Annotated in this window: 47 protein-coding genes, 2 rRNA genes and 2 pseudogenes (2 of these 51 running past the window's edge); 19 read left to right on the forward strand and 32 right to left on the reverse strand. The window is 72.0% G+C overall.

The features are described 5' to 3' along the window. Window positions 1-31: the 3' portion of a PLD nuclease N-terminal domain-containing protein gene (locus CP968_RS14595; RefSeq protein ID WP_150518425.1), read on the forward strand. It extends 317 nt beyond the left edge of the window; the window shows 31 of its 348 coding nt (coding positions 318-348); the start codon falls outside the window, past its left edge; its stop codon occupies window positions 29-31. On the opposite strand, the gene CP968_RS14600 is transcribed toward CP968_RS14595, so the two are convergent. The 9 genes from CP968_RS14600 to hemL form a co-directional block, all read right to left on the reverse strand. Next, window positions 28-726 (reverse strand): TetR/AcrR family transcriptional regulator, encoded by a 699-nt coding sequence (locus CP968_RS14600; protein ID WP_150518426.1) that lies wholly within the window; start codon window positions 724-726, stop codon window positions 28-30. The two genes, CP968_RS14595 and CP968_RS14600, sit on opposite strands and share 4 nt — an antisense overlap. 85 nt (window positions 727-811) lie before the next feature. Then, complete coding sequence (locus tag CP968_RS14605; protein ID WP_373304005.1) at window positions 812-2,872, reverse strand: galactose-binding domain-containing protein; 2,061 nt, start codon at window positions 2,870-2,872, stop codon at window positions 812-814. A 372-nt stretch (window positions 2,873-3,244) separates the two neighbouring features. Continuing rightward, complete coding sequence (gene ccsB, locus CP968_RS14610; RefSeq protein ID WP_150518428.1) at window positions 3,245-4,321, reverse strand: c-type cytochrome biogenesis protein CcsB; 1,077 nt, start codon at window positions 4,319-4,321, stop codon at window positions 3,245-3,247. Next, a complete protein-coding gene (gene resB, locus CP968_RS14615; protein ID WP_150518429.1) occupies window positions 4,318-6,021 on the reverse strand; it encodes a cytochrome c biogenesis protein ResB in 1,704 nt (567 codons plus the stop codon). Before resB ends, ccsB begins: the two co-directional genes overlap by 4 nt. 13 nt (window positions 6,022-6,034) lie before the next feature. Then, on the reverse strand, window positions 6,035-6,835 hold the full coding sequence (locus CP968_RS14620; protein WP_150521919.1) for a cytochrome c biogenesis CcdA family protein: 801 nt from the start codon (window positions 6,833-6,835) through the stop codon (window positions 6,035-6,037). 13 nt (window positions 6,836-6,848) lie between these two features. Beyond that, on the reverse strand, window positions 6,849-7,481 hold the full coding sequence (locus CP968_RS14625) for a TlpA family protein disulfide reductase (protein WP_150518430.1): 633 nt from the start codon (window positions 7,479-7,481) through the stop codon (window positions 6,849-6,851). 66 nt (window positions 7,482-7,547) lie between these two features. Continuing rightward, window positions 7,548-8,780 (reverse strand): polysaccharide deacetylase family protein, encoded by a 1,233-nt coding sequence (locus CP968_RS14630; RefSeq protein WP_150521920.1) that lies wholly within the window; start codon window positions 8,778-8,780, stop codon window positions 7,548-7,550. 140 nt (window positions 8,781-8,920) lie between these two features. Further along, window positions 8,921-9,616: a histidine phosphatase family protein gene (locus CP968_RS14635; RefSeq protein ID WP_150518431.1), complete on the reverse strand. Its 696-nt coding sequence runs from the start codon at window positions 9,614-9,616 to the stop codon at window positions 8,921-8,923. Continuing rightward, the gene (hemL, locus tag CP968_RS14640; RefSeq protein WP_150518432.1) at window positions 9,613-10,935 is read right to left on the reverse strand and encodes a glutamate-1-semialdehyde 2,1-aminomutase; all 1,323 of its coding nucleotides are present in this window, start codon (window positions 10,933-10,935) and stop codon (window positions 9,613-9,615) included. The genes CP968_RS14635 and hemL overlap by 4 nt, the downstream gene beginning before the upstream one ends. Window positions 10,936-11,239: 304 nt before the next feature. Between hemL and CP968_RS14645 the strand changes: the two genes are divergently transcribed. Next, entirely contained in the window at window positions 11,240-11,677 is a 438-nt protein-coding gene (locus CP968_RS14645; protein ID WP_053675327.1) for a hypothetical protein, read from the forward strand. A gap of 217 nt (window positions 11,678-11,894) precedes the next feature. Here CP968_RS14645 and CP968_RS14650 read toward each other — a convergent pair whose 3' ends face one another. Then, window positions 11,895-12,566 (reverse strand): DUF4097 family beta strand repeat-containing protein, encoded by a 672-nt coding sequence (locus CP968_RS14650; RefSeq protein ID WP_150518433.1) that lies wholly within the window; start codon window positions 12,564-12,566, stop codon window positions 11,895-11,897. A 233-nt stretch (window positions 12,567-12,799) separates the two neighbouring features. On the opposite strand from CP968_RS14650, the gene CP968_RS14655 reads away from it, so the two are divergent. The 4 genes from CP968_RS14655 (at window position 12,800) to CP968_RS14670 (ending at window position 16,651) form a co-directional block, all read left to right on the forward strand. Continuing rightward, window positions 12,800-13,537, forward strand: coding sequence for a GbsR/MarR family transcriptional regulator (locus CP968_RS14655; protein ID WP_150518434.1), 738 nt, complete (start codon window positions 12,800-12,802; stop codon window positions 13,535-13,537). 10 nt (window positions 13,538-13,547) lie between these two features. After that, a complete protein-coding gene (locus tag CP968_RS14660) occupies window positions 13,548-14,072 on the forward strand; it encodes a GNAT family N-acetyltransferase (protein WP_150518435.1) in 525 nt (174 codons plus the stop codon). A gap of 150 nt (window positions 14,073-14,222) precedes the next feature. Further along, window positions 14,223-14,951: a Mut7-C RNAse domain-containing protein gene (locus tag CP968_RS14665; RefSeq protein WP_150518436.1), complete on the forward strand. Its 729-nt coding sequence runs from the start codon at window positions 14,223-14,225 to the stop codon at window positions 14,949-14,951. 41 nt (window positions 14,952-14,992) lie between these two features. Next, the gene (locus CP968_RS14670; RefSeq protein ID WP_150518437.1) at window positions 14,993-16,651 is read left to right on the forward strand and encodes an FAD-dependent monooxygenase; all 1,659 of its coding nucleotides are present in this window, start codon (window positions 14,993-14,995) and stop codon (window positions 16,649-16,651) included. On the opposite strand, the gene CP968_RS14675 is transcribed toward CP968_RS14670, so the two are convergent. Beyond that, window positions 16,639-17,130, reverse strand: coding sequence for a hypothetical protein (locus tag CP968_RS14675; RefSeq protein ID WP_229886022.1), 492 nt, complete (start codon window positions 17,128-17,130; stop codon window positions 16,639-16,641). The two genes, CP968_RS14670 and CP968_RS14675, sit on opposite strands and share 13 nt — an antisense overlap. Before the next feature lie 112 nt (window positions 17,131-17,242). On the opposite strand from CP968_RS14675, the gene CP968_RS14680 reads away from it, so the two are divergent. Further along, window positions 17,243-17,578, forward strand: coding sequence for a YnfA family protein (locus CP968_RS14680; protein ID WP_150518438.1), 336 nt, complete (start codon window positions 17,243-17,245; stop codon window positions 17,576-17,578). A gap of 70 nt (window positions 17,579-17,648) precedes the next feature. Then, on the forward strand, window positions 17,649-18,413 hold the full coding sequence (locus tag CP968_RS14685) for an SDR family NAD(P)-dependent oxidoreductase (RefSeq protein ID WP_150518439.1): 765 nt from the start codon (window positions 17,649-17,651) through the stop codon (window positions 18,411-18,413). A 78-nt stretch (window positions 18,414-18,491) separates the two neighbouring features. Here the strand turns inward: CP968_RS14685 and CP968_RS14690 are convergent, their stop codons facing one another. Continuing rightward, on the reverse strand, window positions 18,492-19,259 hold the full coding sequence (locus CP968_RS14690; protein WP_150518440.1) for a polysaccharide deacetylase family protein: 768 nt from the start codon (window positions 19,257-19,259) through the stop codon (window positions 18,492-18,494). A 164-nt stretch (window positions 19,260-19,423) separates the two neighbouring features. Beyond that, window positions 19,424-20,617: an RtcB family protein gene (locus CP968_RS14695; RefSeq protein ID WP_150518441.1), complete on the reverse strand. Its 1,194-nt coding sequence runs from the start codon at window positions 20,615-20,617 to the stop codon at window positions 19,424-19,426. A 192-nt stretch (window positions 20,618-20,809) separates the two neighbouring features. Between CP968_RS14695 and CP968_RS14700 the strand changes: the two genes are divergently transcribed. From CP968_RS14700 to CP968_RS14710, 3 genes are all read left to right on the forward strand, one after another. Further along, a complete protein-coding gene (locus CP968_RS14700) occupies window positions 20,810-21,658 on the forward strand; it encodes a DUF3558 domain-containing protein (protein WP_150518442.1) in 849 nt (282 codons plus the stop codon). Window positions 21,659-21,772: 114 nt separating this feature from the next. Then, the gene (locus CP968_RS14705) at window positions 21,773-22,543 is read left to right on the forward strand and encodes a DUF3558 family protein (RefSeq protein WP_150518443.1); all 771 of its coding nucleotides are present in this window, start codon (window positions 21,773-21,775) and stop codon (window positions 22,541-22,543) included. 161 nt (window positions 22,544-22,704) lie between these two features. Further along, window positions 22,705-24,141 carry a DUF2637 domain-containing protein gene (locus CP968_RS14710; protein ID WP_373304007.1) on the forward strand — a complete coding sequence of 479 codons (1,437 nt, stop codon included), beginning with the start codon at window positions 22,705-22,707 and terminating at the stop codon, window positions 24,139-24,141. A gap of 98 nt (window positions 24,142-24,239) precedes the next feature. Here CP968_RS14710 and lysS read toward each other — a convergent pair whose 3' ends face one another. Continuing rightward, a complete protein-coding gene (gene lysS, locus CP968_RS14715; RefSeq protein WP_189828841.1) occupies window positions 24,240-25,967 on the reverse strand; it encodes a lysine--tRNA ligase in 1,728 nt (575 codons plus the stop codon). 181 nt (window positions 25,968-26,148) lie between these two features. On the opposite strand from lysS, the gene argS reads away from it, so the two are divergent. Both argS and CP968_RS14725 read left to right on the forward strand, forming a co-directional pair. Beyond that, window positions 26,149-27,909, forward strand: a complete 1,761-nt coding sequence (argS, locus tag CP968_RS14720) for an arginine--tRNA ligase (RefSeq protein WP_150518445.1) — start codon at window positions 26,149-26,151, stop codon at window positions 27,907-27,909. Between the two features lie 149 nt (window positions 27,910-28,058). After that, entirely contained in the window at window positions 28,059-28,856 is a 798-nt protein-coding gene (locus CP968_RS14725) for a VOC family protein (protein WP_150521923.1), read from the forward strand. A gap of 85 nt (window positions 28,857-28,941) precedes the next feature. Here CP968_RS14725 and CP968_RS14730 read toward each other — a convergent pair whose 3' ends face one another. From CP968_RS14730 to CP968_RS34400, 3 genes and pseudogenes are all read right to left on the reverse strand, one after another. After that, window positions 28,942-29,214, reverse strand: coding sequence for a DUF1876 domain-containing protein (locus tag CP968_RS14730; protein ID WP_150518446.1), 273 nt, complete (start codon window positions 29,212-29,214; stop codon window positions 28,942-28,944). Window positions 29,215-29,295: 81 nt separating this feature from the next. After that, complete coding sequence (hemB, locus tag CP968_RS14735) at window positions 29,296-30,297, reverse strand: porphobilinogen synthase (RefSeq protein ID WP_150518447.1); 1,002 nt, start codon at window positions 30,295-30,297, stop codon at window positions 29,296-29,298. Window positions 30,298-30,412: 115 nt separating this feature from the next. Beyond that, window positions 30,413-30,637: pseudogene (locus tag CP968_RS34400) on the reverse strand (ATP-binding protein); the annotation flags it as partial. A 196-nt stretch (window positions 30,638-30,833) separates the two neighbouring features. Here CP968_RS34400 and CP968_RS35565 point away from each other — a divergent pair. From CP968_RS35565 to CP968_RS14750, 3 genes and pseudogenes are all read left to right on the forward strand, one after another. Next, window positions 30,834-31,079: pseudogene (locus CP968_RS35565) on the forward strand (helix-turn-helix domain-containing protein); the annotation flags it as partial. Between the two features lie 112 nt (window positions 31,080-31,191). Next, window positions 31,192-31,563, forward strand: coding sequence for a DUF5753 domain-containing protein (locus CP968_RS35570; RefSeq protein WP_306419880.1), 372 nt, complete (start codon window positions 31,192-31,194; stop codon window positions 31,561-31,563). Continuing rightward, complete coding sequence (locus CP968_RS14750) at window positions 31,560-31,865, forward strand: DUF397 domain-containing protein (protein WP_150518449.1); 306 nt, start codon at window positions 31,560-31,562, stop codon at window positions 31,863-31,865. The genes CP968_RS35570 and CP968_RS14750 overlap by 4 nt, the downstream gene beginning before the upstream one ends. A 76-nt stretch (window positions 31,866-31,941) precedes the next feature. Here CP968_RS14750 and CP968_RS14755 read toward each other — a convergent pair whose 3' ends face one another. The 5 genes from CP968_RS14755 to CP968_RS14775 all read right to left on the reverse strand — a co-directional run bounded on the left by CP968_RS14755 (window position 31,942) and on the right by CP968_RS14775 (window position 37,617). Next, window positions 31,942-33,615 carry a bifunctional uroporphyrinogen-III C-methyltransferase/uroporphyrinogen-III synthase gene (locus CP968_RS14755; protein WP_150518450.1) on the reverse strand — a complete coding sequence of 558 codons (1,674 nt, stop codon included), beginning with the start codon at window positions 33,613-33,615 and terminating at the stop codon, window positions 31,942-31,944. Next, the gene (gene hemC, locus CP968_RS14760; protein ID WP_150518451.1) at window positions 33,612-34,580 is read right to left on the reverse strand and encodes a hydroxymethylbilane synthase; all 969 of its coding nucleotides are present in this window, start codon (window positions 34,578-34,580) and stop codon (window positions 33,612-33,614) included. Before hemC ends, CP968_RS14755 begins: the two co-directional genes overlap by 4 nt. Next, window positions 34,577-36,250, reverse strand: a complete 1,674-nt coding sequence (locus CP968_RS14765) for a glutamyl-tRNA reductase (protein ID WP_150518452.1) — start codon at window positions 36,248-36,250, stop codon at window positions 34,577-34,579. Before CP968_RS14765 ends, hemC begins: the two co-directional genes overlap by 4 nt. Continuing rightward, window positions 36,247-37,053: a redox-sensing transcriptional repressor Rex gene (locus CP968_RS14770; RefSeq protein WP_150518453.1), complete on the reverse strand. Its 807-nt coding sequence runs from the start codon at window positions 37,051-37,053 to the stop codon at window positions 36,247-36,249. Before CP968_RS14770 ends, CP968_RS14765 begins: the two co-directional genes overlap by 4 nt. 285 nt (window positions 37,054-37,338) lie before the next feature. Further along, window positions 37,339-37,617 (reverse strand): glutaredoxin family protein, encoded by a 279-nt coding sequence (locus tag CP968_RS14775; RefSeq protein ID WP_150518454.1) that lies wholly within the window; start codon window positions 37,615-37,617, stop codon window positions 37,339-37,341. A gap of 106 nt (window positions 37,618-37,723) precedes the next feature. Between CP968_RS14775 and CP968_RS14780 the strand changes: the two genes are divergently transcribed. The 3 genes from CP968_RS14780 (at window position 37,724) to CP968_RS14790 (ending at window position 41,353) form a co-directional block, all read left to right on the forward strand. Beyond that, complete coding sequence (locus CP968_RS14780) at window positions 37,724-38,716, forward strand: HAD family hydrolase (RefSeq protein WP_150518455.1); 993 nt, start codon at window positions 37,724-37,726, stop codon at window positions 38,714-38,716. A gap of 360 nt (window positions 38,717-39,076) precedes the next feature. Beyond that, window positions 39,077-39,895, forward strand: coding sequence for an ECF subfamily RNA polymerase sigma factor, BldN family (locus CP968_RS14785; protein ID WP_150518456.1), 819 nt, complete (start codon window positions 39,077-39,079; stop codon window positions 39,893-39,895). A gap of 252 nt (window positions 39,896-40,147) precedes the next feature. Next, window positions 40,148-41,353 carry a DUF5667 domain-containing protein gene (locus CP968_RS14790; protein WP_150518457.1) on the forward strand — a complete coding sequence of 402 codons (1,206 nt, stop codon included), beginning with the start codon at window positions 40,148-40,150 and terminating at the stop codon, window positions 41,351-41,353. A gap of 66 nt (window positions 41,354-41,419) precedes the next feature. Here CP968_RS14790 and CP968_RS14795 read toward each other — a convergent pair whose 3' ends face one another. The 10 genes from CP968_RS14795 to CP968_RS14840 form a co-directional block, all read right to left on the reverse strand. Continuing rightward, window positions 41,420-42,421 carry a lysophospholipid acyltransferase family protein gene (locus CP968_RS14795; RefSeq protein ID WP_150518458.1) on the reverse strand — a complete coding sequence of 334 codons (1,002 nt, stop codon included), beginning with the start codon at window positions 42,419-42,421 and terminating at the stop codon, window positions 41,420-41,422. Beyond that, a complete protein-coding gene (locus CP968_RS14800; RefSeq protein WP_150518459.1) occupies window positions 42,421-43,497 on the reverse strand; it encodes an NAD-dependent epimerase/dehydratase family protein in 1,077 nt (358 codons plus the stop codon). The genes CP968_RS14795 and CP968_RS14800 overlap by 1 nt, the downstream gene beginning before the upstream one ends. A 101-nt stretch (window positions 43,498-43,598) precedes the next feature. Further along, on the reverse strand, window positions 43,599-43,697 hold the full coding sequence (locus tag CP968_RS14805) for a 30S ribosomal protein bS22 (RefSeq protein WP_003948845.1): 99 nt from the start codon (window positions 43,695-43,697) through the stop codon (window positions 43,599-43,601). Window positions 43,698-43,829: 132 nt separating this feature from the next. Beyond that, complete coding sequence (locus CP968_RS14810; protein WP_008738568.1) at window positions 43,830-44,039, reverse strand: helix-turn-helix domain-containing protein; 210 nt, start codon at window positions 44,037-44,039, stop codon at window positions 43,830-43,832. Between the two features lie 114 nt (window positions 44,040-44,153). Further along, window positions 44,154-44,984 carry a phosphatase gene (locus tag CP968_RS14815; protein WP_150518460.1) on the reverse strand — a complete coding sequence of 277 codons (831 nt, stop codon included), beginning with the start codon at window positions 44,982-44,984 and terminating at the stop codon, window positions 44,154-44,156. Window positions 44,985-45,072: 88 nt separating this feature from the next. Next, window positions 45,073-46,242, reverse strand: coding sequence for an acetoin utilization protein AcuC (locus tag CP968_RS14820; protein ID WP_150518461.1), 1,170 nt, complete (start codon window positions 46,240-46,242; stop codon window positions 45,073-45,075). Then, on the reverse strand, window positions 46,193-47,410 hold the full coding sequence (locus CP968_RS14825) for an MFS transporter (protein ID WP_150518462.1): 1,218 nt from the start codon (window positions 47,408-47,410) through the stop codon (window positions 46,193-46,195). Before CP968_RS14825 ends, CP968_RS14820 begins: the two co-directional genes overlap by 50 nt. 43 nt (window positions 47,411-47,453) lie before the next feature. Next, entirely contained in the window at window positions 47,454-48,107 is a 654-nt protein-coding gene (locus tag CP968_RS14830; RefSeq protein WP_150518463.1) for an HAD family hydrolase, read from the reverse strand. 234 nt (window positions 48,108-48,341) lie between these two features. Beyond that, window positions 48,342-48,458, reverse strand: a 5S ribosomal RNA gene (gene rrf / locus CP968_RS14835). 76 nt (window positions 48,459-48,534) lie between these two features. Further along, a 23S ribosomal RNA gene (locus CP968_RS14840) occupies window positions 48,535-49,780 on the reverse strand (it continues 1,879 nt past the right edge of the window).

Consider the following 49,780-nt stretch of genomic DNA (forward strand, 5'->3'; position numbering starts at 1 on the left):
GGACCGCGACCGCGACAAGGACAAGGACTAGGACCAGGACCAGGACGGGGACACCGGCGGGGCCGGGGGCGGCAGCGGCGGCCCGCCCCGCGCGCCGCCCGGCCGGGCGGGACGTCCCGTGATGTGGCCGACGACGTGGTCCGTGACCAGGTCGGTGAGCGCTTCGACGATCGGCAGGGCCTCGGCCGGTCCCGGGTCGTCGCCCAGCACGAGCAGGCTCAGGGTGAACCCGTCCGTCAGGGCCGCCAGGTAGCGGGCCAGCACCGGGACGGGAACGCCGAGCTCGAAGGGCGCGGTGCGGCGCAGCTGCTCGATCAGCTCGGCGTAGGTCTCCCCGTACAGCTCGTACTGGCGGCGGGCCAGGTGGCCGAAGCCCGGCTGGCGCAGGGCGTACTGGGTGAGCTCATAGGTGAGCATGTGCTCCCCCGGGTGGGCCCGTACGTGGTCCCAGTAGGCCTGGAACCCGGCCCGGACGGTCTCGCGCAGGGTGGGCCGGGGCCGGATCGCCTCCTTGACCACGGTGACGTAGTGGTCGGTGATCACGGCGATGACGGACTCGAACAGGGCCTGCTTCGAATCGAAGCAGTAGTGGAAGACGCTCAGCGACACGCCCGCCTCCGCGGAGATCGACCGGGTGGTCGCGCGGGCGACCCCGTCCCGCTCCATCACCCGGATCGCCGCCTCCGTCAGCTGCCGGCGCCGCTCGGGCAGCGGTGCGCGCGCCATGCGGTCCCCTTCCGTGGGAGCGGACCGGTCCGGCCGGGGCGGTGGTGCGCCCCGGCCGGACCGGTCGGGAGAGACGGCCCGCCGCTCAGCGGCCGTGGACGCCGACCTCGTTGAGCGAGTAGCCCCACTGGGTGCCGCGCTGCGTGGCGTGGACGCGGACGTAGCGGGCCGGCGTCGCGGTGAACACGGCGGTGTCCAGGCCGCCGTCCCCGGTGGTGGTGGACCAGGCGGTCTGCCAGTTCGTGCCGTCGGTGGACAGCTCGATCCGGTAGGACTTGGCGTAGGCCCGTTCCCAGTCGAGGGTCACCCGCCCGACCGGCGTCGGCGCCCCGAGGTCGATGCGCAGCCACTGGTCGTCGCTCCAGTTGCTGGCCCAGCGGGTGCCGGTGTTGCCGTCGACCGCGCGGCCGGGGGCGTAGCTGGTGAACGGGTTCCACTCCGCGGAGCTGGCCGAGGCGGGGGCGCCCGCGGCGAGGTTCACGCCGGCCTTGTGCTTTTCGGAGGCCCCCCAGGTGCCGAGGTAGGACTCGGCGCCCTTGAAGAGGTCGTCCACGACGCCCTGGCCGCCGGTGATCCGGATGTCCTCGATCCAGTCGGGGACCAGGCCGTAGTGCGAGGCGCCGTCGGTGTTGAGGTCCCAGGTGCGCTGCCCGGTGGTCTGCCGGTCGATGACCGAGCCGCCGTCGGTGCTGCGGAAGGGGTAGCGGACCGGGTTGGCGGTGTCCGCGCCCCGCGGGCCGGGCCAGCCGCCGACGCCGTTCATGTCGGTGCCGTAGCCGTAGCCGACGCCGTACTTGTCGCGCAGGGCGTCGGTGCGCTTGGCCTCGGCGCTGAACGCCTCGGAGCCGTTCATGTACTGGGCCGCGAAACCGCCGAGCCGGTAGAGGCGCTCGGTCCACTCCAGGTCCATCCAGCTGTGCGAGGAGATGACGCCGGGGTAGGACTCGGCCTCCAGGATGTCGAAGGCCCGGCCTGCGGCCTTGACGCTCATGTGGTCGACTTCCAGCATCATCTTGCGTTTCGTCATGCCCCGTACGGCGTACTCCCCGAGCTCCGTGAGGCCGCGGGTGTTGCACTGGGCGTCGGCCGCGTAGGCGGGCACCGCGACGCCCGCGGGGAGCTGCTTCTCGGCGGCGGCGGCCGGGGCGAGGCCGATGGGGTTGTCGTGCTGCGGGCCGGTGCACCGCTCGGTCTGCCAGAAGGTGCCGGTGGACAGGAACTGCCCCACGTTGATGGCGGTGCCCAGGGCGCCCTGGTCGAAGCGGACCCCGCACAGCGCGTTGTCGAACTTGTGGCAGAGGAACATGCTGCGCACGCCCAGCCCGTACAGCTCGTCGAGGCCGCGGTCGATGTCCTCCTTGCTGCACTGGGAGACGTCCAGGACCTGCTTGCAGCCGAACGGCTCGGAGGTCTCGACGCCGAGGACGACGGCCAGCTTGCCCTGTTCGATCACCTGGCGGGCCTGCTCGGAGCTGGTGACGATCCGGAACCAGCCCTTCCCGGGGCCGCCGAACATCGAGTCGACGTAGGCCTGCATGTCGTACGTCTTCTTCGCCTCCAGCCGGATGGCGGTCATCTCGTCGCAGCCGCGGTCCTTGAAGAAGTAGACCGAGCAGATCACGCCGTTGGTGACGAGGTCGTTGACGAGGACCCGCTGGCCGCCGCGCCAGGCCCGCTCCACCCAGGCGTAGTAGTTCTGCTGGTGGGTCAGCGAGTCGTGCGCGGGCCAGTCCTTGAAGGTCGGCCAGCCGTCGGGGTCGTGCCTGCCGTCCCCGCCGTTGGTGATGTAGTCGAAGACCGCGAGGGTCCCGTCCGGGTAGTGCTCGGGACAGTCCTTGAGGGCGTCGGCGACGCCCTGCTCGGAGAAGGGCTTGCCGCAGATGAGCCGGCCGCCGAAGCCCTCGTTCGACATCAGGTGGTCGTGGGCGTCGACGAAGCCGCGGACCCGGCCCTGGGCGTCGGTGCCCTTGAACGGCTCGCCGGTGACGTTGATCGCGGAGTCGGGCGCGGGCCGCGCGGTCGGGTTCCACCAGCCGGGGTCGGCTGCGGAGGAGGCGGGTGCGAGGCCGAGCAGCAGGGCCGTCACGGCGAGGCACAGCGCCAGCAGGCCGGCCGGGCGTGGCCTGCGGCGGGCGGGTCGGGTCATGGTCATCACCCATGTCTTCGGTCGGCGTACGGCGGAGGGCGCGAGCGCGTACGGGACCGTCCGGGGACCCGGCCGACCCCGCCCAGGATTGTCATGCTCCGTGCAAACGTTGCGTCGAGAATCGCTACTGCCGGGTACGGAGTCAAGGGTCCGGGACGGATGACCTGATGGACCGTCGGTTTTCTCCCCGACTGCGCCGTCCGCTGCGCCGCCGCGCCTGCGCCCCGACCCCGGCCCCGGGGTGCGCCCGCACCGGCGTCGGCCCGCCGCGTACGCGCCCGCGCCGCCCCGTCGTCCCGTACGCACGCGGCGGCCCCCGGTGCCGGGCACCGGGGGCCGCCGTGCGGTCCGTTTCGCGGGGGGCTCGTGCGCTCAGACGCCCGCGTACGAGTGCTTGCCGGTGAGCAGGATGTTCACGCCGTAGTAGTTCCAGATCCAGCAGGCGAAGGCGAAGAGCGCGAGGTACGCGGCCTTGCGGCCCTTCCAGCCGGCCGTGGCGCGGGCGTGCAGGTAGCACGCGTAGGCCACCCAGGTCACGAACGACCAGACCTCCTTGGGGTCCCAGCCCCAGTAGCGGCCCCAGGCGTCGCCGGCCCAGATCGCGCCCGCGATGATCGTGAAGGTCCACAGCGGGAAGACGGCGGCGTTGATCCGGTACGAGAACTTGTCGAGCGAGGCCGCCGAGGGCAGCCGCTCCAGCACCGAGGTGGCGAACCGGCCCGGCTTCCCGCCGCCCGCCAGCTTGGCCTCGTAGGAGTCGCGGAAGAGGTAGAGGACCGCGCCGGCCGCTCCGATGTAGAAGACGGCGCCGCAGAAGATCGCGGTGGAGACGTGGATCCACAGCCAGTACGAGTGCAGCGCCGGGACCAGCTGGTCGCTGTCGGTGTACAGCCAGGTCACGGCGATGCCGAGGTCCAGCAGGACGGTGGTGACCAGGATCAGGCCGAGCCAGCGGACGTTCTTCTTCAGGGCCAGCAGGGCCAGGTACGCGCCGACGGCCACCGTGGAGAAGGTGATCGAGAACTCGTACATGTTGCCCCACGGGGCCCGCTGCACCGACGCCGCCCGGGCGACGACGCCGGAGGCCTCGATGAGGAAGGCGAGCACGGTCAGCGCGACCGCGATCCGCCCGTACAGGTCGCCCTTCTCGGTGCCGCCCGCCGCGCCGGGGCCGTCGGGGACGTCCCGGACGCCCGCGGCGGTGCGGGTGACCACCTGCGGCTTGTCGAGGACGGCGGTGCCGCCCTTGGACCGCGTCCGGACGACGGGCGCGGCGCTCCCGCCGCCGGTCAGCGCGGCGGCCGTACGGCCGACCTTGCTGCGGCTGCCGAACACCCATTCGGTGATGTGGGCGAAGAAGGCGAGCATGTAGACCGCCATCGACGCGTAGACCAGCTTGTTGCTGAGCTCGGCCAGACTCTCGTTGGTTGCGGCCGCGAGCAGCGTCATCCGCGCTCTCCTTCTTCTTCGACAGGTGCGGGCGCCGACGGCGCCTGCTCGTGCAGGGCGCCGGCCAGGTCGGCCAGTTCCTGCGGGAGCCTGGCGGACTCGCTGCGTCCGAGGCCCGCCATCTCGACGACGGTCACGCCGTCCTCGCCGGCCACCGCGCGGACCCAGATCCGGCGGCGCTGGATGAACAGGGAGCCGGCCAGGCCGGCGATGGCCGCGATGGCGCCCGCGAGCGCCAGGCCGCTGCCGGGCTGGTGGGTGACGGAGAAGGTCGCCCACCGCTCGACGGACTCGAACTTCACGGTGCCGGCTCCGCCGGGCAGCGTCATCGTCTCACCGGGCAGCAGCATCTGCGCGAACGGGTCGCCGTTGTCCTTCTTGAACTGCTGCATCTTGGTCGTGTCCAGCTGGTACACGTTCTGCAGCAGGCCGGAGTCCACGCCGAGGCTGCCGTGGAACGCGTTGAGGGCGATCACCGGGAAGTCCGCGGCGGGGAACTGCGAGAGCATCGTGCCCTTGCCCTTGCCCGCGAAGGTCGGCACGAACTGGGCGGAGAAGCCGAGCTGCTCCTTCTCGCCCTTCGCGTTCCGGTAGCCGTCGGTGACCTTGATGGCGCCGGCCGAGGTGAGGTTGGCGTCCTGGGGCAGCATCGGCACGGCGTCGCGGAAGACGACCTTGCCGGTGGGGTCGGTCACCGAGATGACCGGCGCGTACCCGTGGCCCAGCAGGTAGACCTTGGAGCCGTCGACGTCGAGGGGCTTGTTGACCTCGATGTCGGCCTTGCGGGGGGCTCCGTGCGGGCCGTCGTAGTAGGTGATGTGCGCCTTGAAGTCGCGCGGGGTGCCCTTCTGCGGGCCGGTCTTCTGGTACGTGGCGTCGAACCGGTCCAGCGTGAAGCTGAAGGGCGGCAGGTCGTCGGGATCGAAGAAGCTGCCGCGCTTGAAGTCGTCGTACTGGGTCAGCGTGTTCGAGAAGCCGGAGCCGCGCAGGACGAGCTTGCCGCCCTCGTACTTGTAGAGCTTGCCCCAGGCGAAGGCGACCAGCATCACGATGAGCGTGACGTGGAAGATCAGGTTCCCGGCCTCGCGGAGGTAGCCCTTCTCCGCGGCGACGTGGCCCGTGCCGGCCCGGGTGCGGAAGCGGCGGCGGCCGAGCAGGGTCCCGGCGTGCGCGAGGACCTCGTCGGGGGACTTCTCGGTGCGCCAGGTGGTGTGGGCGGGCAGCCGGTCCAGGCGCCGGGGGGCGACCGGCGGGCGGCCGCGGAGCTGGCCGACGAACTGCCAGGTGCGGGGCAGGATGCAGCCGATCAGCGACACGAAGAGCAGCAGGTAGATCGCGGAGAACCAGAACGACGTGTAGACGTCGAAGAGCTGGAGCTTCTCGGCCACCGGCACCCAGAACTCGTGGGCGCGCTGCCACTGCGCGACCTTCATCGCGTCGACGTCGGTCTGCGGGATGAGGGAGCCGGGGATGGCGCCCAGGGAGAGCATGAAGAGCAGGATCAGCGCCACCCGCATCGAGGTGAGCTGCCGCCAGAACCAGCGGGCCCATCCGATCACCCCGATGCCGACGGCGGCCGGCTCGGGGCCGTCCTCCAGCGGGGCGGTCGAGAGCTGGGCGCCGGCCGCGCCGAGCGCGGGCTCGGCGGGGTCCTCGGACTGCTGCGGCGCCGCTTCGGGCGCCTTGTCTGTCGTACTCATGTGCGTTAAATCCTCAGATCCCCACCGTGACGCCTTGGGTCCAGCTCTGCATGTCGCTGACGATGGTGTCCCAGATTCCTGTGACGAGCAGCAGGCCGGTGAGCACCAGCATGCCTCCGCCGATGCGCATCACCCACGCGTAGTGCCGCTTCACCCAGCCGAACGCGCCGAGCGCCTTGCGGAAGGCGACGGCCGCAAGGATGAAGGGAAGCCCGAGGCCCAGGCAGTAGGCGACGGTCAGCAGCGCCCCCCGGCCGGCGCTCGCCTGGTCCATCGAGAGGGTGGTGACGGCCGCGAGGGTCGGGCCCATGCAGGGGGTCCAGCCGACGCCGAAGAGGACGCCGAGCACGGGCGCGCCGACCAGTCCGGCGGTCGGCTTCCGGTGGAAGCGGAACTCCCGCATCGTCAGACCGGGGATGGCCCCCATGAAGAACAGGCCGAGGACGATCACCAGGGCGCCCAGGACGCGCGAGATGACGGCCTTGCCGTCCTGGAGCGCCTCGCCGAAGTAGCCGAAGAGCGCGCCCGTGGAGACGAATACGGCGGTGAAGCCCGCGATGAACAGGCTCGCGCCCGCCAGCATCCGGCCGCGCCGGGCCTCGGCGAGGTCCGCGCCGCTGATCCCGGTCACGTAGGACAGGTAGCCGGGGACCAGCGGGAGCACGCAGGGCGAGAAGAAGGAGACGAGCCCGGCGAGGACGGAGATGGGCAGCGCCAGCAGCAGCGCCCCGCCCAGGACGGTGGTGTTCACACCCGTCGGCTCGACGGCCAGGCTCGACCCGAGGTCGGAGGCGAGGAGGAGGTCGGGGACCACGGTCAGCACCGGGTCACTGCTCCGCGAGCAGCGGGTCGATCATGGAGCGCAGCTGCACGTCGTTGATCGCGACCAGGGTGCGGGCGGCGATCCTGCCCTCCTTGTCGAGGACGATCGTGGAGGGGATGGCCTGCGGGTTGAGCGTGCCCTTGGGGAAGCGGAGCATCAGCTTGCCGTCCGGGTCGTAGAGGCTCGGGTAGGTGATCCCGTAGCTCTCCTCGAAGGCGCCGGCGTTCTGCCTGCTGTTGTCGCGGGTGTTGATCCCGACGAAGGCGACGTCCTTGCCTGCGTCGGCGAGCTCCTTGGAGACCTGCGCGAAGTACGGGGCCTCGCCGCGGCACGGCGGACACCAGGAGCCCCACACGTTGAGGACGACGACCTTGCCCTTGAGGGTGGTGGTGTCGAGGGTCTGGCCGTCGACGGTCTCGCCGTCGAGCTTGGGGGCCTCGCGGCGCTCGCCGCGCTCGACGGTGGAGATGCCGCCCTTGCCCGTGACGTAGTTGCCCCCGGAGTTGCCGGAGGAGCCACCGCCGTCCGACGAGGAGCAGGACGCCAGGGCCAGGACGCCGGCGGCGGTCACCGCGGTCAGCAGGGTGGCGCGGCCGCTGGTCGAGCGGCGGCGACGGGGGGCGCGGCTAAGGCTCATGTGAAAAGTTTCGCATGAGCGATCCGCCGATCTTCCGCACCCCCCGGCGGGCCGTCAATGCGCTGGTCAGACCGTTCCGAGGTGGGCGGCCCAGCCACCGATGGGCGCCTGGCCCGGCCCCAGGGTGCGCAGCTTGGCGAGCACGGCGGGGTCCTGCACGTCGAGCCAGTCGATGAACTGGCGGAAGGATACGAGCCGTACGTCCTTTTTGTCCGCCATGCCCTTGAGCGCCTCCTCGACGGCGTCCATGTAGATGCCGCCGTTCCAGTCCTCGAAGTGGTTGCCGATGAAGAGCGGGGCCCGGTTGGTCTCGTAGGCCCGCCGGAAGCCGCCGAGGTAGGTGGCGGTGGCCTGGGAGCGCCAGCCCGGGTAGTTGGACGGGACGCCGCGGGTGCTGTTCTTCGACTGGTTGGCGAGGATGTTGTAGTCCATCGACAGCACCTCGAAGGAGTGCCCGGGAAACGGCAGGGACTGCAGCGGCAGGTCCCAGATCCCGTCCCTCTTCACCGGCCAGGCCTGGAGGCCGCCGGCCGAGCTGGCGTCGTAGCGCCAGCCGAGCGCACGGGCGGTGGGCAGCAGGGCCTCCTGGCCGAGCAGACAGGGGGTGCGGGCCCCGATGAGCTCCTTGCCGTAGTCGAAGGGCAGCGGTTCGAGGTCGGTGAAGCCGGTGTTCGTGCGCCAGTTCGTGACGAACGACACGGCCTGCTCGATCTCGCTGCGCCAGTCCTCCGGCGTCCACTTGCCGACGGAGCCGGAGCCGCCGCAGAAGTGCCCGTTGAAGTGGGTCCCCACCTCGTGGCCGTCGAGCCACGCCTGACGGACGTACGTGAGGGTGTTGCGGACGTTCTCGTCCTTGAGGTAGCCGATGTCCGAGGCCCCGACGGGGTTGTTCGGCGGCCGGTAGAGGCTCCGCTTCGCCTCGGGCAGCAGGTAGAGCCCGGAGAGGAAGAAGGTCATGGCCGCGCCGTGGTCCTTGGCTAGCTTGAGGAAGCGCGGGAAGAGGCCGTTGCCGACCTCTCCCGCGCCGTCCCAGCTGAAGACGACGAACTGCGGCGGGGTCTCGCCCGGCTGGAGGGGCACGGGCCGGTCCGGCTGGTGGGGCTGCGGGCCGGTGTCGGCCGTGGAGCCGTCACCGATGGGCCTGGCCTGCGGGGGGCTGCCGGCGCCGGGCTTCGTGGCGTTGCCGGGACCGTGGCTGCCCGGATCCGGGCCGCCGGAGCCGCCGCAGCCGGCGACACCGGCCGCCGCAGCGGCACCAAGTCCGAGTCCGAGCACTCCCCTTCGACTGAAGTCGCGCATCTCACCGTCCTCGTCGTCACTCGCGAAGCGCATGTCCTTGGCCATATAAACGGACAATTCGATGACGCATGCGGTACTCGAACGGTGATTCCCGTGCGACTTGTATTTATTTAGGTAAAGCTGTCACGCTATGTAACCGGTCAGGCGCCGAAGGCCTTCGACTTGCCCTTCACCGGCTTCGCCCCCGCCAGCAGGTGCGCCGGCACCAGGTCCCGGGCCGGCTCGCTGTAGCCCACCGACACCAGCGCGTCGCCGCGGTACGTGAAGGACGTCATCGAGGCCAGCGTGCACTGGCGGCGCCGCGGGTCGTGCCACAGCCGCCGCTTCTCCGCGAAGCTGCGCACGATCCAGATCGGCAGCTGGTGGCTGACCGCCACCGCCTCGTGGCCCCGGGCCGCGTCCCGCGCCGTCTCCAGCGCGCTCGTCATCCGCACCACCTGCTCGACGTACGGCTCGCCCCAGGACGGCTTGAACGGGTTGGTCAGGTGCTTCCAGTTGCCGGGCTTGCGCAGCGCGCCGTCGCCGACCCCGAAGGTCTTGCCCTCGAAGACGTTCTCCGCCTCCAGCAGCCGCGCGTCCGTCGCCAGGTCCAGCCCGTGCGCCTTCGCGATCGGCTCCGCCGTCTCCTGCGCCCGCTCCAGCGGCGAGGACACCACGTAGGTGATGTCCCGGTCCCGGAGGTGCTCGGCGACCCGGTCGGCCATCTGCCGTCCCAGATCGGAGAGGTGGTAGCCGTCGCGGCGCCCGTACAGGACCCCGTCCGGGTTGTGCACCTCGCCGTGGCGCACCAGGTGCACCACGGTCAGCTCGGGCGTGGTGGTCTCGCTGCCGCTCATGCGGTGGCCTCCGCGGCGGCCCGGGCGGCGGCGGGCAGGGCCGCCGCGATCCGCTCGATCGCCTTCTCGTCGTGTGCGGTGGAAACGAACCAGGACTCGAACGCGGACGGCGGCAGGTAGACCCCCTGCGCCAGCATCGAGTGGAAGAAGCCGTTGAAGCGGAAGGCCTCCTGCTTCTTCGCGTCGTCGTAGTCGCGGACCTCGTCCTCGGTGAAGAAGACGGAGAACATGTTGGAGGCGGTCTGCAGCCGGTGCGCCACGCCCTCCTTGGCGAGCGCGGCCGTCACCAGCCCCTGGATCTCCTTCGACACCGCGTCGACCACGCCGTACGCGGCGTCGTCCAGCAGCCGCAGCTGCGCGAGGCCGGCGGCGGTGGCGATCGGGTTCCCGGACAGCGTGCCGGCCTGGTAGACCGGCCCGGCCGGCGCCAGGTGGCCCATGACGTCGGCGCAGCCGCCGAAGGCCGCGGCCGGGAAGCCGCCGCCCATGACCTTGCCGAAGGTCATCAGGTCGGGCCGGACCCCGTCCACGCCGTACCAGCCCGCGCGCGAGGTGCGGAAACCGGTCATCACCTCGTCGGAGATGTACAGCGCGCCGTTGTCCCGGCACAGGTCGGCGAGGCCCTGGTTGAAGCCCTCGGCCGGGGTCACCACGCCCATGTTGCCGGGCGCCGCCTCCGTGATCACGCAGGCGATCTCGCCGGGGTGCGCGGCGAACGCCGCCCGTACCGCGCCGAGGTCGTTGTAGGGGAGCACGATCGTGTCGCCGGCCTGCGCACCCGTCACGCCCGGGGTGTCGGGCAGCGCGAAGGTCGCCAGTCCGGAGCCGGCGGCGGCCAGCAGCGCGTCCACGTGGCCGTGGTAGCAGCCGGCGAACTTCACCACCTTCGCGCGGCCGGTGAAGCCGCGGGCCAGCCGGATCGCCGACATGGTCGCCTCGGTGCCGGAGGACACCAGCCGGACCTGCTCGACGGGCTCGATCCGCGCGACGATCTCCTCGGCGAGCGCGACCTCGCCCTCGCCGGGCGTGCCGAAGGACGTGCCGCGGGCGACGGCGGCCTGGACGGCCTCGATCACCTCGGGGTGGGAGTGTCCGAGGATCATCGGCCCCCACGAGCAGACGAGGTCGACGTATTCACGCCCGTCGGCGTCCGTCAGGTACGGACCGGTGCCGGACACCATGAACCGGGGCGTTCCGCCCACGGCCCGGAAGGCGCGCACCGGAGAGTTCACGCCGCCGGGGGTCACGAGGGACGCGCGCTCGAAGAGCGTCTGCGAAACTGGGGCTTCATACGGGTACGGGTAGCTCACACGAGCCATGGTCTCAGAGGCCGCGACTGACTTGCGGACGGGCGTTTCACCGCGCCGTCGCGGGGGAGGTCACTGCCATGATGATCAGGCTGCGTGGCGGGGGCCGCGGGGCCGGGGCAGGCAATACCAGTCGGGTGGAGATATGCAACGCGGTGGTGGACCGGGCGAGGGTGCCGACGGCCTGGACCCGCAGCGCGCCCGCGAGGCCCGCGAATCCCGCCGCCGGGGCAAGCACCGCAGGCGCTCGACGGAGGCGGCCGACGCCGTCCCGGTCCCCTTCGACGCGTCGGACGAGCGCCCCCGGGGACGCGGCATGGGAGTGACGTACAAGTACTTCGGCGCCCCGGACGGCGCGACGGCGGCCCGGGTCCCGGTCACGATGCGCCCGGAGGAGCTCGGCGGCGACGAGCTGGGCATGGGCGGCCTGTTCACCAAGATCAAGCCGGAGACGGTGGCCGCGATGGTCCTGACCGGCATCGAGGGCATACCCCTCCACAAGGTGCCCCCGCTGGAACTGGTCGTCCTGCACCCCGACTACGCGGTGGTCAAGCTCCCCATGACCGTCGTCGACCCGCTGCGCGGGGTCGGCGAGGAATCCGTGGGCGCGGCCGCCTTCATCTGGTCCACCGTCCCGGACCGCGGCGGCCCCCGCGACGCGTTCAACGTCTACCAGCTGCTCCACGAGTGGCAGGACTTCTCCCACCGCCTCCACGAGGCCGGCCACCAGCCGTACTGCCTGGTCTGGCCCTGACCGGACCGGCCCGCGCGGTCACGACGGTCACCTCAGTCACTTCTGCCGCTTCGGTCGCTTCGATCCCTCCCGCCGCTTCGGTCACGACGGCCACTTCCGCCGCTTCTGCCGCTTCTGCTTCGGTCACGACGCCTACGCCGGGTCCCGGTCGAACTCTCCGGAGGACGTGCGCAGTCGGGTCGCCGCAACGGACGGGCTGGTCACGGGTGACTGCCCCTCAGAGGCTGCGGGCGGTGATGTCGCCGTGGCCGGTGGTGGCGTGGAAGGTGAGGTCGGGGGTGCCGTCGGTGTTCTTGAGGGCGTTGTGGATGCGGCCGTGGGTGGTGCCGGCGTCGAGGGAGGCGCTGGCGCCGCGGGTGGCGCCGAGGGTGATGTCGCCGGCTTCGGTGCGCAGGGTGACGGCGCCGTGGACGGCTTCGGTGATGTGGAGGTCGCCCTTGCGGGTGGTGATGCGGGCGGGGCCGCCGAGGCGGCCGACGGTGATGTCGCCGGCTTGGAGGGTGAGGGTGGCCCGGGCGGTCTCGTCGAGCTTGACGGTGCCCTGGGCGGCGTCGTAGGTGACGTCGCCGAGGCGTCCGACGCCGCGGAGTTCGGCGCTGGCGGCCCTGGCTTCTATGCGGGAGCCGGCGGGGAGGCGGACGGTGACGTCGAGGGAGCCGCCGCCGGGGCCCAGGAGGCGGTTCTTCGCGGTGGGGGTCTCGATGCGCAGGACGCCGTCGGTGTAGCTGACGGTGGTCTGTTCGGCGGTCTTGACGTCGCGGCTCCGGGCGGGGTCGGCGGGCAGGACCTCGACGGTGGTGTCGGTGCGGTCGGCGGCGATGAACCGCACGCGTCCGGCGGGGATGTCGAGGTGGGCGGAGATCGGGGCGGTGGTTTCGAAGGTCTGCACGGTGCTGCTCCCGGCTGCTGGTCACTGCTGCTTTCTGACAGTGGAAACGCTACGTTGCATTCAAAGATCCTTCAATACTGTCGTTGCGCAGAATCACCATCAATGCTGGCCAGACCCGACTAATCGTTGCGGTTGGCCAGAAAGTAACGCAACATCAGTCGTTCATACGTTGCAATGAACTGCAGGTGAACGCTATAGTGGAGGCATCGGTGTGGGCACGGAGGGAGATCGCGATGCCGGGAGGCAGGCTCAGCCAGCAGGAACGTCAGCAGATCGCGCTGGGACTGGCCGACGGCCTCGCCTACGCGGAGATCGGCAGACGGCTCGACCGACCCACCTCGACGGTCACCCGCGAGGTGATGCGCAACGGCGGCCCGACCGCCTACCGGGCCGACCTCGCCCACCGCGCCACCGAACGCCGCGCCCACCGGCGCCGGCGGTCCGCACCCGCCGGTCCGGCGGCGGCCCCGCAGGCCCACGGCCGCGACCCGGAGGCGGTGCGGGCGTACGAGGAGACGTTCACCACCGCGATGATGGCCTCGGGCTCGCCCAAGATGATGGCCCGCGTGCTGGCCTGCCTCATCACCAGCGACGCGGGCTGTCTGACCGCGTCCGAACTCGTGCAGCGCCTCCAGGTCAGCCCGGCGTCCGTCTCGAAGGCCGTCGCCTTCCTCGAAAGCCAGGGCCTGATCCGCCGGGAACGCGACGAACGCCGCCGCGAGCGCTACGTCGTCGACGACGACGTCTGGTACCAGTCGATGATGGCCAGCGCCCGGTCCACCGCCCAGATCGTCGAGACCGCGCGCCAGGGCGTCGCCGTCCTCGGCTCCGGCACGCCCGCCGCCGCGCGCCTGGAGAACATCGCCCGCTTCCTCGACTTCGTCTCCGAGAGCATCGCCCGCGCCGCCGACCAGGCCCGCGAGATCCTCCACTCGAAGCCCGCGGCGCCCTCGGAGCCCGGGCCGTCGTAGTCTCTGCGGCATGGTGCGAGCGGACGCGGCGGGACCGGTACGGATCAGCCCGTGGGCGCCGGAGGACTTCTGGCTGCTGCGGCGCGAGAACACGCCGGAGATGACGCGGTTCCTGGGCGGGCCCGAGAGCGAGGAGAAGCTCGTCGGCCGCCAGCAGCGGTACGAGGCGCTCAGCGCCCGCGAGCCGTCGGCCGGGCGGATGTTCCGGGTGGACCTGCGGGAGAGCGGCGAGGGCGTCGGCTCGGTCGGCTTCTGGGAACGGGACTGGCAGGGCGAGCCGGTGTACGAGGCCGGCTGGGGCGTGCTGCCCGAGTACCAGGGGCGCGGTCTGGCGGTGGCCGCCCTGACGGAACTGCTGTCCTACGCGCGGACCCACGGCGACCGCGCCACCGTCCACGCCTTCCCCGGCACGGACCACCCGGCGTCCAACGCGGTGTGCCGACGGGCGGGCTTCAGCTGCCTCGGGGAAGTCGACTTCATGTACCCGCCCGGTGTCCCCCACCCCAGCTTCGACTGGCACTACCGCCTGCGGTGACCCGCCGCCGCCCCCCCCTCGCGCCCCGGGGCGGCCGGGCGCCGGACGGGCGGCGGACGGCTGCAGACGGCTGCGGACGACGGCCCGCCGAACGGCTCGCCGCCGCGTAAATCGGCCGCGGGCGCCTCGCCCCGGTGGCATGCTGACAGCGTGAACGGACCCGGTATTCAGCTCACCCTCGCCCCCGAACTGCGCCTCTTCGTCCCGCCCGTGCGGCGCGTCGAACGCGTACCGACCACGACCGACGGCGCCTCCAGCCTCGGGCACGTCGTCGAGTCGGCCGGCGTCCCGCTCACCGAGGTCGGCCGCCTCCTCGTCGACGGCCGCGAGGTACCCGTCTCCTACGTGCCGCAGGACGGCCAGTGCGTCGAGGTGTTCGGCGTCGACCGCCCCCAGCAGGTCCCCGGGGCGCCCCTGCGCTTCCTCCTCGACGTCCACCTCGGCACCCTCGCCCGCCGCATGCGCCTGCTCGGCGTCGACACCGCCTACGAGAACGAGGACATCGGCGACCCCGCCCTCGCCACCCGCTCCGCCGCCGAGCAGCGCGTCCTGCTCTCCCGCGACCGCGGACTGCTGCGCCGCCGCGAGCTCTTCGCCGGCGCGTACGTCTACAGCGACAACCCCGACGAGCAACTGCGCGACGTGCTCGGCCGCTTCGCGCCCGTGCTCGCGCCCTGGACCCGCTGCACCGCCTGCAACGGCATCCTGCGCCAGGCCGACAAGGACAGCGTCGGCGACCGCCTCGAAGACGGCACCCACCGCTCCTACGACGTCTTCGCCCAGTGCACCGCCTGCGAGCGCGTCTACTGGCGCGGCGCCCACCACGCCCGGCTGGAACGCATCGTCGACGACGCGCTCGTCGAATTCGGCACCGCCTGAGTCCCCGCCCCGGCGGCGCCCGGCTGGCAGACTGCGGGAGCATGACCGATGCAGTGGAACCGCCCGGCGTGCGCGACGTCGTCGTGATCGGTGCCGGCCCCACCGGGCTGCTCCTCGCCGGGGATCTCGCCGCCGCCGGACTCGCCGTCACCCTCGTCGAGCGCCGCCCGCACACCGCGCCCCACCTCACCCGCGCCTTCGCCGTGCACGCGCGGACCCTCGAACTGCTCGACGCCCGCGGACTCGCGGACGAACTCGTCGCGACCGGCCGGCGGATCGACCGCGTACGCCCCTTCGACGGCATGGCCTTCTCCCTCCAACGGCTTCCCAGCCGCTATCCGTTCGTCCTCATCACTCCTCAATATGAGACAGAGAAACTGCTGGAGCGCCGCGCGCTGTCCACAGGTGTGGACATCCGGTACGACTGTGAGCTCATCGGACTGCGCCAGGACCGCGACGGCGTCACCCTCGACCTCCGCACCCCGGCCCCCGCCCCCACCCTCGACCTCCGCACCCCGGCCCCCGCCCCCACCCCCGCCCGGGCCACCACCCCCGCCTCCGCCTCCGTCACCACCCTGCACGCCCGCCACGTCGTCGGCGCCGACGGCGTCCGCTCCACCGTCCGCCGGGCCCTCGGCCTCCCCTTCCCCGGCCGGTCCGTCGTCCGCTCCATGGTCCTGGCCGACGTCCGGCTGACCGATCCGCCCACGGACGCGCTCACCGCCTCCGGGACCCCCGAGGCCTTCGCCTTCCTCGTCCCCTTCGGCGACGGCTGGTACCGCGCCATCGGCTGGCGCCGCGACGGCCGCGCCGCCGACACCGACCCCGTCGACCTCGACGAACTGCGCGCCATCGCCCGCACCGCCTTCGGCACCGACCACGGCATGCACGACGCCCGCTGGATCTCGCGCTTCCACAGCGACGAACGCCAGGTCCCCCACTACCGCCGCGGCCGCGTCTTCCTCGCCGGCGACGCCGCCCACGTCCACTCCCCCGCCGGCGGCCTCGGCATGAACACCGGCCTCCAGGACGCCGCCAACCTCTCCTGGAAGCTCGCCGCCGTCCTGAACGGACGCGCCCCCGACCCCGAAGCCCTCCTCGACAGCTACCAGCGCGAGCGCCACCCCGTCGGCCGGCTCGTCCTGCGCCTCAGCGGCGCCCTCGTCCGGGCCGTCACCGCCTCCGGAGCGGCCCGCCACACCGCCGGCCGCCTCGCCGCCGCCGTCCTGCCCCGCCTTGGTGCGGCCCAGGACCGCGCCCTCGGCCTGGTCTCCGGGCTCGCCATCGCCTACCCGCCGCCGCCCGGCGCCCGCCGCCCCGCCGGCCGCCGAGCCCCCGACCTGGCGCTCGCGGGCGGCCGCCGGCTCTACGGGGCCCTGCGCGCCGGCGGCTTCGTCCTCGTCACCCCGCCCGGCCCGCCCACCCCGCCCGGCGCCCCGCTCACGCACCTCCACTGGCCCGCCGACCGGCCCCGCACCGACTGCGTCCTCGTGCGCCCCGACGGATACGTGGCCTGGAGCGCCCCCCGCGCCACCGGCGCCGACCTCGCGGCCGCCGCGGCCGCCTGGCTGCTGCCGGCCCCCCGCCCGCACCGGCCCGACGCACCCCCGTCGGACGCGTCCCCGTCCGACCGACCCCCGTCCGACGGACCCCCGTCCGACGCGCCGCGGCCCGACGCGCCACCGGCTCAGAAGGCGTAGGCGTCCCCCGTGTCCAGCGCCAGCACCACGTGCTCGTTGTTCGCGCGGTTGCGGTCGGTCGCCCCGCCGTTCCACCAGGTGTCCACCCGCACCACCACCTCCGTCGCCCGCTCCCGCAGCCCGAGGTCCAGCCCGACGTGCCGGCCGCGCCCGTGCAGCGGCATCGGCCCCGTCTCGCACACCACCTCGCGCAGACCCGCCCGCGCGCAGCCCTCGGCCAGCGCCTGCCGGTCCGCGAGGTCCGCCGACAGCCGCACCCGCAGCGTCGCGTTCGGCACCTCCGACGGACCGTCGTTCTCCGGCACCAGCAGGATCCGCACGTGCCCCTGGGACAGCGCGACCCGGCCGTGGTACGCCACGTCGGCCTCCGGTCCCGCCCACCCCCGGGCGTGCGCGGGACCCCCCGCGCCGAGCACCAGCAGCCCGGCCACCACCACACTCCGTACGGCACCTCGGCGCACCGCCACCACCTCCTTCACGCGCGGAGGCTAACCAGGGCGCGCCCCGGCCGGTCGGACCATCACACGAACGAGGGCGCGCCCGCCCCCATCTGCCCGCGGTACCCCACCGCCCACCCCCTACCTTTGAGCCATGCTGATCGCCCGCTCCGCCGCCCTCTTCGCCCTCGCCGCCCTCCTGGAGATCGGCGGCGCGTGGCTCGTCTGGCAGGGCGTGCGCGAGCACAGGGGCTGGGCCTGGATCGGCGCCGGGGTCATCGCCCTCGGGCTCTACGGCTTCGTCGCCACCCTCCAGCCCGAGGGTGACTTCGCCCGCGTCCTCGCCGCCTACGGCGGGGTCTTCGTCGCCGGCTCGCTGGTCTGGGGGGCGGTCGCCGACGGCTACCGCCCCGACCGCTGGGACATCGCCGGGGCCCTCGTCTGCCTCGCCGGGATGGCCCTGATCATGTACGCCCCCCGGGGCCGCTGAGCCGCGCCTATGCTGGCGGGTAATCGCCCGTACGAACGACCGATCGACCCGATCGACCGAGGAGTCCGCCATGAGCACGGCCGCCACCCGAACCGCCGTCGTCACCGGTGCGAGCAGCGGCATCGGCGCGGCCACCGCCCGGCAGCTCGCCGCGGCCGGCCACCACGTCGTCCTCACCGCCCGCCGCAAGGACCGCATCGAGGCCCTCGCCGCCGAGATCAACGCGGCCGGGCACTCCGCCGCCGCCCACGCCCTCGACGTCACCGACCGGGCCGCCGTGGACGCCTTCGCGGCCTCGCTGGAGCGCTGCGACGTCCTGGTGAACAACGCGGGCGGCGCCCTGGGGGCCGAGCCCGTCGCCACCGGCGACCCCGCGGACTGGCGCACGATGTACGAGGTCAACGTCATCGGCACCCTCCACGTGACCCAGGCCCTGCTCCCGGCCCTGACCGCCTCGGGTGACGGTACGGTCGTCGTGCTGTCCTCCACGGCCGGGCACTCCACGTACGAGGGCGGCGCCGGCTACGTCGCCGCCAAGAACGGCGCCCGCGTCCTCGCCGAGACCCTCCGTCTGGAGATCGTCGGCCAGCCCGTCCGCGTCATCGAGATCGCCCCGGGCATGGTCAAGACCGAGGAGTTCGCCACCACCCGCTTCCGCGGTGACGCCGACAAGGCCGCCAAGGTCTACGCGGGCGTCGCGCACCCGCTCTCGGCCGACGACGTGGCCGACACCATCACCTGGGCGGTGACCCGCCCCAGCCACGTCAACATCGACCTGCTGGTGGTCCGCCCCCGCGCCCAGGCCTCGAACACCAAGGTCCACCGCGACCTCTGACCCGGCCCGGCCCGGTGCGCAGGTGCGCACGGGCGCGCCCGGCCGGCCGTCCCCGGGTGCGCAGCGGGGCCGGCGCCGTCAGGGCACCAGTCCGGCGGTCTTCAGGTGCGGCATCAGGGCCGCCGGCTTCAGCCCGGCGGCCTTCGCCGCGTCCAGGGCCCGCTGGAGGTCGGCCGCCAGCGTCGGCGTGAAGTGCAGCAGCACGATGTCCCCGGCGCGCAGCTGCGGGGTCGGCGGCGTCTGGCTCCAGGTCGTGAAGTCGTACGTCCAGGTGACCAGGGCCTTCACCCCGCAGGCCTTCGCCGCGAGCCGCACCTGGTCGTCGACCGTCCCGTACGGCGGCCGCAGCAGCTTCGGCTGCCGTCCGAAGGCCAGGGCCAGCTGCTCGCCGGCGCCGCACACCTCGGCGTCCTTGCCGGCCGCGTCGAGGGCGGTCAGGTCGGGGTGGTTCACCGTGTGGTTCTCGACGGTCACCCGGCCCTGCGCCGTGAGGCCGGTGAAGTACGCCGTGTCGTACGCGGTCGCGCCCGGCAGCAGGAACAGCGTGGCGGGGACCCGCTTCTCGTTCAGGATGCGGGCGGCCTGCGGGTCGTGCGTCCAGCCGTCGTCGATGGTGAGGAAGACGACCGGCTCGGTGGTCGGCACGTGGGACACGACGGGGGGCAGCCCCACCGCGGCGACCGCCGAGCGCTCGGCCCCGGCCGCCGGGGCCGCGGCGGACGGCGGCCCGGACGGCGGGCCGGAGGCGGCCCGCTCGGCGGCGGACCCCGCCTGGGCGGATCCGGCGGCCCCGAGGGCGAGCGACAACGACGCGAGCGCGGCCAGAAGCACGCGAGATCTCCACATGCCGCACACCTTGGTCTAGACCAACCCCCTCGTCAATCCCCCGCGCACCCCCGAATTCCCGGCGAACTACCGCACCCCGCACAGCAGTTGGGGGCCCCGTCACCGAAGCCCCCACCATCCCCCCGACCGCCGCCGCCCCCGCGGCCTCCCCCGCGGCCGCCGGCTCAGCCCTTGACGCAGACCACCTGCCGGAGCTTCGCGACGACCTCCACGAGGTCCCGCTGCTGCTCCATGACCTGCTCGATCGGCTTGTACGCCGCCGGGATCTCGTCCACGACGCCCGAGTCCTTGCGGCACTCCACACCGCGCGTCTGGTCCGCCAGGTCCCGCACCGAGAAGCGCTTCTTCGCCGCGCTGCGGCTCATCCGCCGCCCCGCCCCGTGCGAAGCCGAGTTGAACGCGGCCTCGTTGCCCAGGCCCTTCACGATGTACGTGCCCGTGGCCATCGAGCCCGGGATGATCCCGTACTCTCCGCCGCCCGCCCTGATCGCGCCCTTGCGGGTGACCAGGAGGTCCATGCCGTCGTACCGCTCCTGCGCCACGTAGTTGTGGTGGCAGCTGATCTCCCGCTCGAAGGTGACCTTCGCCTTCCGGAACTCCTTGCGGACGACCTCCTTGAGCAGGCTCGTCATCACGGAGCGGTTGAGCCTGGCGTACTCCTGCGCCCAGTAGAGGTCGTGCCGGTACGCCGCCATCTCCGGGGTCGCGTCGAGGAAGACCGCGAGGTCCCGGTCGACCAGGCCCTGGTTGTGCGAGAGCCCCCGCGCGATGCCGATGTGGTGCTCGGCGAGCTGGTTGCCGATGCCGCGCGAACCGGAGTGCAGGGTGAGCCAGACGGCGCCCTCGCCGTCCACGTTGACCTCCACGTGGTGGTTGCCCGCACCGAGCGTCCCCATCTGCCGCATCGCCCGGTCCCGCCGGTACTTCACCGCGTCCGCGACCTGGTCGAAGCGCTCCCACAGGTCGCCGAACCCCGCGTCCGCGAACCCGTACAGCCGGTCCGGGTCCACCGCCTCGCGGTGCGTGCCGGCCCCGACCGGGATGGCCTGCTCGATCTTCGAGCGCAGGCCCGACAGGTCGCCCGGCAGGTCGTGGGCCGTCAGCGAGGTCTTCACCGCCGACATCCCGCAGCCGATGTCCACGCCCACCGCCGCCGGACAGACCGCGTCCTTCATCGCGATGACGGACCCGACCGTGGCCCCCTTGCCGTAGTGGACGTCCGGCATGACGGCCAGGCCCTTGATCCACGGGAGGGTGGCGACGTTGCGCAGCTGCCGCATCGCGCCGTCCTCCACGGCCGACGGATCGGCCCACATCCGGATCGGAACCCGCTCCCCCGGCACTTCCACATACGACATAACGCCCCACATCCCCTAAAACCCGCGACAAAGTCTCGATACGCAAAAAGCCTCGCTCTTGACCCCGAATGCGACAGGGGACCGGCGCCGGCACCAGCGCGTGCGGTAGACATTGTGTCCATCCGCGTCCACAGCGCGGCAACGCATTTTCCTGACCGACGGGGCCACCGGGGCCGCCGGTCGAAGGGAGCCATGGGACACGTGCAGCGCACAGCCGTACGGCAACTCCTGCCGGGCATCGCCCTGCTGACCGCGCTCGCGGCCGGCGCGGCCGGCCTCGCCGGGTGCACCGGCGGGAGCGGCGCGGGGGCCGCCGGCGACGACAAGGGCGGCTCCAACGCCGCCCCGCCCGCGCAGCCGGGCAAGTACCGCAGCCTCCCCTCGCCCTGCAAGGCCGTCGACGTCAAGCGGCTCAGGGGGCTGCTGCCGGCCGCCGAGAACCTGCCGCCCGAGGAGCGCGACGCGCTGTACGCCGGCACCGCGGACGCCTCCTACGACGCCGACCGGCACGTCGGCTGCCGCTGGACCGCGCAGAGCTCCGACGAGACCCGGCTCCTGTCCGTCGGCTTCGAGCGCGTCGTCTCCTACGACCGCGCCCTGGCCAGCGACGACGACAAGGCGCGGCAGGTCTTCGTGCGCCAGCTCACCGACGCCCGCCTGCCCTTCCCCGGCCCGGTCACCACGGCCGCCCCGACGCCCACCCCCACGGCGCCCGCGTCCGGGACGACACCGGGCGCGCCGGCCGGTTCCGCTCCGCCGGCCGGGACGACCCCCTCCCCCGCCACCTCCCCGCCCGAGCTCGGCTCGCGCGTGCTGGAGGGACTCGGGAACGAGGCGTTCCTCGACGACAAACTGAGCGCGGCCGGCGCCACGGCGGCCCAGGCGCGCACCGTACGGATTGTGTTCCGTACCTCGAACGTCCTGGTCACCGTCGAGTACAGCGTGCAGCCCGCACTGCCCGGAATCGTGCCGCCCAGCCCCGAAACCCAGGACAGGGCACGGCAGTTGGCGCAGGATCTGGCCGAGCGCTTCAACCAGTGAGCAGCCCGCCCGCGGACGGGGCGTGACGGCGCGCACAGCAGGCGCACGCCGGGTCGGGCTACCGTTGCCCGGGTCCCGCGTCCGAAGAAGTCCGATCAACGTACTGAAGGAAACATGCACCGATCAGCCTCGCGCCTCACCCGCGTTCTCGCCTGCGCAGCCGTCCCGGTGATCCTCACCGTCGCCGGCTGCTCGTCCGATTCGGGCAAGGCCTCGGGCTCGGACGGCGGCAAGAAGTCCGATTCCTCCGCGTCCGCCAAGCCGAACGCCAAGCCCTCGCCGACCCTGGAGAAGGCGGCCTACGCCGCCCTCCCGGACCCGTGCAAGGTGATCCAGGCGCAGACCGTCGACACGCTGACGCCGGAGGCCAAGGACAAGAACGGCACCGCGACCAAGTCGAACGACCTCAACAGCCGGGCCAGCTGCTCCTGGAACGGCCTGGACGAGGACGGCCTCAAGGGCTCCCAGTACCGCTGGCTGTCGATCTCCCTCTTCCGCTACGACTCGCACGCCTCGCTCGGCGGCGCGAACAAGCGGGCCGAGGACCAGTACAACAAGCAGGTCGAGACCGCCAAGGCGACCGAGGGCGCGCAGAACGTCAAGGCGGAGCCGGCCGGCGGCATCGGCGACCAGGCCACCTCGGTCGTGTTCACGTCGAAGAAGGACGTGGACTTCTTCAACACCACCATCGTCGCGCGCACCCAGAACGTGGTGATCACGCTCGACTACAACGGCGCCGCCTACGAGGGCGCGGGCGCACCGGATCAGGCCAAGCTGCTCCAGGACGCCATCGCGGCGGCCAAGGAGACCGTGGCCTCGGTCGACGCGTCCAACCAGCAGAAGCCCGCCGAGCAGCCCGCGCAGCCGCCCGCCCAGCAGTCCTGACCGGCCGGAGCCGCGGCAGGTGCGGGGCCTGTCGGAGCACTGACTTCCAGTCACCCGTACGCTGTGCCTGCCGCGGCTTGGTAAAGGCTCGGTAAGCGCGCAGCAGTCTGCGCAGTGCTCTGCATGTGCCCGACCAGGGGAGGGGATCGCGGGTGGCCGCGATGGAGCTGACTCGTACGCACCGGATACTCATCGGCGTCGTGGTCGCCGGAGCGGTGGTCATCGCGGGGATCGGGTTCGCCGGCTCCTACGCCGCGGTGCGCACGCTCGCCCTCCAGAAGGGCTTCGGGAGCTTCTCGCTGGTGTTCCCGATCGGCATCGACGCCGGCATCTGCGTGCTGCTCGCGCTGGACCTGCTGCTGACGTGGATGCGGATACCGTTCCCGCTGCTGCGCCAGACGGCCTGGCTGCTGACGGCGGCGACGATCGCCTTCAACGGCGCCGCGTCCTGGCCGGACCCGCTGGGCGTCGGCATGCACGCCGTGATCCCGATCCTGTTCGTGGTCACCGTGGAGGCGGCCCGGCACGCGGTGGGCCGGATCGCGGACATCACCGCGGACCGGCACATGGAGGGCGTGCGCATCACCCGGTGGCTGCTGTCGCCGATCCCCACGTTCAAGCTGTGGCGCCGGATGAAGCTGTGGGAGCTGCGCTCCTACGAGCAGGCCGTCGCCATGGAGCAGGACCGGTTGATCTACCAGGCCCGGCTCCAGGCGCGCTACGGCCGGGCCTGGCGCCGCAAGGCCCCGGTGGCGTCGCTGATGCCGCTGCGGCTGGCCCGGATCGGCGTACCGCTGTCGGACACCGCCCCGGAGGGCCTGGCCGCGGCGGGCATCGAGCCGGCCCTGCTCCCCCCGGCGCAGCTCGCGCAGCCGGCCGTCCCGCAGGCGCAGCCCTCCGGCGCCCCGGCCCTGGAGGCCGCAGGGGCCCGGGCCCATCCGCAGCCCCCGGCCCCTGCCCCGGATCACCCGCGCGCCCACGCCCACCCCGAGGAGCGGGCCGCCCGGGCCGAGGCCGACGGCCGGACCCGGCAGCACCCCGGTCTCCCGGCCCAGGCGGCCGCCCCCGGGCCCGCGCCCGCCCCGCACGCCTTCGCGGTGGACCCCACGGCCATGCCCGCGGCCCACAACAGCGCCTGGTTCGCGGCCCCGCTGGCCCCGCAGGCGGCGTACGAGGGCGGCTACAACCCGCAGTACGTCGAGGGCCTGGAGCCGACCCCGGTGATGCCCCCGGCCGGCCCGGAGGACCAGTGGCAGGAGCCGGAGCAGGAGCACGCCCCGGACCAGGACGGCGCCCTGGAGGCCCAGGAGCCCCACGCGGTGCACGAGGTCCACGCGGTCCACGAGGACCAGGAGCCCCATGCGGTCCAGGAGGGCCCGGAGACCTCCGACGAGGCCGAGTTCGCCGAGATCGCGTACAAGGTCTTCTGCGACCTGGTCGACGAGAAGCAGGACTGGCCCTCCGCCGAGGCCCTCGACATACACCTGTCCGACGGCTACGGCGTGACCCACCCGCGCAGCGGCTCGCTGCTCCGCCGCATGATCCCGGCGTTCAAGCAGCGCCACCACAAGGACCGCGCGGCCGAGCACATCGCCTAGCCGGGCACACCGCCCGCCCGGCCCGCTCCCGGTCATGCGGAAGGGCCCGCACCCCTCGGGGTGCGGGCCCTTCCGCATGACCGGTGCGCAGGCTCGGCTCAGACCGCGAGCAGCTTGCGCACCCGGTCCGCGCCCACCGCCAGCAGCAGCGTGGGCAGGCGCGGCCCGGTCTCCCGGGTGACGAGCAGCCGGTACAGCAGGGCGAAGAACGTCCGCTGCGCGACCTTCAGCTCCGGCGTCGGCTTGGCGTCGGGCTCCAGCCCGGCCATGACCTTCGGCACGCCGTAGACGAGGGTGGTGAGCCCGTCGAGCGACCAGTGCGTGTCGAGGCCCTCCAGCAGCAGCCGCAGCGACTCGCGCCCCTCGTCGTCCAGCGACGACAGCAGCTCGGCGTCGGGCTCCTCGCGCACGAGGGTCCGCTGGTCGGCCGGGACCTGGGTGGTGATCCAGTTCTCGGCGCGGTCCAGCCGCGGCCGCACCTCGTCGAGCGAGGCCAGCGGCTGCGAGGGGTCCAGGTCGGTCAGGATGCGCAGGGTCTGCTCGTCGTGCCCGCCGGTGATGTCGACCACCGACGCGAGCGTCCGGTACGCCAACGGCCGCGGGGTGCGCGGCAGTTCGGCCCCGGCCGTCCGCACGGCGCGGGTGTGCGCGGCGGCGTCGGCGGGCAGCACGGTGCCGTCGGCGACCTTGGCCTCCAGCTTGTCCCACTCGTCGTAGAGCCGCTGGATCTCCTGGTCGAACGCGATCTTGAAGGACTGGTTCGGGCGGCGGCGCGCGTACAGCCAGCGCAGCAGCTGCGGCTCCATGATCTTCAGCGCGTCGGCCGGGGTGGGGACCCCGCCCTTGCTGGAGGACATCTTCGCCATGCCGCTGATGCCGACGAACGCGTACATCGGCCCGATCGGCTGCTCGCCGCCGAAGATGTGCACGATCTGGCCGCCGACCTGGAAGGACGAGCCGGGCGAGGAGTGGTCCACGCCCGAGGGCTCGAAGACGACGCCCTCGAAGGCCCACCGCATCGGCCAGTCGACCTTCCAGACGAGCTTGCCGCGGTTGAACTCGCTGAGCTTGACCGTCTCGGTGAACCCGTCCTCGTCGCAGACGTAGGTCAGCTCCGTGGTGCCGTCGTCGTACGAGGTGACCTTGGTGAAGTCCTTGCCGCACTGCCCGCAGTACGGCTTGTACGGGAAGTAGCCGCCCTCGCCGGTGCTGCCGTCGTCCTCGGCGGCGGCGCCGGAGCCCTCGGCGGCCTCCAGCTCGGCCTCGTCGACCTGCTTCTGCTGGGGCTTCTTGCCGCCCGGCTTCTGCTTGGTCCGGTACTGGTCGAGGACGGCGTCGATGTCGCCGCGGTGCTTCATCGCGTGCAGCACCTGCTCGCGGTAGACACCGGCCGTGTACTGCTCGGTCTGGCTGATCGGGTCGTACTCGACGCCCAGCTCGGCCAGCGCCTCGACCATCGCGGCCTTGAAGTGCTCGGCCCAGCTGCCGTACGGCGACCCGGCCGGGGCGGGGACGGCCGTCAGCGGCTTGCCGATGTGCTCGGCCCACGACCCGTCGACGCCCGGGACGCCGGCCGGCACCTTGCGGTAGCGGTCGTAGTCGTCCCACGAGATCAGGTGGCGCACCTCGATGCCGCGGCGGCGGATCTCGTCGGCGACCAGGTGCGGGGTCATGACCTCGCGCAGGTTGCCCAGGTGGATGGGGCCGGAAGGGGAGAGTCCGGACGCGACGACGACAGGTTTGCCGGGTGCTCGGCGCTCCGCCTCGGCGATGACCTCGTCCGCGAAACGGGAGACCCAGTCGGTCTCGGTGCTGCTCTGAGCCACGACACGTCCTTCTATCTCGAATGCTGGCTTCAGCCATTCTCCCAGACGGAACAGGTCACTCCGGGGTTGCTTCCGTCCCGCGGATTCCCACGGGAAACCGATGGCCCCCGCGTGGGATACTCGGCACTTGTCGGAACAACCAAGTGCACCCACCGGCACGACCTCACAGGAACGGCAGCTCATGGCCTCGGTCCCTTCCCTCGCTTCCTCCGTCGATCAGCGCGTCGCGGACGCCCTCGCCTCCGCCCTGCCGGAGGCCGGTGCCGCCGACCCGCTGCTGCGACGAAGCGACCGGGCCGACTTCCAGGCCAACGGCATCCTGGCCCTCGCGAAGAAGGCCAAGGCCAACCCGCGCGAGCTGGCCGCGACCGTGGTCGACGCCATCGCCTCCGGTGACCTGATCCGCGAGATCGAGGTCTCCGGCCCCGGCTTCCTCAACATCACCGTCTCCGACCGCGCGATCATCGAGACCCTGGCCGCACGCGCCGCGGACGACCGCCTCGGCGTCCCGCTCGCAGAGCACCCGGGCACCACGGTGATCGACTACGCCCAGCCGAACGTGGCCAAGGAGATGCACGTCGGCCACCTGCGGTCCGCCGTGATCGGCGCCGCGATGGTCGAGATCCTGGAGTTCACCGGCGAGAAGGTGGTCCGCCGCCACCACATCGGCGACTGGGGCACCCAGTTCGGCATGCTCATCCAGTACCTCCTGGAGCACCCGCACGAGCTGGACCACAAGGCCGACGGCGAGGTCTCCGGCGAGGAGGCCATGTCCAACCTGAACCGCCTCTACAAGGCCTCGCGCGCCCTCTTCGACTCCGACGAGGAGTTCAAGACCCGCGCCCGGGCCCGCGTCGTCGACCTCCAGGCCGGCGAGCCGGAGACCCTCGCGCTGTGGCAGCGGTTCGTGGACGAGTCGAAGATCTACTTCTACTCCGTCTTCGACAAGCTGGACATGGACATCCAGGACCCGGACGTGGTCGGCGAGTCCGGCTACAACGACATGCTGGTGGAGACCTGCAAGCTGCTGGAGGACTCGGGCGTCGCCGTCCGCTCCAACGGCGCGCTGTGCGTCTTCTTCGACGACGTGAAGGGCCCGGACGGCAACCCGACGCCGCTGATCGTGCAGAAGTCGGACGGCGGCTTCGGCTACGCGGCCACCGACCTGTCGGCGATCCGCGACCGCGTCGGCAACCTGCACGCCACGACGCTCCTCTACGTCGTGGACGCGCGGCAGTCGCTCCACTTCAAGATGGTCTTCGAGACCGCCCGCCGCGCCGGCTGGCTGAACGACGGCGTCAAGGCCGTCCAGCTGGCCTTCGGCACGGTCCTCGGCAAGGACGGCAAGCCGTTCAAGACCCGCGAGGGCGAGACGGTACGGCTGGTGGACCTGCTGGACGAGGCGATCGACCGCGCCGCGGCCGTCGTGCGCGAGAAGGCCCAGGACCTGTCCGAGGCCGAGATCGGCGAGCGGGCGGTCCAGGTCGGCATCGGGGCCGTGAAGTACGCCGACCTGTCCACCTCCGCCGCGCGCGACTACAAGTTCGACCTCGACCAGATGGTGTCGCTGACCGGCGACACGTCCGTGTACCTCCAGTACGCGTACGCCCGCATCCAGTCGATCCTGCGCAAGGCCGGGGACGCGCGGCCCGCCGCCCACCCGGAGCTGGCGCTCGCCCCGGCCGAGCGCGCGCTGGGCCTGCACCTGGACCACTTCGGCGACCTGCTGGCCGAGGCGGCCGCGGACCACGCCCCGCACAAGCTGGCCGCGTACCTCTACCAGGTGGCCTCGCTCTACACGACCTTCTACTCGGAGTGCCCGGTCCTCAAGGCCGAGACCCCCGAGCAGGTCGCGAACCGCCTGTTCCTGTGCGACCTGACCGCCCGGACCCTCACCAAGGGCATGTCGCTCCTCGGCATCCGCACCCCCGAGAAGCTCTGACCCGGCGCGGCTCCCGCGTGCGTACGGCCCCGGCACGGTGTGCCGGGGCCGTACGCGTGTTCACCCGTACGGCCCGATTTCGGCCCCACGGCCCGGGTAGGGGAGGTGCCGTCCATCCCCCACCCGACGGGAGCACCCCCGTGCCCGACATGAACGGCCCCTACAAGCCCGGCACTCCGTGCTGGATCGACCTGATGGTCCCCGACCAGCAGGCGGCCCTCGACTTCTACCGCGACCTCTTCGGCTGGCAGGGCGAGATCGGCCCGCCCGAGCAGGGCGGCTACTCCGTCTGCACCCTCAAGGGCAAGCCGGTCGCCGGGATCATGAGAGCGATGAACCCGGACGGCTCCGTCCCGGACCCGATGCCGCCGACCGTGTGGACCACGTACCTGTCCACCGACGGCATCGACGCCACCCTCAAGTCCGTCACCGACGCGCGCGGCCGGACGCTGGCCGGTCCCATGGACGTGATGGACCTCGGCCGGATGGCGGTCGTCGCCGACCCGACCGGGGCCGTCTTCGGCCTGTGGGAGCCGCGCTCCTTCGACGGCGCGGGCATCGTCAACGAGCACGGCGCGCTGATCTGGAGCGAGCTGAGCACCGGAGACACCGGCGCCGCCGGCGCGTTCTACTCGTCCGTGCTGCCCGTCACCACGGCCCCGACCGAGATGCCGGGGGCCGAGGGGTACATCGAGATCAGGGTCGACGGCCGCGCGGTCGGCGGCATGATGGACCTGGAGGCGCTCCCGGACGGCACGCCCGCGAACTGGCTGCCGTACTTCGCCGTGGACGACGTCGACAGCGTCCAGGCGGCCGCCGTCCGCGCCGACGGCAACGTCCTCGCACCGGCCTGCGACTCCCCCGCGGGCCGCATGGCCGTCCTGACCGACCCGCAGGGCGCGCCCTTCGCGGTCATCACCCCGCGCTCCGCCGAGCAGCCCGCGTGAGCTGAGGCGTCCGGCCGCCGAGCGTCCGTACGGCCCCGGCAGCCGCTGCCGGGGCCGTACGACCGGACCCGCGCCGCTCAGCGGTTCAGCGGTTCAGCGGATGCGAGTGGTGCCCCGACGCCTGGTCGATCTCGGCGTGGGCCTTCTGCAGCATCTGCGACGCGATGTCCATGAGGGCCCGGGCTCCCGCGATCTCCTCGCCGACCCGCAGCTGTTCCGGGTCGGAGGGATGGCGCATGGCGTACCCGCGCGCCCGCACCTCCGAGCCGTCCCCGAGCCTGACCAGGGCCGCCGCGCTGGTGCGGTGGCCGTCCTCGGTGAACTCGACGTCCACGTGCCACCCGACGAGTGTGGACACGGTGCATCACCTCCAGGGGTCGCCCCCTTCCAGGGTGCTCCCGCACCGTGCCCCGCGCGACCGGCGGCCCGGCCGGCGGCGTCAGCGCGTCTCGCGCAGCCAGCCCGCGACCTCGGTCGCCCAGTACGTCAGGATCGTGTCCGCGCCCGCCCGCTTGATGCCGAGCAGCGTCTCCAGGATCGCCCGCTCCCGCTCGATCCAGCCCTTCTCCGCCGCCGCCTCGATCATCGCGAACTCGCCGCTGATCTGGTACGCCGACACCGGCACGTCCACCGCCTGCGACACCCGGTACAGGATGTCCAGGTAGGGCCCGGCCGGCTTGACCATCACCATGTCGGCGCCCTCCTCCAGGTCCAGCGCCAGCTCCCGCAGCGACTCCCGCGCGTTCGCCGGGTCCTGCTGGTACGTCTTGCGGTCGCCCCGGAGCGAGGACCCGACCGCCTCGCGGAAGGGACCGTAGAAGGCGGACGAGTACTTCGCCGTGTACGCGAGGATCGACACGTCCTCGTGCCCGGTCTCGTCGAGCGCGTCGCGGATCACGCCCACCTGGCCGTCCATCATCCCGCTCGGACCCACCATGTGGACGCCCGCGTCGGCCTGGACCTGCGCCATCTCCGCGTACCGCTCCAGCGTCGCGTCGTTGTCCACGCGCCCGTGCTCGTCCAGGACCCCGCAGTGCCCGTGGTCCGTGTACTCGTCCAGGCACAGGTCCGACATGATCACCAGGTCGTCGCCGACCTCGGCCCGCACGTCGCGGATCGCGAGCTGCAGGATGCCGTCCGGCTCGGTGCCCGCCGTCCCCCGCGCGTCCTTGTTCTCGTCCGCCGGAACCCCGAACAGCATGATCCCCGAGACCCCCGCCTCGACCGCCTCCGCGGCCGCCTTCCGCAGCGTGTCCCGCGTGTGCTGCACCACGCCCGGCATCGCCGAGATCGCGATCGGCTCGCTGATGCCCTCGCGCACGAACGCGGGCAGGATCAGGTCCGAGGGGTGCAGCCGGTTCTCCGCGACCATCCGCCGCATCGCGGGGGTGGTGCGCAGCCGGCGGGGCCGCGAACCGGGGAAGGTTCCGTACGCGCTCATCTTCAGTCGCCTCTTCGAGCATCGAAAGCAGTCCGCTCCAGCGTAGAGCCGCCCCCGCCGTGACCCGCAACGCACCTCCCCCGCGCTCCCCGGCGCGCCCCTCACACCTCGCCCCTCACACCTCGAACTCGCACCACACCGTCTTGCCCGGCACCCTCGGCAGCACCCCCCACCGGTCCGCGACCGCGTCCATCAGCACCAGCCCGCGCCCGCCCGGCGCCTGCGCGCCCCGGCGCCCGACCCGCGGCCGCCCGTCCCCGCTGTCGTGCACCTCGGCGCGCACCACGTCCCCGAAGCGCAGCAGCCACACCCGGTAGCCCCGGCCCGGCGGGACCCCGTGCGATCGTCGCGATGCGTGACTAGCGTGGGGGAGACCGGCCACCCGTACTCTCCGAGGAGTACGGGTTGGTACGGCTATCTCTCATGCCCAGGTGGGGAGTTCACACGTCATGCCACCAAGGAAGCGGGCCCGGCCCAACTCGACGGCGATGAAGATGGTCGGCGAACAGGTCGCCACCGGACGCGTCGCCAAAGGAATGACCCAGCGCACCCTGGCCGAACAGGTCGTCGTCGACATCGAGACGCTGGCCTCGATCGAGCAGGGCAGACGCGTCCTCATGCCCGACGTCGCCGAACGGATGGACCGCGTCCTCGGCCTCCCCGGCCTCCTCACGGTCGCCGCGAACCGGCTGCCGGAGGTCGACATGATCCCGGCCTGGGCGGAGGAGTACATGGAACGCGAGGCGGAGGCGCTCGCCCTGTCCTGGTACGACACGCTGACCGTCCCGGGGCTGCTCCAGACCAAGGGCTACGCGCGGGCCGTCCTCGGCTGCCGCGTCCCGTTCGTCGGCGAGGAGACTCCAGACCGCCCGCCGACTCCAGCGCCAGGAGATCCTGCACCGACCGGTCCCGCCCACCCTCAGCTTCGTGATCTGGGAACCGGCCCTGCGCGACCGGATCGGCGGCGACGCGGTCTACCGCGAACAGCTCCGCCACCTGCGCACCTGCGCCGACCGGCCCACCATCTCCCTCCAGGTGCTCCCCCTCGGCATCACCGCCCACGCGGGCCTCGCTGGCCCGTTCACCCTGCTGGAAACCCCCGAGTTCCAGCACCTCGCGTACTCCGAAACCCAGCGCGGCAGCTTCCTCGTACGCGACCCGAACGAGGTCAGCATCCTCTCCCAGAAATATGCGATGCTGCGGTCACAGGCCCTCAACTTCGCCGAGACGAAGGGCCTGTTGGACCGGCTGCTAGGAGAGGTATGAGCACCCCACTGAAGTGGTTCAAGTCCAGCTACAGCAGCGACCAAGGCGGTCAGTGCCTGGAGATGGCGATCGACTGGCGCAAGTCCTCCTACAGCAGCGACGAGGGCGGTCAGTGCCTGGAGATGGCCGTGGCCTGGCAGAAGTCCACGTACAGCAGCGACGAGGGCGGTGCCTGCGTCGAGGTGGCCGCCTGCACCTGCGACGACACCGTGCACGTCCGCGACTCCAAGGTCACCGACGGCCCGACCCTCGCCCTCACCCCGGCCGCCTGGGCCGGACTCACCGGCTGGGTCCGCGCCTGACGCACGCCCTCGGGAACGACGGCGGGGCCCGGGCGCGTGCTGCGCCCGGGCCCCGCCCGTACCGTTACGCCCTGCGTCAGGTCGTCCGGCGCCTGCGCGCGCCCGGCCGGCGCTCGCTCGGCCGGAACACCGTCTCGCCGGCCTCCTTGGCGGCCTCGCGGCGCGCGGCCCCGTACTCGGCCAGCGCCTCCGCCAGCTTCGACACCGACGGCTCCGGCGACAGCACGTCCACGCGCAGCCCGTGCTCCTCGGCCGTCTTCGCCGTGGCCGGGCCGATGCACGCGATGACGGTCACGTTGTGCGGCTTGCCCGCGATCCCCACCAGGTTGCGGACGGTGGAGGACGAGGTGAACATGACCGCGTCGAACCCGCCCCCCTTGATCGCCTCGCGCGTGTCCGCGGGCGGCGGCGAGGCGCGGACGGTCCGGTAGGCGGTGACGTCGTCGACCTCCCACCCGAGCTCGATCAGCCCGGCGACCAGCGTCTCCGTCGCGATGTCGGCCCGCGGCAGGAACACGCGGTCGATCGGGTCGAAGACCGGGTCGTACGGCGGCCAGTCCTCCAGCAGCCCGGCCGCGGACTGCTCACCGCTCGGCACCAGGTCCGGCTTCACCCCGAACTCGACCAGCGAGGCCGCGGTCTGCTCGCCCACCGCGGCGACCTTGATCCCGGCGAACGCGCGCGCGTCGAGCCCGTACTCCTCGAACTTCTCCCGCACCGCCTTCACGGCGTTGACGGAGGTGAAGGCGATCCACTCGTAGCGGCCCGTCACCAGGCCCTTCACGGCCCGCTCCATCTGCTGCGGGGTCCGCGGCGGCTCCACCGCGATGGTCGGCACCTCGTGCGGCACCGCGCCGTACGAACGCAGCTGGTCGGAGAGCGACGCGGCCTGCTCCTTGGTGCGCGGCACGAGCACCCGCCAGCCGAACAGCGGCTTCGACTCGAACCAGGCCAGCTCGTCGCGCCGCGCGGCGGCACTGTGCTCCCCGACCACGGCTATGACCGGCCGGGCGCCCTCGGGCGACGGCAGCACCTTGCCCTGCTTGAACACCTGGGCGATCGTGCCCAGCGTCGCGGACCAGGTCCGCTGGCGCGTGGTCGTACCCGCGACGGTCACCGACAGCGGGGTGTCGGGCTTGCGCCCGGCGCTCACCAGCTCCGCGGCGGCCGCCGAGACCGTCTCCAGCGTCGCGGACACCACGACGGTCCCGTCGCTCGCGCCCGCGTCGCTCCAGCAGCGCGCCGACGCGCTGCGCGCGTCCACGAACCGCACGCCGTGGTCGTCGCCCAGCCTGTCCCGCAGCGGCACCCCGGCGTACGCCGGGACGCCCACCGCGGTGGGGATGCCCGGCACGACCTCGAAGGGGATGCCCTCGGAGGCGCAGACGAGCATCTCCTCGGCCGTGTTCCCGTCGAGCCCGGGGTCCCCGGTGACGGCACGCACGACCCGCCTGCCGGAGCGCGCGGCCTCCATGACAAGATTGGCCGCGTCCCGGATCACCGGGACACCGGCGGCTGCTGACTTCTCGTCAGCTACCGTCAGCTGCGGCGTGTCGACGTTGACGCGCGCATGGGTGCGCACGACGTCGAGCACATCGGGCTCCGCGATCAGCACGTCCGCGGCCGCCAGCGCCTCGACGGCGCGCAGCGTGAGCAGACCCGGGTCGCCGGGGCCGGCACCGAGGAAGGTGACGTGTCCGTGGGCGGCGACCGCCGGAAAAGCGGAGGTGGTGGGACGTGTGGGGTTCACAGCGCTCGCTCCCCCATCAGACCGGCCGCGCCCTTGGCCAGCATCTCGTCCGCGAGTTCGCGGCCGAGCGCCATGGCCTCGTCGTGCGACCGGGGCACGGGACCGGTGGTGGACAGCTGCACCAGCGTCGAGCCGTCGAGGGTGCCGACGACGCCGCGCAGGCGCATTTCATTGACGGTCTGGCCGTCCGCCAGCAGGTCGGCGAACGCGCCCACGGGTGCGCTGCAGCCGGCCTCCAGGCGGGCGAGCAGAGAACGCTCGGCGGTCACGGCGGCCCGCGTGTACGGGTCGTCGAGCTCGCCGAGCGCGGCGATCAGGTCCGCGTCGGACGCGGGACACTCCACGGCCAGGGCTCCCTGGCCGGGAGCGGGCAGGATGGCGTCGACCGGCAGCAGCGCGGTCGCCTCGGCGGCGCGGCCTATCCGGTTCAGCCCGGCGGCCGCCAGGACGACCGCGTCGAGCTCGCCGCCGTGCACGAACCCGATCCGGGTGTCCACGTTGCCGCGGATCGGCACGGTCTCGATGCGCTTGCCCAGCGACAGCGCCAGGTGGTTCAGCTGGGCGGTGCGGCGCGGCGAACCGGTGCCGATGCGCGCGCCGTCGGGCAGCTGCTCGAAGGTCAGCCCGTCGCGCGCCACGAGCGCGTCGCGCGCGTCCTCGCGCTGCGGCATGGCCGCGATGACCAGGCCCTCGGCCGGGGCGGTCGGCAGGTCCTTCAGCGAGTGCACGGCGAAGTCGACCTCACCGCGCAGCAGCGCGTCGCGCAGCGCGGTGACGAAGACGCCGGTGCCGCCGATCTGCGCGAGGTGCTCGCGCGACACGTCTCCGTAGGTCGTGATCTCCACGAGCTCGACGGGCCGCCCGGTGACCGCGCGGACCGCGTCGGCGACGTGGCCCGACTGCGACATGGCCAGCTTGCTGCGCCGCGTACCGAGCCGCAGCGGCTGGTCGGGACGTGTGTTCATGATGCCCGTCCTGGGTCGTCGTCGTTCATCGGATCGGCCGCGTCTGCCCGGCTGACGGATGCCACCGTCTGAGGGTCGAGGTCGAAGAGTTCGCGCAGCGCCTCCGCGTACCCGGCGCCGCCGGGCTCGCTCGCGAGCTGCTTGACGCGCACGGTCGGCGCGTGGAGGAGCTTGTCGACGACGCGGCGCACGGTCTGGGTGACCTCGGCCCGCTGCCGCTCGTCGAGGTCGGGGACCCGCCCGTCGAACCGTGCCACTTCCATGGCCACGACCTCGGCCGCCATCGCGCGCAGGGCGACGACGGTGGGCGTGATGTGCGCGGCCCGCTGGGCCGCGCCGAAGGCGGCCACCTCGTCCGCGACGATGCCGCGCACGGCGTCCACGTCGGCGGCCATCGGGGCGTCGGCGGAGGCCTCGGCCAGGGACTCGATGTCGACCAGCCGCACGCCCGGCACGCGGTGCACGGCGGCGTCGATGTCGCGGGGCATCGCCAGGTCGAGCAGGGCCAGCCGGACGGCCGACCCGTCGTCCAGCGCCCGCGCGCTGCGCCGGGGCTGCCGGTGCGCGGCGGCCTCGCCCTGGTCGGCCCAGGTGCCGTGCAGTTCGAGGGAGGTGGCGTCGACCCCGGTGAGCGCGGCCCGCCCCTCCCCGACCGGACAGCCGTCGGCCTCGGCCACCACGGCCAGCGTCCGCACGGCCCCGGCGTCCACGAGCCGCCCACCGTCCCGGGCGGCGGCGACGAGCCGCGCGATGACCTCGGCGGAGGGCAGGTCCAGCCCCGCCGGCGTGCGAGGCGCGGGCTCCGGGACGGAGCCCTGGGACACGGCGCCGCGCACGCCCACGGCGGCCAGCACGTCCTCGGCGGTCAGCACCAGCCCGGTGGCGCCCGTACAGGACACGACCACGTCGACCCGGGCCAGCTCCGCGGCGACCCCCCGCATCGGCACGGCCGCAGCCCGCACCCCGGTGCCCGAGGCAACCAGAATCTCGGCGAGCCGCGCCGCCCGCTCCGCGGTCCGGTTGGCCACCACGATCTCGGCGACGCCGACCCGCGCCAGCGTCGCGGCCGCGAGCGAGGACATCGACCCGGCGCCGATCACCAGCGCCCGCTTGCCGGCCGCCCACCGCTCCACCGGCAGTCCCGGCGGGGCCAGCTGCTCCAGCCCGAACGTCACCAGCGACTGGCCCGCCCGGTCGATCCCGGTCTCGGAGTGCGCCCGCTTGCCGACCCGCAACGCCTGCTGGAACAGGTCGTTGATCAGCCGGCCGGCCGTGTGCTGCTCCTGGCCCAGCGCCAGCGCGTCCTTGATCTGGCCGAGGATCTGGCCCTCGCCCACGACCATCGAGTCCAGCCCGCACGCCACCGAGAAGAGGTGGTGCACCGCCCGGTCCTCGTAGTGCACGTACAGATAGGGGGTGAGCTCCTCCAGCGCGACCCCGCTGTGCTGCGCGAGGAACGTGGAGAGCTCGGCGACACCGGCGTGGAACTTGTCCACGTCCGCGTACAGCTCGATCCGGTTGCAGGTGGCGAGCACCGTCGCCTCGGCCGCCGGTTCGGCGGCGAGGGTGTCGTGCAGCAGCTTGACCTTGGCGTCCACGGACAGCGAGGCCCGCTCCAGGACGCTCACGGGCGCGCTGCGGTGGCTCAGCCCTACGACGAGCAGACTCATGCCGGCATCACCGCCGGGACGTCGCCCTCGGGGTTGCCCTTGCGCGCGACGGCGGCGGCCCGGCCGGCCGGCGGCACCACGGCCGCGGCGGGGGCGGCGCCGCCCGCGGAGGAGGCGACGGCGGCAGCGGCGGCAGCGCCCTCGCCGGCCTTGCGCTGCTCGTGGAACGCGAGGATCTGGAGCTCGATCGAGAGGTCGACCTTGCGCACGTCGACGCCCTCGGGCACCGACAGCACGGTCGGGGCGAAGTTCAGGATGGAGGTGACGCCGGCCGCGATCAGCCGCTCGCTGACCTGCTGGGCCGCACCGGCCGGGGTCGCGATGACGCCGATCGAGACGCCGTTGTCCTCGATGATCTTCTCCAGCTCGTCCGTGTGCTGGACGGGCATGCCGGCGACCGGTTTGCCGGCCATGGCCGGGTCGGCGTCGATCAGCGCGGCCACGCGGAAGCCGCGCGAGGCGAAACCGCCGTAGTTGGCCAGGGCGGCGCCCAGGTTGCCGATGCCGACGATGACGACCGGCCAGTCCTGGGTCAGGCCGAGCTCGCGGGAGATCTGGTAGACGAGGTACTCGACGTCGTAGCCGACGCCGCGCGTACCGTAGGACCCGAGGTACGAGAAGTCCTTGCGCAGCTTCGCCGAGTTGACCCCGGCGGCGGCCGCGAGCTCCTCGGAGGACACCGTGGGCACCGATCGCTCGGAGAGCGCGGTGAGGGCGCGCAAGTACAGCGGAAGCCGGGCGACAGTGGCCTCGGGAATACCTCGGCTGCGGGTCGCCGGTCGGTGAGTTCGGCCAGTTGCCACGATGCTCCTGCGGGATGAGCGGGGCTGCAGGCGGCCTCTTGTCCCAGGACCGCCCCGTCGACAGCAGGCTATGCCTTTGTGAACGCGTGCACAAAGATTGTGTCCGCTTTGTCCGAGCAAAGTGACCGGGGTCACGCACCCCCGGTACATATCGCCGGAACCGACTACACGCCGAACCCGTTCAAATACCGAAGGGGGCAAAGCGGTACACACTCCTCACAGATACGCTCCCGAGCCCCCATAAATCGCCCATGATGGTAACCGGGAAGAGGGCCGGAGCGGGACTCAGCCCTCCAGCGCCCGGCGCAAGCGCTCGGCGTTCACCCTCCAGAAGGTGTGCTGTTCACCATCGATCAGGACCACCGGAATCTGCTCCCAGTGCCGCCGGTAGAGCTCCCCGTCCTGCGAGATGTCCTTCTCCTCCCACCGCGCACCCGTCTCGGCGCACACCCTCCCGACCACCTCCCGGGCGTCCTCGCACAGGTGGCACCCCGGCTTCCCGATCAGCGTCACCGTCCGCTCGTCGGGACGCTTCTTCTCCTTGCGGCGCAACAAAGGGCTCATGCCCCCATTCTCCCGCCCGCCCGCGGCACGGCCCCGCCCCGCAGAGTTCACGCCTCCGCATCCCATCGGTTCGGGAACTCCCGAACACAGTGGCTATGCTCGCGTCATGGCCGCTCTGGGATGGCTCACCCCCCGTAGGCGCTCCGCCACCGCGCGGAGCGTGCTGGCAGGCGAGGCCTCGGCCGAGGCCGCGCGCAAGACCGCGCTGGCCCAGGCCCGTCCGCTCACCGAACCCGACGCCCGGGCGGAGGCCGAAGCGGAAGCGGAGGCACTGGCGGAAGCCGGACTGCCGGAGGAGCCGCGGGAGCCGGAGTTCCCGGTCGCCGGCGACGACCTCGCCGCCGCCTTCTTCGACCTCGACAACACCGTCATGCAGGGCGCCGCGATCTTCCACTTCGGCCGCGGCCTCTACAAGCGCGAGTTCTTCCGCCGCCGCGAACTGGCCCGCTTCGCCTGGCAGCAGGCCTGGTTCCGCCTCGCCGGCGTCGAGGACCCCGACCACATGCAGGACGCCCGCGACAGCGCCCTGTCCATCGTCAAGGGCCACAGGGTCTCCGAGCTGATGTCGATCGGCGAGGAGATCTACGACGAGTACATGGCCGAGCGCATCTGGCCCGGCACCCGCGCCCTGGCCCAGGCCCACCTCGACGCCGGCCAGAAGGTGTGGCTCGTCACCGCCGCCCCCGTCGAGACCGCCACGATCATCGCCCGCAGGCTCGGCCTCACCGGCGCCCTGGGCACCGTCGCCGAGTCCGTCGACGGCATCTACACCGGCCGCCTCGTCGGCGAACCGCTGCACGGGCCCGCCAAGGCCGAGGCCGTCCGCGCCCTGGCCGCCGCCGAGGGCCTGGACCTCGGCCGCTGCGCCGCGTACAGCGATTCGCACAACGACATTCCGATGCTGTCCCTGGTCGGACACCCCTACGCGATCAATCCCGACACAAAACTGCGCAAGCATGCCCGGGCCCACGACTGGCGGCTGCGCGACTATCGGACCGGCCGCAAGGCCGTGAAGGTCGGCGTCCCGGCCGCCGCCGGCGTCGGCGCGATCGCGGGCGGCGCCGCCGCCGCCATCGCCCTGCACCGCCGCCGCAAGTAGCGGCCCCGGGCCCCGCACGGCCCCCGACCGGCCCGGCCGCCCACCGGGCCGTCCGCCGCGCATTCGCTCAGCTCTACCCGTGCCCGCCGCGCCCCACTCCGGCCTGCCCGACTCGGTCGCGGGCCATTGGGGAAGCTTCCATTCCGCGCACCGAAGTGATCAAGAATCGATCACCAACAGCGACTGAATATGCCCTCGGTACGCAACAGAAGCGTCGTAACCGGTGATTTGAGCAACTGGGTGTAGCGCCGCCTGTACGAAGCGTTATTCTCCTCAAACGCATGCCACCGGCCATCTGTCGCTACGACGGGTGAACGGTCCCGCACTGCACGTGATGGAAGCTCTGCCTCTGGGAGTCCCGTGTACCCATCTGTCGGGGTTGACGCCTCGGGCCTGGCTACGCTGCGCGCAACGGTCTTCGACCACCTGCGTGGCTTCGTCCCCACCGCGTACGCCGTCCCCGCCTTCGCCACCGCCGTCCCCGCCGGCCTCGGCCCGGCCGGCCCTTGCTATGCCCTGACCGACGGCGGCGCGACGGTGGGCAGACGCGGCCGCGCGGCCGGGGGCTCGAACGGCGCTGCCGGCACGGGCACCCAGGCCACCACCCACCGCCGTCCCACCGCGGACAGCGACCAGGCCCGCATGATGGACCTGGTCGAACGCGCCCAGGCCGGTGAGGCCGAGGCCTTCGGCCGCCTGTACGACCAGTACAGCGACACCGTGTACCGCTACATCTACTACCGCGTCGGCGGCAAGGCGACCGCGGAGGATCTCACCAGCGAGACCTTCCTGCGCGCGCTGCGCCGCATCTCGACCTTCACCTGGCAGGGCCGCGACTTCGGCGCCTGGCTCGTGACGATCGCCCGCAACCTGGTGGCGGACCACTTCAAGTCCAGCCGCTTCCGGCTGGAGGTCACCACCGGCGAGATGCTCGACGCCAACGAGGTCGAGCGCAGCCCCGAGGACTCCGTCCTGGAGTCCCTCTCCAACGCGGCCCTGCTGGAGGCCGTACGGAAACTCAACCCCCAGCAGCAGGAGTGCGTGACCCTGCGCTTCCTGCAAGGCCTCTCGGTCGCCGAGACGGCCCGGGTCATGGGCAAGAACGAGGGCGCCATCAAGACGCTCCAGTACCGGGCGGTCCGGACCCTGGCCCGGCTCCTCCCGGAAGACGCCCGCTGACCGCCGCACACCCCTGCCTTTTTCATACAAGAACACCATCCCACTTACATCCGGTGACCCCTCGATGACGCTGTGGTCCGATCATCCTTCGTCCGTAACCCAAGTGCCGCGACGCTCGTTGTGCGGAATGCAGGCTCCCTGTGGACACGCCCTGTCCGAAGGCGCTCACCCGATCGTGTGGACGCGCTCAAGGCGGGCAACCTTCCGGTCACCTTGGGGAGTCGATCGTCATGACGAGAGGAGGTGCCGCCAGTGATCGCGAACGTGACTCCGCACCGGCGGGCGAACGCCTTCGCCCAGGCCCTGGAGGATCGGACGCCGTCCGATCCTTCGGAACCGGATCCGGCGGCCGAGCAGTCCGAGGCACCTGCCGAACCTGCCGACCACGACCGGCTTTTGGCCTTGGCGAACGTGCTCGGCGAAAGAATGCCGCGCCCCGTGCTGGACGCCGACGTCAAAGTGGTGCAACGGGCCCAGCTCGTTGCCGCCATGGAGGCCATGGTGTTGGAGCAGAGGGCCACGGGCGGGGCAGCCCAGGACCCTCAGGTGCCCGAGCAGCGGACCGGCCGCGGCGCCCACCGGGCGACCTCGCTCCGGAAATTGCGGCCCCGCTCCCGCTGGTCCAAGGGCATCGCAGCGGGCGGCCTCACCGTGGGTGTGGCCGCAGGGGCCTTCAGCGGAGTGGCCGCTGCCAGCACCGACGCCCTGCCCGGTGACCACCTCTACCCGGTGAAACTGGGCATGGAGGACCTGAAGCTGGGCATGGCCGACGACGATTCGGACCGGGGCGAGCTCTACCTCGACCAGGCCTCGAACCGCCTGTCGGAAGCCCGCAGGCTGATGGAGCGCGGCCGGACCGGCGTACTGGACCACGAGTCCCTGGGCGAGATCCGCCGGGCCCTGGCGGGCATGAAGCACGACGCGGAGCAGGGCCACCGCCTGCTCCAGGCGGCGTACGCACGGGACGGCTCGCTCGGCCCGATGCAGAAGCTGTCGTCGTTCTCCCGCTCGCACCGCGACGCGTGGGGCCGGCTCCGGGAGAACCTCCCGCCCCAGCTCAACGACGTCGGCGGCGAGGTCGAATCGGTCTTCCAGGCCATAGACCACGACGTGGCGCCGGTCCAGGGCCTCCTGCCCCGGCCGCCGGAGCAGAGCCGCGGCCCGGGATCGTCCGGCACCCCGGCCAGGCCCGGCACCCCGAGCGGCAAGCACTCCGCTCCCGCCCCGGGCACCCCGTCCGGCAGTCCGGCGGCGCCGGCCCCGTCCGGGAGCACCACCAAGCCCCCGCCCGCCGGCGGCCTCCTCGGCGGCACCGGCGACCTGCTCCACCCGCCCACCGGGCCCTCCTCCCCGCCCCCCTCGGGGTCGGCGGAGCAGCCCCGGCCGGACATCACCCTGCCGCCCCTGCTCCCCGGCCTCCTCCCGGGCCTGGGCATCAAGGCGGAGGACGCCGAGTAACGACCGGTACGCGCATGCCGGCGGGCCCGCCCACGCGGCCCCGCCGGCACCGCCGTGCCCCCACCGTCAGAAGAACACCGACCGCCGCTGCACCAGCAGCCGGTACAGCGTGTGCTGGATCTGCTCGCGCACCTGATCGGTCAGGTTGAACATCAGCATCGGGTCCTCCGCCGCCTCGGCCGCGTACCCGTCCGTCGCGATCGGCTCCCCGAACTGGATCGTCCACTTCGTCGGCAGCGGCAGCGCGCCCAGCGGCCCCAGCCACGGGAACGTCGGCGTGATCGGGAAGTACGGAATCCCCAGCAGCCGCGCCAACGTCTTCGCGTTGCCGACCATCGGGTAGATCTCCTCCGCCCCGACGATCGAGCACGGCACGATCGGCGTCCCCGCGCGCAGGGCCGTCGAGACGAACCCGCCCCGCCCGAACCGCTGGAGCTTGTACCGGTCCCCGAACGGCTTCCCTATCCCCTTGAAGCCCTCCGGCATCACACCGACCAGCTCCCCGGCCTCCAGCAGCCGCTGCGCGTCCTCCGCGCAGGCCAGCGTGTGCCCGGCCTTGCGGGCCAGCTCGTTGACGACCGGCAGCATGAACACCAGGTCCGCGGCCAGCAGCCGCAGGTGCCGCTGCGCGGGGTGGTGGTCGTGCACGGCGACCTGGAGCATCAGCCCGTCCAGCGGCAGCGTCCCGGAGTGGTTGGCGACGATCAGCGCACCGCCCTCCTTCGGGATGTTCTCGACGCCCTTGACCTCGACCCGGAAGTACCGGTCGAAGAGCGGCCGCATCAGGGTCATCAGGACCTGGTCCGTCAGCTCCTCGTCGTAGCCGAACTCGTCGACCTCGTACTCCCCGGTGATCCGGCGCCGCAGGAACGCCAGGCCCCCGGCGAGCCGCCGGTCCCAGCCGCTCCCGCCCGCACCCCGGACCCCGTCCGCCACCGGCTCCACGGGCGGCACGGACGCCTCCGGGCCCGGCCCGGACTGCGGCTCGGAGGCCACGCGCACCCGGCGCCCCGCCGGACGCCGGCGCGGGCGGTCCTCGTCGAACACAATGACCTTGGCGTCCGCCACTATCGCTTCGCTCCTTCAGCCGCTTCGCCGTCGGCCGTCAGGCCGTCTACCTCCAGCATCGCCGACACGCGGTCCACGGCCCGCGCCATCCGCTCCGGCGGCAGCAGCCCGACGGCCCGGCTCCGCGCGAAGTCGGCGAACGCCTCCGCGGTCGTGTACCCGGGTTCGAAACCGAGCACCTCCCGCATCTGCGCGGTCTCCACGACCCGTCCGTGCGTGAGGAGCCTTATCTGCTCCGGCGAGAAGTCCGTCACCCCCACCGCCCGCAGCGCCGACCCCACCCACGTCACCGCGGGCAGCAGCAGCGGCAGCGTGGGCCGGCCCAGCCGCCGCGAACACTGCGACAGCAGCAGGACTCCGTCCCCCGCGATGTTGAAGGTCCCGCTGTTCAGCGTCCCGCGCCGCGGCTCCCGCGCCGCCAGCCGCAACACGTCCAGCACGTCGTCCTCGTGGACGAACTGCAACCGCGGGTCGTAGCCCAGCACGGTCGGCATCACCGGCATGGAGAAGTACTCGGCGAGCGCCGAGTCCGCGTAGGGCCCCAGGATGTTCGCGAAGCGCAGCACGCACACCGCGACGTCCGGCCGCCGGCGCGCGAACCCGCGCACGTACCCCTCGACCTCGGCCGCGTCCTTGGCGAAACCGCCTGCCGGCAGCGACTTCGGCTCGGTGGTCTCGGTGAAGACGGCCGGATCGCGCGGGGTGCCCCCGTACACGCCGGTACTGGACTTCACCACGAGCCGCCGCACCGTCGGGGACTTCTGGCAGGCCCCGAGGAGCTGCATCGTCCCGATGACGTTCGTCTCCTTGACGGTGCTGTACGCCCCGCCCGTCCCCGCCGCGCCCCCGGTCACCGCCAGGTGCACCACCGTGTCCACGGCGTGCTCGGCGAGCACCCGGGCGATCGCCGACTGCCGGATGTCCGTCCGGACGAACTCGGCCGACCCCAGCCGGTGCGGCGGCGCCGTGGAATCCACCGCGATCACCCGCTCGACCCCCGGATCGCGCTGGACGCGCCGCACGAAGCGGCCCCCCAGCTGACGGGCAGCCCCGGTGACCAGTACGACCTTGCCCACGAGTTCAGCGCCTCCCTAGTCGCGACAGCCGACCCCCGGCTGCACCACAGCCCCCCCACCAGGATGGTGGAGGGGCTGCGGAGAACACGTACAGCTGCCGTTTACTTCTTGTTACGACGCTGGACGCGGGTGCGCTTGAGCAGCTTGCGGTGCTTCTTCTTAGCCATCCGCTTGCGCCGCTTCTTGATAACAGAGCCCACGACTACCCTCGCTCACTTCTCTTCACTCGGTGCGGGGCGTCTGGGCCCACACGACCTACGTCGGCCTAGCCTACCCGCCCGAGCTCTGAGCTTGTAATCCGCATGCCAGCGAGGTGGTCGGGGACCTCAGTCTCAGGCCGACTCCACCCCCACATAGGACTCTCGGAGGTACTCGTGAACCGCGTTCTCGGGGACCCGGAAGGACCGGCCCACCCGGATTGCGGGCAGATGACCGTTGTGCACCAGGCGGTACACGGTCATCTTCGACACTCGCATCACCGAGGCGACCTCCGCCACGGTCAGGAACTGAACCTCACTGAGAGGCCTCTCGCCAGCAGCCATGACACACCTTGACCTTCCGCGCATGACGGGCACCGGCTTCCCCTCCGGTTACTCCTCGTCGTCGCACGCTCACTCCCCAGAGTAGGGGCGCGTGATACGAGTGGGGAAGAGGAGCTACGGCCACTCCTGGCGCACCGGCAGACACGCCCGATCGAGCACATAGCGTGTGAGGGGCCGGTAGTAGTCCGCGCGCACCCCGTCATCAAGTGGAACCGCCACCGAGACCCGCCCCTCGGCCTCCCCCACGAACAGCGCGGGATCGTCCGTGTCCGCCAGCCCGATCGCCTCCACACCCAGCTGACCTGCACCGCAGACCCACCCGTGGTCCCCCACCACCAGCTCCGGCAACGGCCCGCCGGCCTCCGCCAGCGCCCCCAGCACCACCCGAACCGGCAGCGGCGAATGGGAGTGCGCGCCGGTGGCACTCCCGGGCTCCCGCACGCCGGTCTCCCGCACCAGTGCGACCCCCCGTACGTAATCGATGCGGTGCGTGCGTACCCCGAACCGGGTCGGCACGTCGACGCACACCCCCTGCGCCGGAGTGAGGACAACACATCCCGCCGCCGACACCGCCGCGGCCAAGGAGGCGTAGAAATCCAGGAGCCGGTGCGGATGCCCCGTCCCGAACAGCACCGGAGACCCCACCCGCACCGCCGCACCCAGCCGCCCCGCGAAAGCCTCCAGAGCCTCCACCGTCCGCTCCGGATCGATCACGTCCGGTCCGCTGACGTGCGCCGGATCCGCCGACACCCCGCACCGGTCCGCCATCAGCCGCAGCAGATCGCCCTCGCCCCAGGCCCGTACCGGGTCCAGCCCCAGCAGCACCCGCGGATCACGCGCGGCGAACAGCCGGTAACTGCGCAGGCTCGCCTCCCGGGACGTGGCGACGGGCCCGGCCAACCGGGCCGCCAGCAGGTGCGCGCGCAGCGCCGCGGTGCTCAACACACCCCGATGCTCCCCCCAACCCCGCCGGGACGACGTCAATTCCCCGATACGGCCCCACCGTTGGCGTAACGATGCTTCACCCGCCCCGTCAGGTCAGCATCCCCCGCAAGGGGAACACCGCCCGCCGCGTCGCCAGCACCGCCTGGTCGATCCGGTCCGCCGGGTCGTAACCCGCCTCCCACTCCCGCCACTCCACCGGCCGCCCGTCCGTCATCCGCGCCGGCGCCACCTGCCCCGTCCGCGCGTACGCCTCCTCCCGCCACGACGCCGGCACCGCCGTCTCCGGATCGACCGGCCGGTGCGCCGCGATCGCCACCAGATGGGTCCACGACCGCGGTACGACGTCCACCACCGCGTAGCCGCCCCCGCCCAGCGCCAGCCACTTCCCGTCCGCGTGCGCGTGCGCCAGGCCGTGACAGGCCTCCTGCACCGCCCGCTGGCCGTCCAGGGACACCGCCAGGTGCGCCAGCGGATCCTCCACGTGCGTGTCCGCCCCGTGCTGCGTCACCAGCACCTGCGGCCGGAAGTCCGCCAGCAGCTCCGGCACCGTCGCGTGGAACGCCCGCAGCCACCCCGCGTCCCCGGTCCCGGCCGGCAGCGCCACGTTCACCGCCGACCCCTCGGCCGCCGGCCCACCGGTCTCTTCCGGCCACCCGGTCTGCGGGAACAGCGTCCGCGGGTGCTCGTGCAGCGAGACGGTCAGCACCCGCGGATCGTCCCAGAAGGCCGCCTGCACCCCGTCGCCGTGGTGCACGTCCACGTCCACGTACGCGACCCGCTCGGCCCCCAGCTCCAGCAGCCGCGCCACCGCCAGCGCCGCGTCGTTGTACACGCAGAACCCGGCCGCCCCGCCCGGCATCGCGTGGTGCAGCCCGCCCGCGAAGTTCACCGCGTGCCCCGCCTCGCCGCGCCACACCGCCTCCGCGGCCGCCACCGACTGCCCCGCGATCAGGGCCGACGCCTCGTGCATCCCGCGGAAGGCCGGGTCGTCCACCGTCCCCAGCCCGTACGAGCCGTCGGCCGCCCCCGGATCCGCCGACACCGCCCGCACCGCGGCGACGTAGTCCTCCCGGTGCACCAGCCGCAGCGTCGAGTCACCCGCCGCCCGGCCCGCCCGCACCTCCACCGCCCGGTCCAGCCCGAAGGCCCGCACCAGGCTCATGGTCAGCGCCAGGCGCACCGGGTCCATCGGATGGTCCGGCCCGAAGTCATACCCCGTTACCGCCTCGTCCCACATCAACAACCCGCGGCCGCTCATGCCCGACACCGTATCGGGCGGGCCCGGAACCGAACGAGCGGGCGTACACCAGCGTCACCAGCACGAGCACCATCGGCACCAGCATCGCCCCCCGGTAGCTCCACGCGTCCCCGATCCCCCCGACCAGCGGGGAGCCGATCAGGAAGCCCACGTAGTTGAAGATGTTCAACCGGGCGATCGCCGTGTCCGACGCCCCGCCCGGGAAGAGCCGCCCCGCCGCCGCGAACGTCTGCGGCACGATCACGCACAGCCCGACCCCCAGCAGCGTGAACCCGAGCATCCCCACCCACGCCCCCGGCGCGGCGGCCACCACCGCGAACCCCCCGGCCGCCACCACCGTCCCGGCGCGCACCACGCCCGCCGCCCCGAACCGCCGCACCCCCAGGTCGCCCACGGCCCGCCCGATCAGCGTGGTCACCATGTAGACGTTGTACGGGACGGTCGCCAGCTGCTCCGAGCTGCCCAGCACGTCCTGGAGGTACTTGGCACTCCAGTTCGCCACCGTCGAATCACCGATGTACGCGCACGCCATCACCAGGCACAGCGGCAGCAGCAGCCTGAACCCGCCCGCCCCCAGCCCCTTCTCGGCCACCGCCCCGGCGGCCTCCCGGTCCACGTACGAGCCGCTGGCGACCAGCACGAGCGGCACCAGCACGACCACCGCGGGCAGATAGCTCACCAGCAGGTCCAGCTGCCAGTGCGCCCCCGCCCAGGCCGCCGAGGCCCCCACGATCCCGCCCAGGCTGTACGCCGCGTGGAACCCCAGCATGATGCTGCGCCCGTACGCCCGCTGCAGACTCACCCCGAGCATGTTCATCGAGGCGTCCAGCGCGCCCACCGACAGCCCGAACACCCCCAGGGCCACCGCCACGTGCCACAGCTGCGTACCCGCCCCGACGCCCAGCAGCGCGAGCAGCACCACGGGCTGCGCCCACCGCAGGACGGTACTGGGCGCGACCCGCTTCACCAGGTGCTCGGTGGCCACGCTGGACACGCCGGCCAGCACCGGCACGGCGGCGAGGAAGGCGGGCAGCAGCCCGTCGGATATCCCGTACCGGTCCTGGATGGCCGGGATACGGGTCACCAGCAGCGCGAAGGCGACGCCTTGCGCGAAGAAACTCACCCCGAGGGCACCGCGGCCGCGTCGCAACCGCACGTCATCCGTCATGGCGGCACAGCGTAGGCCCCGGGGCTACCCGTGGGTAGAGCGATCACACGGGCAGTTGCAGGAGCCCCGGGAGCTGCTTCATGTCACCGAAGTACCCGGTGGCCCCGTCGAGTCGCTCGGCGGGCATCATGCCGGTGAACCCGAGGACGTCCATGCCCGCGGCCCGCGCGGCCCGGACACCGAGCGGACTGTCCTCGACGACCACGCACCGGGCGGGATCGACGTCCATGCAGCGGGCCGCGTGCAGGAAGAGGTCGGGCGCCGGCTTGCCCTTGCCCACGTCCTGCGAACTGAAGATCCACTCGTCCTCGAACCATTCGTCGAGCCCGGTCACCCGGTGCCCGACCCGGATGCGCTCGTGGCTCCCGGACGAGGCCACGCAGTAGGCGATCCCCTGCTCGACCAGCGTGGCGAGCACCTCCTCGGCCCCGGGGACGGGCCGCAGTTCCCGTTCGAAGGCGTCGAAGGTGCGTGCGTGCAGCGTCTCGTCGAAGTCGTCGGGCAGCCGCTGCCCGGTCCGCTCCAGGACCAGGTCGTGCACCCGGTGGACGGCGGCCCCCATGTAGTCACGGAGCGACTCCTCGTAGGAGGTCGGGTGCCCCAGTTCCGTCAGGTACCCGGCGAGGATGCTGTTGGCGAGCGGCTCACTGTCCACCAGCACGCCGTCGTTGTCGAAGATGACGAGGTCGTAGCCCATGACCCCACCCTACGAGCCGTCAGCACAGGTGGCCGGGAAACTCGTGCTGGTGAACGGAGGAACACCAAAAGATCCGCACGCCGTCGCACACCCCGTTCCGGCCCCCGCGCGGCCGGCCGACCGGTACGCACCGGAGCCCGGATCCGCCGGTACGACCGCGGAAACCACCCGAAAACTGTCCTGGAACGCAGAAAAGCCCCGCACCATAAGGTGCGGGGCTTTCCCACAATGATTGTTCGGCGGCGTCCTACTCTCCCACAGGGTCCCCCCTGCAGTACCATCGGCGCTGAAAGGCTTAGCTTCCGGGTTCGGAATGTAACCGGGCGTTTCCCTAACGCTATGACCACCGAAACACTATGAAATTTGAACGCTGGTGTTTTCACAGCTGTTCGTTATTTCAGAACTAACACAGTGGACGCGAGCAACTGAGGACAAGCCCTCGGCCTATTAGTACCAGTCAGCTTCACCCGTTACCGGGCTTCCACATCTGGCCTATCAACCCAGTCGTCTACTGGGAGCCTTACCCTCTCAAGGAGGTGGGAATACTCATCTTGAAGCAGGCTTCCCGCTTAGATGCTTTCAGCGGTTATCCCTCCCGAACGTAGCCAACCAGCCATGCCCTTGGCAGGACAACTGGCACACCAGAGGTTCGTCCGTCCCGGTCCTCTCGTACTAGGGACAGCCCTTCTCAATATTCCTACGCGCACAGCGGATAGGGACCGAACTGTCTCACGACGTTCTAAACCCAGCTCGCGTACCGCTTTAATGGGCGAACAGCCCAACCCTTGGGACCGACTCCAGCCCCAGGATGCGACGAGCCGACATCGAGGTGCCAAACCATCCCGTCGATATGGACTCTTGGGGAAGATCAGCCTGTTATCCCCGGGGTACCTTTTATCCGTTGAGCGACGGCGCTTCCACAAGCCACCGCCGGATCACTAGTCCCGACTTTCGTCCCTGCTCGACCCGTCGGTCTCACAGTCAAGCTCCCTTGTGCACTTACACTCAACACCTGATTGCCAACCAGGCTGAGGGAACCTTTGGGCGCCTCCGTTACTCTTTAGGAGGCAACCGCCCCAGTTAAACTACCCATCAGACACTGTCCCTGATCCGGATCACGGACCGAGGTTAGACATCCAGCACGACCAGAGTGGTATTTCAACGGCGACTCCACAACCACTGGCGTGGCTGCTTCAAAGTCTCCCACCTATCCTACACAAGCCGAACCGAACACCAATATCAAACTATAGTAAAGGTCCCGGGGTCTTTCCGTCCTGCTGCGCGAAACGAGCATCTTTACTCGTAGTGCAATTTCACCGGGCCTATGGTTGAGACAGTCGAGAAGTCGTTACGCCATTCGTGCAGGTCGGAACTTACCCGACAAGGAATTTCGCTACCTTAGGATGGTTATAGTTACCACCGCCGTTTACTGGCGCTTAAGTTCTCAGCTTCGCACACCCGAAAGTGTACTAACCGGTCCCCTTAACGTTCCAGCACCGGGCAGGCGTCAGTCCGTATACATCGCCTTACGGCTTCGCACGGACCTGTGTTTTTAGTAAACAGTCGCTTCTCGCTGGTCTCTGCGGCCACCCCCAGCTCAAGGAGCAAGTCCTCTCACCAGTGATGGCCCCCCTTCTCCCGAAGTTACGGGGGCATTTTGCCGAGTTCCTTAA

The organism is Streptomyces subrutilus (assembly GCF_008704535.1).
GTDB lineage: Bacteria > Actinomycetota > Actinomycetes > Streptomycetales > Streptomycetaceae > Streptomyces > Streptomyces subrutilus.

What these genes read in the sequence shown, in the direction of transcription:
- CP968_RS14600 (WP_150518426.1), bottom strand. Translation starts at nt 726, where the DNA reads ATGGCGCGCGCACCGCTGCCCGAGCGGCGCCGGCAGCTGACGGAGGCG.
- CP968_RS14605 (WP_373304005.1), bottom strand. Translation starts at nt 2,872, where the DNA reads ATGACCCGACCCGCCCGCCGCAGGCCACGCCCGGCCGGCCTGCTGGCG.
- ccsB (WP_150518428.1), bottom strand. Translation starts at nt 4,321, where the DNA reads ATGACGCTGCTCGCGGCCGCAACCAACGAGAGTCTGGCCGAGCTCAGC.
- resB (WP_150518429.1), bottom strand. Translation starts at nt 6,021, where the DNA reads ATGAGTACGACAGACAAGGCGCCCGAAGCGGCGCCGCAGCAGTCCGAG.
- CP968_RS14625 (WP_150518430.1), bottom strand. Translation starts at nt 7,481, where the DNA reads ATGAGCCTTAGCCGCGCCCCCCGTCGCCGCCGCTCGACCAGCGGCCGC.
- CP968_RS14630 (WP_150521920.1), bottom strand. Translation starts at nt 8,780, where the DNA reads ATGCGCGACTTCAGTCGAAGGGGAGTGCTCGGACTCGGACTTGGTGCC.
- CP968_RS14635 (WP_150518431.1), bottom strand. Translation starts at nt 9,616, where the DNA reads ATGAGCGGCAGCGAGACCACCACGCCCGAGCTGACCGTGGTGCACCTG.
- hemL (WP_150518432.1), bottom strand. Translation starts at nt 10,935, where the DNA reads ATGGCTCGTGTGAGCTACCCGTACCCGTATGAAGCCCCAGTTTCGCAG.
- CP968_RS14645 (WP_053675327.1), top strand. Translation starts at nt 11,240, where the DNA reads ATGGGAGTGACGTACAAGTACTTCGGCGCCCCGGACGGCGCGACGGCG.
- CP968_RS14655 (WP_150518434.1), top strand. Translation starts at nt 12,800, where the DNA reads ATGCCGGGAGGCAGGCTCAGCCAGCAGGAACGTCAGCAGATCGCGCTG.
- CP968_RS14660 (WP_150518435.1), top strand. Translation starts at nt 13,548, where the DNA reads ATGGTGCGAGCGGACGCGGCGGGACCGGTACGGATCAGCCCGTGGGCG.
- CP968_RS14670 (WP_150518437.1), top strand. Translation starts at nt 14,993, where the DNA reads ATGACCGATGCAGTGGAACCGCCCGGCGTGCGCGACGTCGTCGTGATC.
- CP968_RS14680 (WP_150518438.1), top strand. Translation starts at nt 17,243, where the DNA reads ATGCTGATCGCCCGCTCCGCCGCCCTCTTCGCCCTCGCCGCCCTCCTG.
- CP968_RS14685 (WP_150518439.1), top strand. Translation starts at nt 17,649, where the DNA reads ATGAGCACGGCCGCCACCCGAACCGCCGTCGTCACCGGTGCGAGCAGC.
- CP968_RS14690 (WP_150518440.1), bottom strand. Translation starts at nt 19,259, where the DNA reads ATGTGGAGATCTCGCGTGCTTCTGGCCGCGCTCGCGTCGTTGTCGCTC.
- CP968_RS14695 (WP_150518441.1), bottom strand. Translation starts at nt 20,617, where the DNA reads ATGTCGTATGTGGAAGTGCCGGGGGAGCGGGTTCCGATCCGGATGTGG.
- CP968_RS14700 (WP_150518442.1), top strand. Translation starts at nt 20,810, where the DNA reads ATGGGACACGTGCAGCGCACAGCCGTACGGCAACTCCTGCCGGGCATC.
- CP968_RS14705 (WP_150518443.1), top strand. Translation starts at nt 21,773, where the DNA reads ATGCACCGATCAGCCTCGCGCCTCACCCGCGTTCTCGCCTGCGCAGCC.
- CP968_RS14710 (WP_373304007.1), top strand. Translation starts at nt 22,705, where the DNA reads ATGGAGCTGACTCGTACGCACCGGATACTCATCGGCGTCGTGGTCGCC.
- argS (WP_150518445.1), top strand. Translation starts at nt 26,149, where the DNA reads ATGGCCTCGGTCCCTTCCCTCGCTTCCTCCGTCGATCAGCGCGTCGCG.
- CP968_RS14725 (WP_150521923.1), top strand. Translation starts at nt 28,059, where the DNA reads ATGAACGGCCCCTACAAGCCCGGCACTCCGTGCTGGATCGACCTGATG.
- hemB (WP_150518447.1), bottom strand. Translation starts at nt 30,297, where the DNA reads ATGAGCGCGTACGGAACCTTCCCCGGTTCGCGGCCCCGCCGGCTGCGC.
- CP968_RS14750 (WP_150518449.1), top strand. Translation starts at nt 31,560, where the DNA reads ATGAGCACCCCACTGAAGTGGTTCAAGTCCAGCTACAGCAGCGACCAA.
- hemC (WP_150518451.1), bottom strand. Translation starts at nt 34,580, where the DNA reads ATGAACACACGTCCCGACCAGCCGCTGCGGCTCGGTACGCGGCGCAGC.
- CP968_RS14765 (WP_150518452.1), bottom strand. Translation starts at nt 36,250, where the DNA reads ATGAGTCTGCTCGTCGTAGGGCTGAGCCACCGCAGCGCGCCCGTGAGC.
- CP968_RS14775 (WP_150518454.1), bottom strand. Translation starts at nt 37,617, where the DNA reads ATGAGCCCTTTGTTGCGCCGCAAGGAGAAGAAGCGTCCCGACGAGCGG.
- CP968_RS14780 (WP_150518455.1), top strand. Translation starts at nt 37,724, where the DNA reads ATGGCCGCTCTGGGATGGCTCACCCCCCGTAGGCGCTCCGCCACCGCG.
- CP968_RS14810 (WP_008738568.1), bottom strand. Translation starts at nt 44,039, where the DNA reads ATGGCTGCTGGCGAGAGGCCTCTCAGTGAGGTTCAGTTCCTGACCGTG.
- CP968_RS14820 (WP_150518461.1), bottom strand. Translation starts at nt 46,242, where the DNA reads ATGAGCGGCCGCGGGTTGTTGATGTGGGACGAGGCGGTAACGGGGTAT.
- CP968_RS14825 (WP_150518462.1), bottom strand. Translation starts at nt 47,410, where the DNA reads ATGACGGATGACGTGCGGTTGCGACGCGGCCGCGGTGCCCTCGGGGTG.
- CP968_RS14830 (WP_150518463.1), bottom strand. Translation starts at nt 48,107, where the DNA reads ATGGGCTACGACCTCGTCATCTTCGACAACGACGGCGTGCTGGTGGAC.